A 56,243-nucleotide genomic window follows, 5' to 3' on the forward strand; every position below is an offset into this window, starting at 1 on the left:
TATTTTTTCCTTCCTTTATATATAGCATTGGAGGTGAGGTGTATGAGTAGTGGCTAAACAAAGGGACCCTAGAAGGGATGAAGCGTTTGAAATCTATAAGCAGCATAATGGCGAAATTACAAATCGTGCTATTGCGGAACAATTAAATGTCCCAGAAAAGACTATTGGGGGATGGAAGTCAAAAGACAAATGGAAACAAAAATTAGCTGGTGAAACAGAAGAGTTCAATGGAGTACTCCAATCAGATAAACGGAGTACTCCAAAAAAAGAACGGAGTACTCCGAATAAAGGTGGGGCTCCCTTAAATAATAAAAACGCTCTAAATAATCGTGGTGGAGCTAAAAAAGGAAACCAACACGCAGTCGGAAACAGCGGCGGAGCGCCATTGCGAAATGATCACGCTGTAACACACGGCCTATTCCGTAAGTTCCTTCCGGATGATGAGGATACACAGGAATTAATGGAAGCTATTGATGAACGCGGACCGTTAGAAATGCTTTGGGATGCAATCGTCATTAAGCATACAAACATCATCCGATCCCAGCAAATTCTTTTTGTACAGGATAAGGAAGATGAAACGCGAGTTATCAAAAAGCTTAAGGGCATGGTTCCATCAGGCGGCAGCTCGGATGATGGTGAATCCGGTGGTGGCGCTGGTTTAGTCGAGGAAATTGAATACGAGTACCAGCATGCTTGGGATAAGCAAGCAAAAGCGCTTAATTCTTATGCTCGGGCCATGTCTGAACTGCGTGGGCTCATTAAGGATTATCTTACTCTTAGTGGAGAAGATGATCATCGCCGTCTGCAGCTGGCCAAGATGCAACAGAGCATGAATGTTGAGCAAGAAAAACTCAAACTGGCAAAAGAAAAGTTTGAGCTTGAGAAAGCGAAAATAGTTGGCAACAACAAGGATAAAGCTTCTACCATGTCACCAGAAGAAAGGAGAGCAAGAATCGATGCCCTTGAGCGAAAGCGAAGAAATTGAATACTTACGACTTCTTGAAGAGGAAGCGGAGTATATGGCTGGGCAACATTTAGTCTCTTTTCTTGAATATGAAAGTGATGGTATGTGGAAGTCAGCCCGGCATCTGGAATACCTCTGTGAAAAGCTTGAAGCAGTAGAGCACGGGGAAATTCGGCGCTTAATGGTATTTATGCCACCGCGGCACGGTAAGTCGGAAGTAGTTTCCAAGAAATTCCCTTCCTATTTTCTTGGCAGAAATCCGGATAAGGAAGTTATTATCTCCTCTTATTCAGCAGATCTGGCATACGACTTCTCTCGTATTGCCCGAAACACGTTGAAAGAGTGGGGGATGCGATTATGGGGCGTCCAGGTAGCTAAAGATAGCGGAGCAGTTGGTCGATGGGGAATCGAAGGGACGCGCGGCGGATTTACAGCAGCTGGTGTAGGCGGCCCTATTACCGGTCGTGGTGCACATGTAGCGATTATAGATGACCCGTTTAAAAACTGGCAGGATGCTGCGAGTAAAACCATACGGGAAACGGTATGGGATTGGTATCGATCTACGCTGCGTACTCGTTTAGCTCCGGGTGGTGCGATTATCCTCGTTATGACACGCTGGCATGAGGATGATTTAGCTGGTCGATTGTTAAAGGAGATGAAGGAGGGTACCGGTGAACATTGGGAGGTTGTTTCCTTACCGGCAGTAGCAGAAGAAGATGACGCACTAGGGAGGGAACCTGGAGAAGTATTATGGCCAGAACGTTTCCCTCCGCATGAATATGGAGAAATGAAAAAGGCTGTTGGTACTCGTCTTTGGATTTCGCTTTATCAGCAGCGTCCAGCACCAGATGAGGGGCAAATTTTCAAACGCGATTGGTGGAAATATTACAAAGTCATGCCGTCACGGTTCGACGAGGTTATTCAGTCTTGGGATTGCACATTCAAAGATAATAACGACAGTGATTATGTTGTCGGGCAAGTATGGGGGCGCATCGGGGCTGATAAATACTTACTCGATCAGGTACGGGATAAGATGAGTTTTCCTGCGACTATTGAAGCTATCCGATCTTTATCTGCAAAATGGCCAGAAGCTCATGCTAAATATGTAGAAGATAAAGCAAACGGACCTGCGGTTATCGCGACTTTAAAGAGAGAGATAGCGGGGTTGATTCCTGTGAACCCGGATGGTGGGAAAATCGTAAGAGCACAAGCGGTTTCACCATCGATCGAATCCGGAAATGTGTTCCTTCCTGATTCTAGCATTGCACCCTGGATACATGATTTTGTTGAAGAGTATGCAGCATTCCCTAATGGAGCTAATGATGACCAGGTGGATGCTGGTACACAAGCTCTGAATAAGCTTGAGAATTACTCCGTAGAAATTGTAGTTGAATCCTCACGCATGAGCATGGCGGATATCGCTGGAAGTTACTAAAAGAAGGGGGTGAGAACGTGGGATTATTAGAACGAATTTCATCTTTCTGGCGGAGAGGTTCGCCAAATGAAGCGATCCAAACAGAAACACAGGTGCCGGAAAACCAAACGCCCATCACGCACAGTAGCGAAATGGTCGATGAAACATACTACTTGTACAAAATGATGCAGGTAGAAAACGACCGTCGGGCTGTATTGCGTGATGTAGAAAATATGCTGGAAAGCGACCCACTCATCGACGAAACAAACTCCCGGATTGCTCGGAAAGCCGTGCGCGGGGGTATTTTTATTACCGTCACTGGTAGCGGTAAGCATCAAAAGCGTATAGCAACGAGAACAGGAAGAAAACCAGGGCGTGGAAGCGAACTCGCTAACCGCGCACAGGGAATCATCGATCGTTTTTGTACTCGCTGTAATATTGATGCGAATGCCGTTTTGTGGGTATCCCGCATGATATCTGATGGCGACTTATTTCTTAACATTGTAGTAGAGCAGATAGCGGAAGAATTACGTATTGGTTCAATTCGCTGGGTTCCGGCCATAATCATGAAACGGAACGAAGATCAATTTGGGCAATTCATCGATATCAACCGCGCCTTTTCGGAGATTGACCCGCAAAAAGGCATGTATTATGCCACAGTGATTCCAGATAATGCAGTTCGGCACTTTCCGCTTTGGGCAATCAATCATATTCGCTGGAAGTATCGTGGTGGCTTGTATGGAAATAGCCAATACAAAGCCATTCGCAAACTTTCACGACAAAATGCCACGACTGATGACGATATGGTTGTACGCCGTAGAACGCGTGCTCCGCTTCGTAGGGTTCACAATATTGGAAGTAAAGAGAATCCAGTAGATTCAAAAGTCGTTGAAAAATATAAACAAGAACATAGAGACGCAATTGTTAATGGTAAATATACGCCCGTTACCGATTACTATCACAACGGTATGGGCGATGTGAAAAATCTTGAAGGTGATGGTAATCTAGACAAAATCGCGGATGTGAAATACCTGTATGATAAGCAAAACACCGGCACTATCATTCCGAAAGGCCTTGTCGGGCATGCAGAAGATATCAACCGCGACGTTTTGGACGATCAGAAGGAAGAGTATTACGACACAATCGAAGATATCCGCCATCTGCTTGAATATGGTGACGGCGGCCCATTCTCCGGCTTGCGTGCCATTATTGATTTTGAACTGCTGCTTCATGGCATCGATGTGGAAGCAACAGGGTTGACGTATGACATTATGTTCCAACCACTACGCAATGAAGCGCCAAGCGACATAATTGACCGCACGATAAAAGCGCGGAAAGCAGGTATGCTTGATCATAGAACATCTGTTATCAATATTGCTCACATTTTCAATATAGAAAACCCTGAGCTTATCATACAAGCACTAGAGGATGAAAAGCAGTCTAAAAACAAGTGGAATGAAATAGCCCCATTATCTGATTCGCTTTTTAGCCGAAACATTAGAGGCTATAAGGCATTTGTGGATGCGGACGAGGAAGAAGAGGAAAACCCGCCGCACCTAAAAGGCATGAATAAAATCGAAAAAAAGACGCTGAAAATCTGGCAGCAGCGTTTCGCTCGTGAAGAAGAAGCGGTCATGCAGATTGAAATTCCGCTGAGTTCAGTTATGCTGGATGCGGAAGATGGTGAAAAACAAGAGGTTTATCTCACAGAAGAGGAAATCACCGCTTTTCTTGCCGCTGTAACCGAAGTGCAGCAGCATGACCAGGAAACGTACGCGGCTGAGCTTTCTTATGTGTATGTGGCATCCGGTGAGATTGGCGGTCAGCTGGCGGCGGCTACGGTCGGTATTAAGTTTGATCTGTTCAAAGAAGATATTCTTGAAGATTTACTCATTCATTCATCTAAACGCATCGTCAACATCGATGAAACGACTCGGGAAGCCATCCGGGAAGCATTAGGAAAGGGATACCTTGTCGGAAGTAAAAAAGAGCTTATCAAGCTGATTCATGAAGCGCTGGGCGAGGTTTATGCTAATGCATACCATAACCGTGCAGAGATGATTGCGCGTACGGAATCAATGTGGGCTTACAACCGCGCGGCCGATCGCATTTATGACGAGGTAGAAGACCTGGAAGAATTCGAAGTGCTGGTTACAAAGGATGAGCGAACTTGCAAGAAGTGTAAAAAGTTTATCGGGCAGACGTACACCCGTGAAACGGCCCCGGAACTGCCAGCGCATCCGCGTTGTCGTTGTGTGAAAGTGCCGAAGTTCAGAAAGGAGGATAAGTAATGAAAAGAAGCCTAGCATTTCTTTTGTTGCTCGGGTTATGCGGTTGTAGCGGCGTTAATAGTATCTCGCCAAGTGAGCAAACCTGGATAAAAGCGGATGCCAAAACAAAAGAGGAACAGGATGCATTTAACGATACAGGGCCAGCTAGGGCGTTCACCTCTGATCCTTTTTCTAGCTTGTTTCGTCCGTACAGTCCTTGGGACCCTTATCAAAATTGAACGTATATGGAAAAAGGTTAAAGGATTTCTTGGCATCTTTCGCACACGCGATCTTATGAGATTAAACTTAAAAAAATAGCGACGCTCTATCATCAGCAGTGTTGCTTTTTTTATTGCCAAAAGAAAGGAGTGTAAAACATTCATGAAAGAAACAACGATGCTCTTTCTGGATAACCAGGAGAGTCAAAATACCAACAATGCTTTTTCAGCTTACCTTGATAGCGTAATTGCATATGCATCACTGGTAGACAGTGGCGGCGTTGGGTTTATCCCCGGCAAGAAAACGTATCGTATGCTGGGAACCAAGGTAGATGTCGTAAATGGAAATAAGCGAATTTATCCACGACAAGTCATGACAGACGCCATTAATACGTGGAAAAAGAACCGAAAGGGGGCGATGGGGGAAGCTGGACATCCGCAAGCTTATACAAGAGCGGATGGCACATTAGGATGGCGTTCAGCAATTGAAAATCAGGTTATTAAAATCGTAGACATTCACCATCCTGATGCAGAGGGGAATGTCTATTTTGATTTTCAGGTGTTGGACACACAGAAGGGGAAAGACTTGCAAGCCATTCTTGATGCCGAAGGCCAGATCGGCTGCTCAATGCGTGCCGGTGGAAAAGGTAAGGTTGCCCGTTATAACGGTGAAGAAGTTACAGTCGCTACATTCATTGATCTCTTTGGTTTTGATATGCTGTTTGATCCCGCGTTACCAAACACATTAGGAAGTGTCATTCCGCTGACAGACAGCCAAATTGAAAGTATGCTAGCGGAATCGGCGCAGAAAAAAGAGAACGAGACACAGACTTTTACAGATGAAATTGAGTCTATTCTCGAAGAAATTGAAGCGGCAGAAACATGGAAGGAACTGCGTGAAATTCGAAAGAAAGCCGCAACCATTCCTATGACCGAAGTGGAACGGGCGGCGGTACTAGCCGCATTCAACGCTAAAAACTGCTTTGTTGACAGTCAGAGCGGTGCTCAAAACTTCTCCGATGCAGTTGATCCTTATCTGAAAAAGATTAAGGAAGCGGAGAAGCTCAGTGATTTAGTCATGATTAAAAATGAAGTCGCGGCCGCTGAATTGGATGAAGTAGACCGCTTAGCATTCAATTCTGCCTATTACAGCCGCTTGTACCAAATCAAAGAACTGCAAGAAGTTCTGGAAGACGAAGCGGCGCTTGAACAAAAGAAAGGGCAAGGAAAAATCGGCTTCACAGATAGCCAAAATAATCCAAAGGGGGAAAACAAAGTGAAGTTCACATTCGAAGAATTAATGCAAATGACAGACAGCGAGTTGCAAAAAATCAAAAAGAATAAACCGGAATATGCAGCTATGTGCGATGCAATCCTCGGTTCTCGTGCGGCTGCAACAGCGCAGGAAAGACTTCAAGCTATGGAAGATGCAGAAAAAGAGCGTAAAGCAAAAGAAGAAGCGCTTGCATTTCTGGACAGCGACGAAGTAAAAGACAAGCTGGAGAAGCTGCCGCCTCATATGCGTGAAGGCATCCGCCAGCGGGTAGACACTACCAATCTGGAAACTGCACAAAAAACTTTCAACGATGCATATGAGTTCGCGTTGCAGTTGGTGCCAGCGGAAAAGTTAGCCATTTTAGGATTTGATATTAATCAGGCTATGAACGACCAAAAACGGGCAACCACAAATATTCAAGTTGGCGAAAATCAAGGATGGAAAGAATTCACAGACAAGGTAAATGAAGCGGCTCAGGATGCCTACCGTGCGTTTGAGGGCTTCCGTGACGAGAATCTTGTCAAATTAAACAAGCCGTATGTGGATGCAATTTTAAGAGAATTTGACAGGCGTCATGCCGCACAGTTGCAAGCTTTTGCCGATAATATGGCAACTGGAACATCCACACAATCTGTACTGAGCAGCGTAGCACTGCACCGTACAATCATTGAACAAATGTTCCAGACCATGAGCGCCATGCAGTTTGTAGAAATGATCCCTTTTGAAGGAAAGTACGTTGATATTCCTATTGAATCTTACAGCCGTTCAAATACACGTCCAACCCGTGTAGGTGAATTTAAACCAATGGCAAAAGGTAAACTGGGCTTGGCGTATATCCGCGCGGTAGCAGCAGCACGTAAGATTGCCGGTGAAATTTCACTGGAAGCACAAACCTTCCCGCGTTCTGGTGGACTTAACTATGATGCACTTGGCCGCCTTTCTTACTATATGGGCGGGGATCTGCGTCGTGAGGTATCGCTTGATCTGCATGATGAAATGCTACGAGCTTCTGATGAGTACAATTGCCAGCGCGTAACCAATGAAACGCCGGATGTGAGTGGTGATCGCACGAAAATCACGCTGTTGCGTGGTGGTACTGCTGGCAATCCGAACAAATATATTCCAATTGTGCGTCCGCGTACTCGTACCGAGTTGACAGACAGCGGAGAAGTTACAAAAACATACAATGAAATCATTGTAAAAGTAGACGGCACCACTATCGATCTGACAGGGGCTTTTATTGATTACGAAAATGGCGTGATTGAACTGGCTAATCCGCTTCCAGCTGGCGCGGTTACAGTAGACTACAGCTTTGTAACAAATGTGGTTCTCTTTGATCTTACGCCGCCTAATGGTGTTGAAAAAGAGAAACACTTTACAAATCTCGTTCATATCATCGGCGCACAGAAGGCTCTTATGAGTGCGGAGCCTCGCTTCTTTACACCGAACTTTATGACCATGAGCGAAACGATCAGCAATGAAATCTCACAAGCGGAAGTATTCAAAAACATGCTGGGCATTGCCGGAACAGAGCTGCAACCACAAGGTTATGTCGGCAAGATTAAAAATATCGATGCTTACGAACATAATGAGCCGTGGGTTGGCGGAGATACTCGTTTACTGTTGGGCCGCCGCATGGCAACAAAATACGGGGTTGAAACAAGCTTGACAATGAAAGGGCCGTATCCTACTCGCGATGAAAATGGCGAACTAACAGGCGGGGATGAAATCTACTACTTCCTGAATGACGCCGCATTAACTCCACAAAAGCAAGCATTCCGTACAGTCCGTTTCTACCGCAGCCAAAACTAAGGGAGGCGTAAATAATGGCACAAAGATTTAATCCTGTAGAAAACGGGCCGATCATCGTTAATGGTCGGCTCATTTCTCCTGGTTCGTTTTACGACGCGCCGGAGCATGATTTTGTGACAACTGATAATCCGGAAACGGAAAACCAGTTCGTCATTCCTGGGGAAAAAGATATCACAGTGGAAGAAATGAAAAAGCAACTAACCGAATGGGGCGTTGACTTCTCTGGCCACGACAAAAACAAATCAACGCTGTATGCCTTCTATGTAGAGGAGGCAAAGAAACGTGTCGCTGGCTAATTTAATTGAACAAGTACGTAGCCAAATCCGGGACACAAAGGAACCCTATGTATTTGCGCGGGAGGTACCGGCAACGGAAACCTCTCCCGCCGTTCCGGATGAGTTAGAAACGTTTGTGATGCGGGCGGTGCATGATTATAGCCGATGGCGGCCACTTAAAAAGCGCGGAACATTGTCAATCGTACCGGGAGAAGTAGAATACGTACTTCCGAATGATTTTATACAAATTGATAATTTTGTTTTAAATGTTGGTTTTGATCCGCTACAATATCGGGTTTTGGTGAATAAGATTTACCTTATCCAGCCTCCTATAGATCGGGAGGATGTTATTTACTATTACGACGCATTGCATACACCTGATACCATCCCGGCGTATGATGAACCAGCTATTGTTTCGCTAGCTGCGGCTATGGCCTTACGTGCTATTGTGGGTGACCCCAAAATGCTTCATGACTACATCTCATATGATCTGGAAGGTGTAGTGAAGATAAATACAGAAAACATGACGGAAGCAATAGAACAAATTCTTAAAGCGGCACAGCAACTTGAAGAGCAATATAGTTCTAGAATAGTTACTTCACAAAAAGAAGAAAAAAATTCGCCGTTTATGACATTTGGGTGATACCTTTGCTCCTTGAAAAAATTAAGTCCGATCTTCAAAAAATGTTTTCCGAACATGGGAAAATAGCTTTTTTAATCGAAGAGTCAAAACCAATTAAGAACAATTTAGGGGAAATAATTGCATATAAAACAGAAAAACCAAAACAGGTAATTATTCAGCGTAATTTGACACATCAAGTCTTATCTGAAATGGCTGGCGATGTTAGTACGGGAAATATGGAACTTTTACTCCCAACAAATACACGTATTGTTGAAACGTCTCTAATTGAGTATCAGGGACGTAGATACCAAATCAAAACAGTTACCCCAAAACGAATATTTGGAGAAATCGTCTGCTATCAAGCAGCAGCAGAGAGGGTAGATGGCAATGTTGAACCTGAATGATATTGCAAAGAAGTTATATATGATGTCGGAACCGCTTCATGAAGGCGTGGCGGACGGTATTCATAAAACGGCTGTACGCGTTATGACAAATGCAAAGCGGCGAATAGGAAGCTATCAGGATGGCTGGGCTGTTTTGAAGGATGAAACTGTGCAACGGAAATTCAACAATCCACAAGCAAAAGCAACTGGAGCCGATGCAGATGCACCGCTGAAAGATGACGGTCTTTTGCAGGGTAGTATTACACTTGAAATGCGACGCGATCAGTTAGAAGCAGAAGTGGGAAGCCCTATGATTTACGCAGCTACACATGAATATGGGGACGAGGACAGGGGAATTCCAGAGCGTCCATATTTACGGCCGGCACTGGCGGAGGAAGTGGAAACCCATCTTGAAAATGATATACGAGAAGGGATTAATAGGAGAATGCAGACCTTACGATGATGCGGAATGAAATTGAAATCTCATACGCAACCTTGCGAGATATTATTCATTCTTTTCCTCATCTTTCTTCCCCTCCGCGAACAGTCTTTGATTATGATGTTGAAGCTGTACGAGCGGGGCCATTCCCTTGTGTGGGGATTCGAAAGGTAACCACTTCAATTAAAAAAATGATAGATAAGCATGAAGAATACACCCGCACCGAACATGAAGGTAAACACTACACCTGGTATGAAATTGGACGATACACATTAACATGCACAGTTGCTCTTTTCATGGACGATAGGGATAACGGTGAAGGAATGACCATTAACCCTCTTCCTTTTCTGCGTGAATGGGAGCTGTATATAATGAAAAAAATCAGCAAGCACGTTCGTTTCCCTACCACCGACGATCCAGTTCCAAAGGAAGCGGTTCGTATAAAAACGCTGGGCGAGCGTTTTGAGCAACATGGGAAGCGACTGTATTCAGTTAAAAACACAGTACAAATCTACGGAAAGTTACTAGAAGCAGAAGAACTACTGCCGCCGCTCGGCGAAAGCAGCGGTAACACAAGCTGGGTTATTCATCAAAATCCATCAATATTTAAGCGAAAGACACTCTAAAAATCAGGGGTGTCTTTTTCTTATAACTTTTTAAATAAGGGGGGCATACTATGCCAGTTTTACGAGGCGGTCAAACAGCAGATGATTTTGAAACACTAGATATTTATTTTGAAGAACAGGTGCCAGAAGTTCCTGAGAAACCGCTTGGTGTTTCTCAAAAGGTAATGGGAATTATTGGATACTTCCAGAAAGGTTCGCCGTATGAGGTTCATACGGTTGTAGGCGAGAAAGAGTTTAAGCAAAAAATGGGGGATTTCATTGAAAAATACACTGGGTCCCGTGCTGCTTATGCCGCACTTAAGCGCGGAGTTCAAAAGCTTATTTTAGTAAATCTCCGTGGAAACGGGGCGGCAAAAGCTAGTATTACGTTGAAGGACAGGGCAGCAGAGGCGCAAGACACATTAATTATTCGTAAAAAAGACTTGGGTGAAATCGGTAATGATTGCACTGTGAAAGTGACGGACGGGGATATTTCCGGTACGTTTACCATTACTTTAACGGTTCCTAATATGAAGCCGGAAATTTACAGTAATCTATCTTCCGTGCAAGAAGCAGTTGATGCAATTAACAAACTTTCGCCAGAATTTGAAGCAGAAAATGCAAATAGTAAAACAGAAGCGCCCAACAACATCCCAGCTGTTATCGAAGCTACCAAACTAGCAGGTGGATCGGACGGCACAATCCCAACAACGACGTCCGCTTTGACCAGTCTTTATAAAGGTGGATTTGATTCAAATACGGGAAATAAAACTGGATTGGAGCTTATGAAAACCTCTATGGAGGTAACAGATATCACATCTGATATCTTTGTTTCTGATGCCTTTAATGAAGAGCTAATTAAGACAGCGGAGAAGAAAAATGCCTTCGCATATTTACCAACCGCCTTAAATACAAGTCCTTCAGCAGCTGCTGTCAAGCGCGAAACATATGATACGGAATTCGCTCATTTATCAATTGGTCACGCCAAGAGCAAATCAAAAGGATGGTATGTACCAGTAGCAGTGTGTGACTGCATTGCACACATCCTTACGCCTGTTCAGGATGGAACTGCCGGCTTTACATTTGCTGATATCGAGTCCCTAGATGTTCCTATCAGTGACGAGGATGTTGAGCTTTTGACCAAATCTAATGTCGTATGCATGAGCCAAATCGTCGATGCCGATGGCCAGTTAAGATATGGTTTACGTAGTGATTATACGTTGTCAAAAGACAAGCGATTGCGACAAACATATCGCCGTCGTGTGACATCGCTAATCGAGAAAGACTACTACATCATACTAGCGCCATACAGAAGTAAACATATCTCTCCAAGCGTGCTGGAAGATGTAGAAGCAGTGACACGAAAGTATTTTGACGATGCAAAAACGGCAGAAATTATCCAAGACTATCAAGTATTTTTTACACCACCTGAAAAAATCGGCAACGTAGATGAATTCATCGAAGATCTAACGGTTGATTTATATAACATTGCCGATAAAATCCGCGTTCGCTTGCTAAGTGCGGCTGACGCGATGTAAGCGAAGGAGGAATAAAACATGGCAGCAAAAGATGGCTTGCTAGGTAAAGATTTAAAGATTTCGTATACAAAAACAATAGTCAGCCCATCTGGGGCTCGTACCACTATACCTTTTTCAATCGAGACAGAAAAATTTGACGAAAAACCTATCACCGAAAGAAAGACCAAACATCCCATTGGTGAGCCTTATGAACACACACGCACCATCTGGAAAGGGTGGGAAATCGATCTTGAAGGTGAAATTGTAGATACGACGCCAGATGATCTAATCGAAGAATTGGAGCTGGCCCACCGTCATAACACTCTTATCCCTGAATTAGAGGTCATTACAACGGAAACATACTTGGATGGAACCGTTCGTAAATACAAATACACAGCAGATGGTGGTGTGCGTATTGTAGAGTTTGAAAAGTCCGGTGATGGCGGGGATAATGCTCGGAAATTCAAAATGAAACTAAAAGCGATGAGACGTGACCGTATTTAATTTGGATATAAGAATTAAGTAAAAGAAAGGATTGTGAATTACATGGCAGAAATCACACTCTCTACTGGTAAAATTATCAAAACACGCGAATTAACCGCATTTGACAGTTTCCTAATAAGCTCATTTCTAACCGGATCTATGAGTGAAGAAGCAGCGGAAAGCAAGTCTATTCCAGCTTCTGTTGCTTTTCAAATGGGACAACTTAACGCTATTTTTTCCGTAGAACAAGTTAACGGCAAAGAAATAAAAAAACCAACGAATCAAAAAACGCTTCTTCAAGCCTTTGCTAACTTCACTGGGAAAGAATTTGATGAATTTCAACGAAAATTAAGTGAGGTGGAAAGCGAAGAAAAAAAGAAAGAAAACGCCAATACTGGCGAGAACAGCAATGGTTCATTGAATGCCTCGAAATCGGAAGATGGAGCAAAGGAGCAATAACGTGGCAAGATGCGCTTAATATGCCGCACAGCATGCGAGAAATAGCGTATGAACTGCTGCGGGAAGCGTGGGAGAAAGAGAACGACCTATAGAGGTTGTTCTCTTCTTCTTTCCAATATTTTAGTTAAAATCATAGAAATAAACGGAAATTTATTCTAAAATCTTGGAAAGGGGTGAATGAAAATGAAAAAAATATTTTTAGCGCTTGGCATCATTTGTTCGTCTTTCGTTGTAGCGCTTCCGACTGCAGCCGCTCAACTCAAACCATTACAAACATCTTCTATCTACCAAACTGCACATGTGCAACTATCATTTGAAGGTGAGGAATTTGATTTACCTAAAAAGCTAATCTATGCCCGTGACGAGCTAATGTTTCCGGCAAAATCGTTTCTGGATATGTTCGATGTAAAAAGCACGTGGAATGCAAAGACAAAGACATTCACTGTCATTGATGGAGAAGTCATTTCTACATTTCAAGTCGGTAATAAAATAGCCTATATTGGCGGAGAAAAAATCGAAATGGATGAGCCGCCTGTTATCATTAACGGCACGCTTTACGTAGAAGCTGCAGCTCTAATTGTGTCTATTTATTGTATTGCTGATTGGATCGGCCCTAATATATTAGATATTAGAAACTATGTAGAATCTGAAAATGAAAGTCAGAACACCGAATATATAACTGCCGATCCGTTTGATACAGAGGTTAATTATAATTAATAAAATATATTATTATGAAAACACTCAACACTCTCTTAAATATAGAGGGTGTTTTTTTATTGGGATGAGGTGAGCGAAAAAATGAGTATGGTGTTTAACGCTAGTGTTTTGATTAATGCGGTTGACCGTACTTCTCATGTTCTTCGTAGGATAGGGAGAACAGCAGAGCATACGTATAGACAAGTACAAAATTTAAATAGAATGAACATTAGCAGTGCCCCTATTGTAGTTCTTCGCAACATGCAGCAACGCTTAAATGCAACAACCGCCAGCTTTCGAGAATTTAATGCAGCGACTAACGCTATTCAAGCGCACCATACATTTACAAAGATCGAAAAATCTATCGCTCGCACTCGAAGAGAATTGTCTTTGCTTGGATTTGGGAAAACAAAGGCGGAAATTCAAGCGTTAGAAGGCCAATTGTACAATTTAGCGAATGTACGAATGGACAATCTACGCGACCAAATCAAGCTCACCGAACGGGCATTAGAGCAGATGAAGAAAAGCGCAGATGCCTCCAAGTATGCAGAGGAAATCAAAAAGGCAGAGGCGGCACTAGCAAGCTATAAGAAGCAGCTCCAAGATGTAAATGCCGTGCAGAAGATGGCCGAGGTCAACGGCTATAATGTCATGAAGGCTTTCGGCAAGGATGTATTTGTAAAACCGTTAGAATGCTTCCAACGGTTCAAAGCGCAGGTAACAGGCTTTTTCAATGCTGACCTTGCTATGCTTGCAGGCAAGACGTACAAAACGATTGATGGAGCGGCCAAAGCCATTGTTGGCGCAACTGACACGATCCAGGAACAACGTCGTAAGGTGCAACAGCTTGCCACCACCTATCAAACGCTTGGTACGACCATCAATACGATGGTAACACCTTTTATTTTGGGGCTAGGTGCTGCATTTGCCTATGTAGGTGCTAAAGCAGAACAGGCTTACTTTAAGTTTGAAGCACAGACACTCACTCCACGCGTCAACATGAAAGAATACAAAAACGCAATGGCAGATGTATACGCAGAGACAGGACAAGCACGTGAAGAAGTATCGAAAGTATTTGCTTTTTTGAAGAATAAATATGATTTAACAGCAGAAGCGGCGAAAAGTCTAGCTACAAAAGGTGCAGACTTTGCTGATGTATGGGCATCAGGTGACGCGCAATCTAGCATAAAGGCCATCGAGACGATGCGAAAGACCATGCGACTGCTTTCCATCGACGAAGAACAAGCAGCAAATGCCCTAGCACTAGCAATGAAACGAACAAATGGGGATTGGGAAGAAGCTGCTAAATCGCTCACGCAATACGGCGACGTTTATAAAAAACTTGTTACAGGACAGAAAATTACAGAGGACGATGCCAGAGCGGCTGCGGAACGAAATGTTGCGAAAGCTATTCGTGAGCAATCTAAAGAATACATTCGCTTGCAACGAGAAAAGAAAAGGTTGGAGAAACAACGAGACGCTACGAAGGATAAGAACCAGAAGGCAATCATAAACCAAGCTATCGCCAATGTAGAGAGCGATATAAAGCGCATGCAAGAGAACTTAGGGAAAAACCGTGAAGAAATGCTGCAACGCGAAATAAAAATGATGATGCAGCTTCAAGAACTTGATCCGTTGAACGCCTATCAGAATATGGGGGATGCTGAAGCAGGCGTAGAGGCAATGGCAAAAGCATGGCGGAATTTTGCTAACGTAATAGAGCAATTATTCGATGCGCTTGGTCCTACCATAGAAGCAATAGGAAACAAACTAACGGGTATGACAGCAGCTGCTACTGAATTTTTGCGTAACAATCCTGGTTTTGCCACCTTTGTTTCGCACATATTGGCCGGAGGTGCAGCCCTTACAGTTTTCGTAGGTTTGCTGGCTCCTTTGGCGTATGGTCTACTCTTTTCAAAAGATGCATTTTTAGCGTTAGGTCTTGCCATGAAAGGGATGCAGGCGGGCGCGATGGCTGTTCTTCCTCCTCGTGTCGTACAGATGGCCAAAAGATTCGATATGTTTAGGAAGGCAATTATAGGATTGCCTAAAATGCTCGCAGGACTTGGCCCAGCTTTGGCTACGGCGTTTAGGGTAGCCCCTCTCGCACTAGCAAAATTTGTGGCGGACTTTGTAAAGCTCAATCCAATGCTGACTGCTTTCTCTTTGCTAGCCACTGTGATTATTGATAACTGGGAACGCGTTGGTCCCTTATTAAAAAAGATATGGGAAGATATCAAATATGCTTTCAAACCTGTTCTTGACTTATTCCGTGATGCAAATGGCAATATATGGCCAAAGATGCGCCGAATCCTTGAGGAAATCAGTAGGGTAATAGGGGATATACTGGTCGGCGCTTTACAGGTTATCGAGCCGCTAATTCGTGGTATTGCCCAAGTGATTAATGGTGATTTCAACAAAGCTGCTCAATCATTCGAAGAAGCTTTCAAAAATATCGGATCGATTTTTGATACGATTTTCAAAAACTTCGACTTAACCAAAGCTATTGAGTTTGGGTTAAAAATTGGTGGGTCGATTCTTGATGGCATCACAAAGGCTTTATCAACTGGACTAAAAAAACTATTTGAGTTAAACGTACAAGCAGTAGCTTCCGGTGACGTGGGAAAAATCGCAACTGCGCTTACAGCCGATTTGCTTGTTGCTGCAGGTGCCGCACTTCTGGCCGCTCCCGCTTTCCGTGCAATGAAAGCCATGTTTTCCATGGTAGGTGGGAAAGAAGGTGCGGTAAGTGGCGGTCGAAAAGTCGGAGCGATTGCTGCTGGTACTACCCGTACTACAGTCCAAAAAGTAAAAACAATATATGAAACGGTTAGACACCCGAGACAAGCGATTGCTACTGCCTTATCCCCACTCTCAGCACTCGCAGGATATGCAATGGCTGGGATGGGTATTTCTTCGCTCGCAACCGCAAGACAGCGCCAGACAATGCGCCAAAAAGGTCTTGGATTAAACACAGCGGATATAGAACGATGGGGATTGCGAGAAGGACGTACAATTGCTTCCACACGTGATTTACAGCGAAACATCACTCAAACGGGCCGTTATAACGGCCGGCAAATTTTTATGGCGCGGCAAAGTTATCTATCCCGTATGCTGTTTGGTCAGAAATTCTACACTTATCAAGGTGGCCGCATTCAGCGAGATGCGAATGGAAACATCATGCGAGACGCAAGCGGGGCTATTATGTACACTCATGCACAACGAAACTTGCTTATGCGTCGTGGCGGTCTTTTTAATCGAAGAGGTAATGATGATCGCATTGTAGACCGTAACATTTGGAGTGAACGCTATACTCGCGCAAGAGGGGCTATTATTGCAGCAAGAACACAGGTGAGATCATTTGCTCAAAACCATCTCATTGCGCCACTGGCTACCCCGATTCGTAATAAAGCACAAGAGTATGCTATTGGAGCAAAAATGCTCGTAGATCCTGTTAAACAAGGAATAGAGGGAAAAATCATTGGGGCAAAGATGTTATATGATAGCTTTACCGGTTCACGATTCGCAAAAGGTGCGAGCCGCTTAAACAACTATGTTACAGACCGAATGGAAAAGGCAGGATTAACCAATCACTACGCTAATATGTTCCGCACAAAAGATTCGGCCGGGAACCCTCTGACGCGTCGCCAGCAGATGATGAACTTCGTGAAAACCGGCGTAACAGGAACAGCAAAAACAGGTTTCGGTATTATCGGCGGCACCGCTAGAAGAGTGGTAGGTGCTGGGCGTATGGTTGGTAAAGGAATTGGCATGGCTGGGAGCGGTATTGGCATGTTAGCAGCTGGCGCTATGGCCTTCGCTCCATGGTTGGCCATTGGTGCTCTGGCAGGTGGAGCCTTATACAAAGGGCTATCTAAAGGGGCGGACGGAAAAAGTGATCCATCCAACGTGGCCAAAAACATTGATAAAATCACGATGGATATCCAAAAGAACGGCGGAAACCGTATTCGCGCTTTCTGGAAAGTATTCACCACTGAAGGTCCAAAGGTTCTCCGCGCGGTTGGTAATTTAATAAAAACAACATTCCAAGTGATAGCAAAAGCTTTACCACCTATCATGCAACAGGCATGGAATTGGATCAAGTCTATGGCAGGGGCGGCGTGGAACTGGATTAAAACAAACGGATTAACCTTGCTCAGCAACTTAGCATCCGGGGCAATGTCGCTTTTAGGAAAGGCATGGAACTGGGTTAAAACAGACGGCATCCGCTTGTTCGGGTTGTTAATCCAATGGTTACTTGGTACAGCTTTGCCTGGCCTTGTTGTAGGCATTATCAAATTACTAAAAGGTGCTTGGGAATGGGTAAAATCAGATGGGATGCGCTTATTGGGAGAGCTATTTGATTGGATCATTTTCACAGCCCTTCCCACTTTAGCTTCTTCCATCGTAAAAGGACTATTATCTGCCTTTACTTCTGTTTGGGAGAAAGTAAAAGAATTGTTTGGTCAAGGAGTAGAAACAAAAGTTAAGGTCGATTATAGCGTACCATATGGGCCACCAGCCCCGAAAACTCGACCAACTCCACCTGTCACTCGTAAAGTAGACAATAAAGAGGTATTTAATCCAGCGGCACAAAAGAATTCGTTTTTACCATACGCTCTTACGAAATATGTTGAAAAGAAAGCTAATGGAGGTATTGTAGGTGCTGGAAATAGTATCAAAAAGTTAGCTAATGGCGGTATGGCAGGTAAAGGCGGAATTGTTAAAGTTCCTACATGGGTAGGAAACGGAGAAGCAATTGCAGGAGAAGTACCTGGACAACCAGAGATGGTAATTCCGCTACATCCGAGCAGGCGCGCTCGTGCAATTTCGTTATGGCAACAAACTGCAAGATTGATTGGCATAAAAATGTTTGCTAATGGTGGCATTGCAGGTTCGTCGTACCGTGTTCCGTTCCTTGGCACAATTCGAGAAATGTTTGCGCCACAAGAACAAGGTCAGGGTCAAAGTACGAAAAGAGAATTATCTCTCTCTACCTCTTCACAAAGCAGCACGCCAATTGTCATTCAGTTTGGTGACATCAATATAAATGGTGGCAGTAACAGAGAGGAAATCGGAGTATATGTACAAGAAGAACTGGCCAAATTCGCCAAAGAGCTACCGGGAATTATCGAAGCAGTCATCCGGAAGAAACGTCGGAATAATGCTTCTTATCGCCCTGGTTTATCCCAGTAGAAAAAAGGAGGAGGAATAGCTTGTTAATCATCGGTAATGTGAAAATGACAGGGTTGGCGGCACCTGAAAACTTCCCCCTTGGCGGGGAACAGATCATTGCCACTCATAAGTTGCCTGGGGGCGGTATTATCAAACAGCCGCGTGGGTACTTCCCAGCTGATGGACACGAGTGGGAGGGAACTTTTGACGGACCAGACGCATATCAAAAGGCTGCTCAACTTGAAAAATATTGTCGTTCAGGAGAAAGTGTTCAGGTTTCATTCCACACCTTCTCCTTTTTTTGTTTTGTTCAAAAGTTTGAATGGCCGTGGACGCGTAAAGACTGGATTGATTTCACTATCAAACTTGAACGTGATATGTCAAAAACAGTATCCGCAACCAAAACATCCACCGCCAATGCTCAAAAAACATCTACTGTTTCTACTAATGCAACCAAACCATTAGCGTCTCTTGCTTCATCACAACAGGTAGCACAGCAACAAAAACCTAAAAAAATCATTCATGTAGTAGCTCCGCGGGAATACTTGCGAATGATTGCTCAAAAATACTATGGTGATCCGAATAAATACGAAAAGATTTACAAAGAGAATAAAGCTGTCATCGGCCGCGATCCAAATAAAATTAAGCCCGGACAAAAGCTAGTGATCACTCTATGATCTATAAACAACCTGTGTACGGAACGCAAAAACTGTTTGGTGAAGTGTACTTGGCTGGGCAAAAAATCAGTTTTAAAGAGTGGAGTGTAGATTTATGTGCATTTGATGAAGCGGATAATTTCGACGTAATAGTACCTTGGAATGTAGGGGGGAATGGTATCCTTGCTTCCAACGCAAAGGCAAGCACAACCCTTATCTCCGGTAAAGATATTCCGGTTCAAATTAAAATCGGAAATCGCGAATTGATTAACGGCATTGTTGATGAGCCAGACTGGGATTTTACTGATGAGGAAAAAGTTATGATTTCAGGACGCGGGAAAATCGGAAGATTAATTGACCGTGAAATTCCGCGCAACATCAAGAATCGCACAGCCTCTTCTGTGGCAAATGAAATTTTTGCTTATCACAAACTGAAAGCGAAGGTAACAGCAACGTCCCGTAAGATCGGTTCATATTCGGAAGACTCCCAAACCGCAAACACAAAAATGAATGATTGGGAGCTGCTAAACTGGCTGGCAGAATGGGAGGGATTTGTGGTTCGAGTGAAAGGAAATGAAGGTTTTTTTGGACCACTCGACCAAATCCCAGAACTTAAGCTCGCTCCAATCCCCTTCACATACGGAAAAGATTGTGAAGTCCGTAGTATCAAACGGCATATGAGTGGTGCCCGGGACATTATCGTAGAGGGGCGCTCCTACTATAAAGGTCGCACGATTATCGAATATTACCCGCGTCCCCCCAAAGAAAATAAAAAAGGTGCATCAAATGACGAACCGGAAACAGCGCTCATAAAAAGATACACTTTAACCGGGCTCTCTCAAGAGCAGGTCCGTCTTCGTATTCGTTCCATATATCGTGAATTAACAAAATGCGACATAACAGGGGAGATTTTTACTCCGCGCTATGTAGACCTGGATACAGACCGCCGCATCGCTTTATATGGCGTAGGATTGGGGCTTTCACAAATTTATTATGTCACTCGCGTTCGCTACAGCGAAACGTTAGAAGATGGAATTACCACAACAATAAGCTTTGGAAACAAAATGAAAGAGGTGGGATAATGCGGAATCCAAGTATAGCTGAAATTACAAGCTCAAAACCGGAAGCAGAGAAAGTCATTCCCACTTTAAAGCCATCGGAGCAAGAACTCGGATGGCTTCCTTTCTTAATCGATGTAGAAGATGTGCATGTCGGACAAGAATGTTTTGTGATTCCAGCGGAAGGGACGTACGGGCAAAGTCTTGTCATTCCCATCGGCATCCGGTTGCCCCGAACTGCCACAATCACAAATCATGCCCCGATTGAGGTCTTAATCAAAGGAAAATCTATGCAATGCCAGACAACCGTTCCCATTACCATCAATGATGTTGGGAAAACAGCGTTGTTAGTACCAGTAGTCAACGAAAAAGAGGGACCGCTCAAATATGTAATAACTGGGGTGATACAATGAACGAACCCAATGAAAATGAAGTCTATACCGGAACTGACATCTTTTATGATGTGAAAAAGCGAGATATTCAATTTGTTGGCAATGAGATTGCTACCATGTCGCAAATTGAAAATATCCGGAACCAATTATATTTGCGGTTGCTTTGTGAGAAGGGCGAACTAATCTATTACCCTGAATATGGCACGAATCTTTATCGCATGCTTTCCAAGTCTATGACACCTGCTCAAATCCAAAAAATCGAAGGGGAAGTGCGGGATACTATCATGCAAGACCCGCGCGTGGACAATGTACAAAGCGTAACGGTAGAGGTGGGAAAAGATGATGTCGTAATCATCACAGCAAGAGTAACCGTACAAGATATCACATTTGATCTTGTGTTGGAGGAGGCGACGTAATGGCTATTGAGTTTCCAACACCCGACCAACTCATGCAAAAGTTTGTGAATGTATTGATTGGCGAGGGCGCTAAAATCGAGGAATTGGACGACCAGTGGCTTGTCAAACATATCGCAATAGGAACGCGGGATATGGTATATGACCAAATCATGGCAGCTAAATCTGTACATGAAGATCATAGCCCTTTCACAGCGAAAGGTGATGCTTTAGATGAGCAGTGCGAAGAATGGTCATCGATTGTACGAAGAAAGCTGGCTAAAAAGGCTATCGTACGCTTTAATGCCAAGCGTTCATCTCCTGCATCTGTTGATACACCAATTCCGGTCGGCTCTCTTATTACGACACAAGCTATAGGCGATATGCCAGCTATTGATTTTTATGTTATAACGACAAAGGATGAGCCTGATATACCGGTAATTCCTGCCGGTCAAACAAGTACATATGTATTAGCAAAGTGTTCGATTGAGGGAAAAATAGGAAACCTCTCTGCCGGAACGACGGTTCATCCTGGCATGGTTGGTGTAGATACAATTGAGGTTGTTGAACTGGTGGAAGAGGGCGCGGATAAAGAGGATGATGAAACACTACGTGGACGGCTTATCGAAGATATTCAAAACCGTGAAAAAGGCGGTACGGAATTTGATTATCCTATATGGGCCAAACAAATAACAGGTGTAGTTTCTGCCCGTAGCATCCCATTAGCGCGCGGAAACGGTACGCTTGATTTGTTGATTACCGGAACCAACGGACTTCCAACTCAGGAGCTTATTGATGAAGTACAAGCGTTCATAAACAAAAAAATTCCGGCTGGTGGTTGTAGTGTTCTCGTTAAAGCACCAACCCCCATTTATGTCGATGTATCAGCCCAAATCAAACTGTTGCCCGGGTTTACCTTCTCTACTATTCTTCCGCAAATTAAAAAAGCTCTTGATGCTTGCATCGAAGCGGAGAATAAAGTGCTTATTGTACGAACAAATAAGTTGCGTAATGCAATCAATGATATAGAAGGGGTATTTAATTTCACTTTGGATGCTCCAGCGAAGGATATTCCGTTGAGCGGCGGAGAGCTAGCTTTACCTGGAATATACACGCTTACTGAGGTGGTGTAATGGATGCGTTAAAAGAACAGCTTAAAAGCTACTTTCCCAAGCGATGGTTTAAGTTTAGCGGCATCGATATGGAGCGGTTGCTTAATGCCATCGTGGCCGTGATTAAAGAAGGGGAAAGAATCATCGAAAAAATAGAGGCGGAACGGCTGACAAAAAACTCTGTTGATACGCTAGCAGAAAAAGAGCGATTGCTAGGGCTAAGCAACGGTGAGAAGTTAACGCTTGAGGAACGTCGGCGACGCATTATAGTTCGGAAATGGGAGCGGGGTGGACCAACAAATACAGAAGAATTTGAAGCTGCTATGTCTTACTTGCTAAAAACTCCCGTAAATATCATTCCTTTTTTTCATGATTTTCTTGTCATATATGAGTTTCAGAATACAGACAAGGTTATTAATTTTGATGTTGCTGAAGAATATATCAGAAGAAATAAACTTGGACATTTAGCGCATCAATATCAAGCTAAAAACAAGGAAAAAGAGGCCATTGTTGTCTCCCTTAACGCCTACAACCACCCAATAGATTTTCCTATATGTGGCTTAGATGTACCCATGACAACATCTATATCAGGGAAAATTTTCAGTCAATCATTTTCTGTTTATGGTGATGAATATTATCACCGTGTAGATGGTCCAATTACCGGTTTTGAAATTACAATGAAAAAGGGGGAATAATACATGGCAGGCATTATTCAACCGCTATTGCTTGATTATATTGTTCAAGACGCAAGTGATCGTTTTGATCATGCTCTAGTAAATATATCTGGGGAACTTATTCAGTATCCGATACACAATACGATTATTTCTGGTCGCTCTGTACGAAAATACGTTTATGTAAAAGAGACAGAAGCTGTGGGAAAACAAATTCTTGGTGCATCACTAATGGACAACAAAGGCAATACACTAGCCAACACTGCCCTTAACGTTATAAAAAACGATAAGGGTTTTTTAATTGGGTTTGAATTTTTTGTCGAGGTGAAGGCGAATGACATATAAAAAACAAAGCTGGCTCGATGAAATCCCCGATTTAACCAAGCCAATTTTAGACCCAAAAACAGGGAAACAGAAGACAGACCCCCAAACGGGGCGACCGCTATATGAATTGGTACAAGAGGGGACGCGCATCACAGCCGACCGGCTAAACCATATGGAAGATGGAATTACAGAAGCGCATTTACTTGTTGAAAACTTGGCCAAAGAATGGGGAGGGAATTTTGTCGCTTCTCCCAACGGAACAGCGGGATTGCAATTCTCGCATGATGGCCTGACCGTTTCATGGACCGCAGGTATTGCGTATGTAAACGGCCGCCGCTTTGAAGTTCCGGCAGGTAGCATGGAACTAAACCCGACGCAGGGACAATACATCTATCTGGACACGGACGGAACGATGAAGAAAACGACGTCCCAGGCGACCGCAGAGGCTGGGCTTTTGCTTTGGTATTTTGCCACGGATGCCAGTCAAGTTATTACGTCTACGGATAAACGAAAAATCATTACGCCGGACACATATGCAAAAAAAGAAGAAGTGGTTATGAAAGAGCCGGGAAAAGGGTTGTCTACTAATGACTATTCTGATACAGAAAAAGGGAAAGTAGCATCACACGAAACCCGCCTACAAAAAATCGAAGAAGAAATGGGAGAGGGAACACCGTTTCAAACTACCCTACTCCCCGGCCTTAACATTGTTACCGTCCCAAGAGATACGCCGTTTAATGTCTTAAACCTAACAGGCCGGACGCTTGTAAACTTAAACGGACGCAAGGGACGCGAAGCAACATCGAACACACTTACCGTAGATTCAGCAAAACGTTACCTCATTATCAATGAAGGGGGAACAAGCGTAACGGTAAATGGCACAAGCCGTCCTACTCCGTACAAAGTAACGGGTGTTACTTCACTTAACCTTTCATGGGCATCAGGTGAGAAAGTTGCTGTCTACGATATTACCGGGGATACTACTATCGACAGCCTTACGAATGCGCAGATTAACGCCAAGTACCCGTATGTAGACGATGTAAAAGGCGTTCGGAATCCATATATCATCCGGTATGGTAAAAACCTTCTGCCGCCGTTTACGGAGTGGAGCGGTCAACCTTATTTTGTGGTGAATAGTCCTTATTCTGCTACACTTAATCGGACTGGCACTGGACAAAACCTATTTACTGATATCACGGCGATTCCTTCTACCGCTTACGCTATTTCTTATAGCGCAGATTCGCTCGGAACAGTAGAAGTACAATTATACAAACAAGACGGGACGCTTCTATCTGGTGGTGTTTCGCCTACTACAAATAGAAATATTACATTTAATACAACAGCAGACACAGCAAAAATACGGGTTATTTTCAATACCGATGGCGGCGTAAATGCTTCTGTAAAATTTGAAAACCCGATGCTCAATATCGGAGACACGCCCTTACCTTTCGAGCCACAAAACAATGACTATCAATTTTTTGATGTCACACTACACTCGAACACAGATGGAAGCGTAAGAGACGAGTTGTTTTTCCGTGATGGAAAACCGTACAAGCTTAAACGGTTTGAAGAATTGGTGTTGGATGGTAGTTTGAATTGGTCTTTGCTGGGGAGCGGTACAGGATATAAAACATTAATAACCGACACTATTTTACCAGGTCATAAGATGGATACAATTACAAGTGACCATACAGGGATTAAGTATGACGGTAAAATCTTAATCAATACAGGTACGTCGGGTGTTGTTGACGCAATCACCGTTTACCCTAACGGACATGCAAACTATAAGAAAATAGCGATACAGGTAGGTACGTCAGATAGCGGTTGGGGCGAGTCCTATACGCCAACAGCGGCAGAGATTCAGGCGTATTTCTATGGTTGGAAGATGCATGATGGCACAGGAGCGCCATACAACGGAACAGGCACAAAAACGTGGACAGAGATACCGAAAATTCACGCAGGACAAACGAGTGGGACAACAACCCTTCCGACTTCAAAAATAGGACAGACATATGCTTCTGCTTGGAATCCGTCTGATACATTCGTATGGACTCCTTATTCACTACTCTACCAACTCGCAGAAGAAATAGAAGTCCCTGTATCGTCCGAAGGGGAAATTTCTTTGCACGAAGGGGATAATTTGCTTGAAGTCGGGACAGGGGTTGTGCGGAGGGAGATAGCTAACCCGAAATCAGATGGTGGTTCCATTGCTATCGGTATTGATAGTACAAAATACGCTCCTTTTGCGGGTACAGAAACAAGGTATCGTATCGAAAAAGTATTCGATGTTTATAAAAACGATCAAGCAGATCACACATGGGCTAAGAACGCATATGATGTGGCATCTTACGGGAAAGTAGCTTCAAAGAACGTTCCTGCAAACTTTGATTCATCTGCCGCTTATTCCATCACATATATTGTCGAGAATAAACACGCCTACACTGCACCACTTATCGACATACAGGGCGAATACCGTACCAAGTTGGCTGGAGTGGTGGCGGAAAACTCGCAGGATATAGCGGATTTAGCAACGCGGTTAAGTGTAGTAGAAACGCAGTATGCGCGGAAGCAACAGGGGCAATGGATTGTTCCGGTGTTGTTGAATGGATATACAAATGTGTATCAGTCAGGATACTACAAAGATGATATGGGTATCGTAAGACTAAAAGGTCGTTTGGGAATAGGAATTACATCGAATAGCACGATTATTTTTTACTTACCTGTAGGCTATCGACCCTCCCTACCTCTTTTTATGCGCACCCCATCTGGAGACATTTATATAGGTACTGATGGAGGAGTTCGTATATACAATTATGCATCAAACCCAAGTGCCGCGAATGTAGTTTTAATTGACGGAATTTCATTCCGAGCCGAACAATAAAGGAGGTAACGTATGCTCATACAAGTACACCGGATAGATGAAAACGGGTTCTATCTTGAACCTGTCCTCATCGAGCAAGGCGACGTTGTCAACGATGAAAACATCATCACCGTCGACCCACCGGAAGGTCTTTTCCGGCCACGTTGGGTTGAAGGGGAATGGACGGAAGGGTTATCCCAACAGGAAATCGACGAACTGACGAAGCCAAAACCATTGACGCCGTCTGACACTGACGTACTCGGTCAACAACTTGCTGAAAAGGAGTTGCAAATCATCCGCCTACAGCAAGAAAACAAAATACTTGGCCAACAGGTAGCCGAAAAGGAATTGCGCATCGCCAAATTGGAATCTGACACAGCCATACAAGGAAAATTACTGGCTGCGTTGGATTTAAAAATTTCACAAATGGAGGGAACAGAATGACTGACTTTGAAAAATGGAATCTATATTTTCAAAAGAAATGGTGTACTGCTGATATGGTATGCCAAGTCGTAGAACTTGGAAGATTATCGCCAGAACAATACGAAACGATTACAGGCGATCCTTATCTGAAGCCGGAGGATAATATAAAAACGAAGAAATAGCCGAACGTCTTTTCCAGATTGGAAGAGGCGTTTTTATTTTTGCCCCGAAAGGGGATGAGGAGGATGTAGATGAGACAGGAAACAGATACATTTTATACTTTTGTAGTTGGGGGCGGCGCAGCAAGCGCTGCCTTTTTACTTGGAGGATTTGACCGTTTAGTAGTTGCCCTTGCTATTTGTATGGCAGCAGACTATCTATCTGGCGTTTTAGTCGGGTTTTTTAGAGAAAAAAAGATAAGCTCAGAACGAGCATTTCACGGACTGCTTAAAAAAGGGGCCATGATTCTACTGGTCATTGTTTCCCATCAGTTGGATGTAGTAGCTGGCAGTACAGATTCGCAATTTATGCGAAATGCAATGATTATGTTTTTAATCGCAGTGGAGGGGATTTCACTTGTGGAAAACATGGGGAGGCTTGGGGTTCCAGTCCCCGCGTTTTTGCGTCAACGTTTTGAACAAATGAAAAACGATAACGACAAGGAAGCAAAATTTTGAAGAGAAACGGAGTCAACAAACGGGTATCTATGCCTTTTCATGATCTAAAGCAGGAGGGATGGACATGGCCATTGCATGGGACTGGCTGAAACAAAAGAACTTTCGGTTGAACGACCCGAATTTACATCCAGTCGTTGCCCAGTGTGGCTGGGAAGTTGTATTTGAAGCCTGGCAACGCGGTATCTATGTGCTGATTACGCAGGGGTATCGTTCAATCGCTGAACAGAATGAATTATACGCACAAGGTCGAACAAAACCGGGAAAAATCGTGACGAATGCTAAAGGCGGTACCAGCTACCATAACTACGGTTTGGCGCTGGACTTCGCTTTATATACACCGGATGGCAAACAAGTCGTTTGGGATATGAACACAGATTTTAATAAGAATCACAAAAAAGACTGGATGGAAGTCGTACAAATGTTTAAAGCCAGAGGATTTGAATGGGGCGGTGATTGGAGAAGTTTCAAGGACTACCCACACGTTCAAATGACCTTTGGTTTTTCTATTGCACAATTAAAAGCAGGAAAACGCCCATCACGTCCAGCTATGGTGGTACAGGTTCCAGAGCTGACGAAAGTTGTTGCATCGGTTACTGACAAAAAGGAGGAAGAATACATGATTCCCGTTTCAAAAGCGGACAAAATCATCGCACTCATCCAAGCAGAGTGGAAAGAGAAGGACGAACAAATCAAACAATATCAGAAAATGTGGCAGGAGGAAAACGCGAAGCCGGACAAGTGTCAGCAAAAGCTGGACGAGTATCACAGAGCAGCCGAAGCGTTGCGTAAGGATAAGAAAGAGCTTGGTGAGCTGGCTGACGAGGTGAGGAAGGTGTCAGGTAGACGAGCGGCGAATAACTAACTATATAGGTCAAAATAAATAACGATTGTTGTCGATGTCGTCGACCTCTAATCCTGCAAAAAAGGCGGGGGATCGACGACATTTGATTTTGGTTTAAATATGTATAAACATTGAGGTTGGCGATAGGACGTAAAAAATAGCTTATCATATGGCGTATGTTTATATTTTGGTGTGAGAACTAAAAAAACGTTATGTCGCAAGGATTCTCATTATGTATGTTTTCATGTAAAATGGGTTTGTAGCTTACCTATAAGGAATTGAAACTTCGTATATAAGGGTTAAAGGGGTGGCGAATATGCGGAGTTTGTAGCTTACCTATAAGGAATTGAAACTGGAGTGGAAATAGACACAATAGATGCAGATAGAGTTTGTAGCTTACCTATAAGGAATTGAAACTCATTGATGAAGCTGGGATTCTGTTCAATAGTCGGGTTTGTAGCTTACCTATAAGGAATTGAAACTCGAGTGAAGCTTCTAGAATATGTTGAAGAATTTGGGGTTTGTAGCTTACCTATAAGGAATTGAAACTCGTCTTTACCCATGTGAAGGCGACCGTCTTATACTGTTTGTAGCTTACCTATGAGGGATAGAAACAATCCTATAAATTGGCTTGACAAGTTATCGCTGCAACGATCTCACTAAAAAAGCTGAAGTTTTGTAACCAGAATTCAAGAAAGGGGTAAAAGATACCCCGCTATCCGGTCGTCCGGATGGCGGGGTGTTTTTATTTGTTGCGAACCGTGCTGACCAAATCAAAGTCGATATTCCTTTGTGCCAGCGGCTGCTTCTTCATACGTCTTGGGGGTACTCTCTTTAAAATATTCTGGAGATATTAAGAGATATTAAAGGCTGTCAACAAGGGTTGTCAGCACTGTCAATGCTGTCAACGCGCACTTGCTGATTCTGTAAGACTTTGACCGTAATATCGAGCACCATCTTCTCTACAATGCTTCTGAACGTTCCTTCTTCGAATGGACCATTTACCAGTGGCTCCCGATCGGTCGCTTCATCCCATTCGGTAATATCAGCGCGAACCAGTTCGCAGAAGACCTGTTCGTTGAAAAATTCAACGCTTTGTTGATGGAACTGGGATAAATCCGTGGACATGAGGCGGTCTTTGGACGGAAAGCCAGCGGGTAGCGGCTGCTCTACAAGAAAATCGAATTCGTTGCGCACATTAAAGAAAGGACCCACCGGGGGCGTAAGGAACGTCGTAATTTCCGCCACACAATCGAACGGGACATCAACCGTTAGCGAATGAATCACAGAGCGTACCTCATCCTCATCACTAGGGCATACAGGTGTTGCATACTGAATATTTTTGCGCACAAAACCACTTAGGAACAGTTTACTGCGGGGTGTTTCACCCGGCAAGGTACGCGGTTGGATAAGACGGCATTGCGTTAATTTTACGCGCTTTTTAATTTTCTTGATTTCAAGCACATCTTCTGGAAAAGTAATACGCGCTCTTAGCGGCAGCTGCACCGACACTTCCTGAAGTAGTACCGGAACTTTGACAATAGGGTTGCCTCCTGTTAGGGTAGGTCGGACCGCGCGCGCGTCACATTCATTTACACTAGCTGTTTCATCAAAATTAATTGGCATTTACCAATTCTCTCCCTCCAATTTTGACATACTACATACTATGAAGGAAAACGGATTGTGTATGGATATATCACATAGGACAACCGTACATTGTTTGTATTTAAAAAAGAAAAGCTGACTTGTGAGCCGTTTTTCAACGCTATTTTGGTTGCTTAAAAACATTGCCTATATTTTCCTTTTGTTGTGATATGGAACAAAAAGGGAGTGTGCAAATGAACAAACGCTATCTCTCCCGTGTAGACAAAACAGGGGCTATCCTCTTACTCGAAGACCTTCAGAAGCTTGTCCATGCAGGCAAACTGGAAGTACATACAGAAAACGGCTAGCTTGCACTAAAGAACCCGAAACCTGACTACGTATTTACAGGATGTCAGAACAAAAATAACCCGGCGTGGCCGAGATGTTTTATTTTAACGTGCTTATAATTTTTTCACCTTTTCTAAATATCAGGTCGTTTTTGTTTGCGTATACTCTTGAAGAGCCTCTTCTAAAATCTACTGCTGTTCTTTCTCGGTAATAAATGCCCTCGTTTTCAATAAATATACATTATATTATGAAGATTTAAATATGCGTGCTTTTTTAGCCATTAGTATCGCCCTCTTCTTCTATTTCTAATAAATCGTCGTAATATAATTAAGAGCACAATGACGGACGATACAAGCGCCATTACAGAAGCGATGAAAGCAAACCAATAAATTGACATCGAGAATTCCTTCCTTCCTTTCTTTCCAAACATGTGGCTTTTTATTGTTTATTATTCAGAGATTATACGTTTTGCAACACCCTTATAAGAATAAGGGTTGCGAAACAATTTGGAAAAACAAAGGTAAATAAAATTAAATATCTCTGTTTATCTCAAGTTTTTGCAAGAGGAAAGAGAATAAAAAGGAAAAAAATAAAATAAGTATGTGGTCAATGTGGTCAAACAAAAACCTGGCCTTGCGCCGGGTCTTCTCTTTCACTCGCTCGTACGAAAGCTAAACATCCCAAGTTCCTCTTACGATAGGGATGAGGGGAAATTTTCTAATAAAAATAAAAAGCCGCTACTATAAGCAGCGACCTTCTTCCCACTACGTTCAGATAATTACTATATAAATTTGCTTTGAGATTTTAACGTTTCAAACAACCAATTCTGGATAATACTTTCTCAGGACACGGATGAATAAATTCAAGAAAATCAGAAACAGATGAGCGAATCTCCGATTCATCTTTATGGAAACGGTTGACGATAACCATATCCTTCAGCCAGCGCCATAACTTTTCAATGGGGTTCCATTCTGGAGAGTACGGAGGAAGAAACAATAAGGAAAGCTGGTGCCGATTCTGCTCTAAAAACGGTCGTAACAGCTTCACATGATGAATCCGGGCATTATCCAGTACAAGAACAATAAATTTATCCATATAATGGACCAGAAGTTTTTGGAGAAAACTTAAAAAAGCAGCGGCATTACACTGATTGGCTGAAGTACAGAATCCATCTCCTGTCTGGACATCGACGGTTCCAAACAGGGTAACATGGGCGTGATGATTCGTCATAAAATAATCTTAAAATTATGTATATTTTTAATTTATCTAAAAGGAAATAGGCTGGAAACAAACGATAGAGCGTAAATGACAAGGAACCCCGCTATCCGTATGGATGGCGGGCTTTTTTCTTTTTTCTAGGTCTAAAGACTTTTAATGGCTATTGTATTTCTCTATAAATATGGTTATCATTTCCGTATTGTGGGAATTTTCATATTCCTCTGATCTCGGAATAAGGAGCTGATCCTGTAATGCTTACTATCCAGAATACAGTTCTGCTAAGTGATGTCTTGAAGCTGCCTAAGCAGACGTTAAAGGATATATGTACTGATTTAGATTTACCAAATGATGGGCTAGCCGGGGATTTATCGGAGCGTATTTGGGTAAAAATTAGTAAAGATAGAGTTCTGCAAAATTTGGGGTTGAAAAATTGCAAAGATAAACTCCTTGCAGGAAGAACTTCTGTGACGTGGTATAGCATCGAAGGAACCGAGACATTAGATGGAATGAAGGAGTTAATCATAGAAAATAATGATTTTAATCCTTTTGAAAAAGTAGTAATCCCTCCTCGCGATACATTAACCAGTACACCGATTTTAATAAGCGGTGCTCAGGGAGAAGAGGAAGGAGAATATTATCTCAGATTTATGTATAAATCTGGAGTAATAAGAGATATTTACGGTGAAGAGATGACAACTCGGCCTAAAAGCAGTGTCGGGAATGTATACATCAATGAGAAGAAGAATTGCATTGAAATTCGTACGGAGCCAAAGGTAGCCGAACGAATCGCTGGTAGCTTAGCTTCTCTTATCAGACAACAAATTTCTTTATCTGAAACTGTCATCATGGCTCCATATGGTAGTGATGTGGAATTGTTAGCTGACGACTTAAAAGGTGAGCTTATTGATGCAGTGGCCAAGCCTGAATTGTTTGTAGAAGAATTTACACAAGATCAAGGAGAAGCCGTAGTAGGCATTCTCTCGGCTTTAGATACTTTTTTTGAAGATGAAGATATAAATAAGCTGCAAATTGGATTGCTGGATGCCAAGCAGCGATTTGGTGATGATTTGCTAACAGTTCCTTTTACAGCAATCATCTTAGCCGGTATGGAAAAGGTGGGTATGGGAGTTACAGGCAGAGATTTAAGGGGATTGCCGTTATATGACTCCTTAAGACCATATCTGCAACATCAAGGCGGTTTTATACGATTTGAAATAAAAGAAGATGGAGTTATGAAGCCTTATACCATCCGTGTTGGGCTAACGACCAATAGCATTGTTTTTTTAACTCCTGCTACAGAATCTGCGATTAGGTATGTACGTGACAACGTAATAGTGCGATAATAATCATAAAATATACAAGAAAGGAGGCATAGCGGATGGTAGCAGAATGGGAATTAGAAGAAGTGGATGTTTTTGTAAATCGGGTAGCTAATAGTCAGGTTAAACACTTCTATCCAACAGCTGCTGCTAAATATACCGGATTGCCTCTCCACCTTGTGTTTGAACGGCTTTTAAAGTTAGTAGATAGCAAAAAACTTGTTCTTAAATGGGAAATTAGGTGCCCTTCTTATGGCTGCGGTCGTACAGTTGATACAACGGACAAACTGGCTGATAAAGTGGGGGAAGAATTACAATGTGTATGTGGTGAAGATATTGAAGTTATCACCGATATTATCTTTCCTGTTTTTGAATTAAATCCTGAGTATAAGGAACATATAAAAAAAAAGGGCAGCTCACGTACGCTTGTTCTTAGAGAAAAGCGAATCACCTCGCCAGGTACGCCCGTTTCATTAAGTTCAAAAGAGCTTGTTTCCCAGGATTCCAAAGCTCTTTTAGAAAAACACGCGCCTCCTCAAATTATAAATCATATTACTGTCCACGGGGATTTCCGTGGCAATATTCAGGGAGAGATTGAAATGACAGATAATCGTAGAAATATGTCAGGTAACAATTTCGGCGGAGCTAATTTTAGCGGGAATGTAAATTTTCAAGGGGATGATGTACGCCAAACTCAAACCGTACATAAAAGTCCTATCGATGATGCGTTCTTAGCTTTTATTGAAGAAATTAAAAAGATGCCTGATAGTCAGGAGAAGAAGGACGCATTAAGTGATGTAGAGGCTATGCAAGAAGCTGTAAAGAACGGGAATTTAGACAGAGCTAAAAGGATATATGGATTACTTTCAAATGCTGTAAGAGATACAGCAGCTGGAATGACAATAGCTAAGTTGCTAGGTTTTATAGCAGGAGCATAAGTTTCAAATAAATAGAGAAGTAACCCGGTGCATGCCGGGTTTTTTATTTTTATTAGGAAAATTTTCCTCACTCCCATTGAATCACAAACATACATTCGTATATAATACAAATATAAGAACGAATGTTTGTATATATAAGGTGGGATGCAGAGGATGAAGAAGCTTTCAAGCAGGCAGTTGGCGATTCTGGACTTTATCAAGAAGGAAGTAAAAGAAAAAGGGTATCCACCGTCTGTTCGTGAGATCGGAGAAGCGGTGGGCCTCGCTTCCAGCTCTACGGTTCATGGACACTTGGCACGCTTGGAGAAAAAAGGACTGATTCGCCGCGATCCGACAAAGCCGCGCGCTATCGAAATTTTAGACGGGGAGCGCAATGAAGCTACAGCCGCGTCCGTTAAGACTGTAACGATTCCCGTATTGGGGAAAGTTACGGCCGGTATGCCGATTACAGCGGTGGAAAACATTGAGGAATACTTCGTGTTGCCGGAAAACATGGTTGGAAATGATACGGTCTATATGCTGCGTGTGCAAGGAGAAAGCATGATTGATGCCGGTATTTTAGACGGGGATTACGTCATTGTTCGCCAACAACAAACCGCCAACAATGGGGACATTGTCGTGGCGATGACAGAAGAAAATGAGGCAACAGTGAAGCGATTCTACAAGGAGAAAGACCATATTTGTTTGCAGCCTGAGAATCCGACGATGGCTCCGATTCTGCTTCCGGCTGTCACAATACTCGGAAAAGTCATAGGGCTATATCGGAACATTGAATAGGGGTGGGTGATATGATGAACTTTTTCACATACCTGGGCCGGACTGTTGAAATCATCTACTTGGACCGAAATGGGCAATTGAGTCAGAGGAAGATACGGTTGCTGTCGGTGAAAGACGGGAGGATTTGGGCGCATTGTTTCAAGCGACGGGCAACGAGATACTTCTCAGTCGAAAACGTGCTGGCGATGCGGCCAGTGAAAGAAAAGAGAGTAAGTTAAAAAGAGACCCGGCACACTGCCGGGCTTACGTAACTACATATGATCGAACGGTCTGTATTTCTTTCTGAGTTTTTCCATTTCTTTTTTCTTTTCTTCCAGATCGCTTTTTAAAAATAAGCTATCTCGCTGTAGTTTTTTAATAGGGATTAGCTTCTCATCTTTTATGAGTTGGCTTAAACGTGCGCGGCTGATTCCTAGGTATTCAATTGCTTCAGCTGAGTTAAGAACCTCATCTGCAATGAACTTCTTTAACTGCTCTTTTGTATCAAAATTATAACTCATACATTACACCTTCTTAACTTCAATCCGTTTTCCCAATAGCTGCGGTAATGAACAAATAAAGAACCGTGATTAATAAAATCGCTTGTTGCCATGTTGATTGTGCGGGGGAATAAGTGACGGCCAACGCTAATCCTAACGCACTTCGTAACGATACTAGATTTTTCATGCATGTTATTACTTTTTTCATGGTATACTGAGAGTGGAAGGGAAAGGATAGGGAGGAGTGCTCCTTTTACCCCTATCCCTTTCATTTAGCTACTTGCGACGTTTACCTTGGCGGGGGCGTCGCTTTTGCTTTTTAGGCTTCTTTTTCTGTAGCTTCGGGAGTACCCAGTCTTTGAAGAGTGTGTATCCGAACACTATGAGAGGAAGCCATTCTTTTATCCACTCCATCTTTTCCCTCCTTTCGTTCTTGATGATTTTATTATACCTTATCTATTAACATATGTAAATAGGTATAGAGAAAAAAATGGATAAAATTATGATATTTTTTTGGAAATACGTTCTAAAAAATATATACGCGTCATACGCTGTATAGCGTGTAGCGCGAAGCGACAACAAGCCGAAGCGCATACAACTCACCTAGAATAACTATGCCCTCCTGCCAGAACGGTAGGAGGGTTTTATTTTTGGCTGTAGATGACATTACATGAAACATATATTGACTATATATAAAAGCTAACCTAGAATATAGTTAACAGAACTCACCACGCATCTTCACAATGCGGACCAGGGTGAGTCTTTTTTATTTTACGGGTGATTTTCATGGGAGAACGAGATAAGCAAAATAAAATTAAACCTCCATTAACGTTTGAAGAACAGTTAGAATTGCTAAAGAGCAGAAATTTAATCATCACTAATGAAATTGAAGCTATAGAAATACTGAAACGTGTAAATTATTACCGTTTAAGCGGTTATACATTGTGGTCAAAAAAGGATGACAAGTTTTTTGATGGAGTTAGTTTTAGTGATATTTATAACTTGTATGAATTCGACAGAAAACTACGCAACATTTTAATCCCCATGCTTGAAACTATAGAAATATCTTGTAGAACCGATATCGCTTATTTTTTAGCTCACAAATACGGGCCATTAGGGTATAAGAATAAAGAAAATTTCCAAAATGAAGAGTATCATGCTTCTTTTTTAAATGAGATTGAAAAAGAAATCAAACGCGAAAAAGAAATCTTTATTACTCATCATAAAGAAAAATACAACAGCCAATTCCCTATTTGGACGATAGTGGAAATAATGTCATTTGGCACACTTTCAATGTTATTTCGCAACCTAAAGAAAGAAGATCGAAAAGATATAGCGAGGTCTTCATATGGAATTCCGGAATTTTATATGATAAGTTGGCTAAGATGTTTGGCGTATGTAAGAAATGTTTGTGCACATTACGGTCGACTATATGGAAAAAAATTAATTCTGCTTCCAAAATTGTTTAAAAGTGATAAAAAGCTTGGTGTCAAAGCAGACAAAGTGTTTTGTGCCATATACATAATGCGTAAGTTATGCAAAGATCAACGTGAATGGGATAGTTTTATTACTAATCTGTCTGCATTACTTGATTAGTACGACAAAATAAATAAAGAACTAATTGGATTCCAGGAAAACTGGTATGACTTACTAAGAAGGACATAGAATTACACAATTGCAGCCATCTGCCGAACATGGTAGGTGGCATTTTATTCTTCTATAGATGACATGATATGTAATGAGATGTGATGACATTACAACCGTAAACAACCAGGAAGTATCCTTGCCGGATGAATTAACGAAAGAAGGGATTAAGTCAGTACGCATCGGATGGGTCACGGAACGCGGCACCAGGAAGCTGGCGCGTATCCCATTAGAAGAATATGAAGGGGTTTCCCGGAAAGCCGTATACGACGCGTTATGTACCAGTACGTTCGGTCAAGGAATGCAAGGGAGCGGGAAATCAGAAGGGTTCGGCACTGTATGGGCGTATGATATGGTGATGACCGGGTTCTCTGCTATCTTGATAGATACGGCAGATGGCCAAATGCTGCGCTCTTTCGTCGATAGTCTTCCTGCTGATTTCCCGGAAGAAAAATTACACCTATTAAACTTAGACAACAAAGCTTGGCCGTTGGCACTTGGTTGGGATGATATATACGGCCGGACATTTACCGGGGCAAACGGTGACGAAGAGCTGGCGGCATTGGAGATATCTGAGCGAATCACTTCCCGGTTCATCGGATTCATTAATAGCCTGAGCAAGACGGGGGAATTTACGGACCAGATGCAACAGTATGTAGTTTCCTGCATGCGGGCCATCACGAAGCGGCCGGGTTGGTCATTCCTTGATCTTGAACTCGCCCTAACCTCCCCTTCTTACCGGGAAGAATTGCTTTCCCGGCAAGAAGTACGGAACATGCCGGATGTGGTTCGTGACCTGAACCAGCTGCAAGATAATGCAGCAGACGGAAAAGATGGCAGTATCATTGACCCGATCATGTCGCGAATCCGGATGCTTTCTGCTACTCAATTTATGACGAATCTATTCTATCAGGAGCCAAAGCGGGATGCGACCGGGAAACCGGCGCTAGACTTACGGCGCATCATGGATAATCCAGAAGGCGGTACGGACATGTAGTATGTATCCAAGCCTCAGAGGATGCCTGGGCAGAGAATCAGGCAACTATCTTGAGTTTCTTCGAAGATAAAATCAACTTTAATGCCTTTTCCCGGATAGACACAGACCAGGCAAACCGGAAACCAGTACTGAAATGGATAGATGAGCCACACAAAGTTATCAAATCGATAGAGGGAAAGCTAGCTGGAACATCTGTGGAGTTTAGAAAATACCGGGTAAAGAACTTATTTACTGGGCATTCAATAGACCAAATGGGAGCGGCGGCAGATGCACTCCTGGATGGCGGTGCTCAGATTACTTCGTATAAGACAAAACGGCTCAGTGAGCTTTCCCGGTTCGCCCACGCCTTTGCCCCGTATGATGACACGAAGGAATTATACGACGCTCTCCCGGAAAAATGGCGAGCCATTAACTCTGTTCGGTTACCTTTTGCTATTTTTTATACTTCCCATATTCATGAATAATTCATTAATAATTCATGAATTAAGTGATAAATAAAGATAAAAATGGTTTGTTTTTAGGATATTAATGGGGTATGATGAAGATGTTACATGAAAAATTCATTAATTAATATATAATAATTCATGAATCGGAGGAGAAACGAGTATGAGCATCATTTTAGGTATTGACCATGGGAATGGAAGTGTAAAAGGAAAATCTGCGGTAAAGGAAATTACTCTGCCTTCAATTATTGCTCGTCCAGATTCTTTTGGTGAAGCGGAGCTGGCAGGAACAAAGAAATTAAGGCTGGCTAGTTTTGAAAGCACCAAACACGCTGGGGAAGTTTACATGTGGGGAAAGGATATTCGGGAATCCAATGACCAGTTAGCCACATACGGAAGTGAGAACCGTTATGGTGACAAACACTATCAACTTCTTTCTGAGTTTGCGGCTGCTTCCTTGCTTCCTAACGGAAAAACATTTGAAGACGTTGTTGTTGTTACCGGCTGCCCTTCACGCGAACGTAACAATCCAGAATTAGTTCAACAGTTAGAAAATGTGTTTAAAGGCATACATGGTATCACCATTGATAGCATCAAAAAAATGTTTGATGTATCTGAAGTGTACGTTCTCCCACAACCAATGGGGACGATCATGTCGCTATATTTAGATGATGCAGGTTATGTGGTGGATGAAGATTACGAAACAAAATATGTAGGGGTTATTGATATCGGAAGCGGAACGACCGATATCGACGGAATCAAAGCCCTCCGTCGTCAAAATGATGATATTGATTCCATCCCAATGGGCATGATGGACGCATATAAGAAAATTGCAGATTACATCAATTTAAAGAATTCAAATGCGCTAGCTACAGCTCAAAAAGTCGAACAGCAAATTACATCTGATAGCTTTAAGATCAGTGACCGAGCAAGTGTAGATATTGCAGAAAAGAAACAACAGGTATTCCAAGAGCTCGCAGAGAGCCTTATCAACAAAATCAAACAACGTTGGAGCAATCGCACTAAATTTGACCGTTTGTTACTTACAGGCGGCGGAGCTGTTCTTCTGGGCGATTACTTCAAATCTTTAGCCGAAGATATTATTGTTGTTCCAGATGCCCAATTCGCAAACGCAAGAGGATTTTATCGTTATGGAGTACTAAAAACATCCGGAGAATAAAAGGGGTGTTAATCGATGCCGAAACCAATGTATCAACTTCCGTTACATCCTTCTGAGGACCAGGATATTATAGAACGTCTGAACTCTATGCCGAGAGGATATAAGGCAAACTGGGTACGCCAAGCTATTCGTGAAAAGATGGCGAGGGAACGCGGGGAGCAAGTGTATACATCAGTTGCTCCTATCGTACAACAAGAACCTCCAAAACCTAAAAAACGTGGGAAACTACCGGAAATATAAATTAATATATCCCTGCCTTATGGCGGGGATTTTTAAAAAAAGGATGGTGGACCAAAATGGATAAACTAAGAGCGCACATCCGAGAAACAACAAATAATCTAGATGGTTATGCAAATTGTTTGACACGAATAGACAAACACCTGCTTTTGGTCTATAATTTAAACCAACAATTACATATGAGCGGAATGTAAAAAAGCCACCGGGATCAAAAGTAGCGCCAACTACTTTTGATTCTGAACACCAATCCGCAGTTGGTGAACAGGCGCATATGCACTCCGTGGCTTTTCATACAGTTATTTTATGTCTGTATAATAACATCTATACAGGTGTATTTCAAGATATACGCATTATTTGTGTGTACTTTTTCTGTGTGGAAAGTAACGGAAATATTCTTTTGTCGCATTGAAACCTGTCACCAGTTTGGGACAGGTTTTTTTCGTTCCTAAAGGATGGAGGACAAAAGAATGATTCATCGCGATTTTTGCAACCCGAAGTATACAAAAGAATATAGCTCGCTGCGCATGCAGTTTCATTTTCTGCTGTCGCGCCACGTCTGCTGGGATGGACTGGTTTCTCTTTCACTAAAGGAAATGGCGGACAGGTTATCCTGCTCGCTACAGTCCATTTATAAATTCATTCGAAAGGGAATCCGCGATGGCATTCTGGAACAATGCGGCGATCGTTTGTATCTGCTAAAACGCGTAGGTGACTATACGCAGGGTTATATTAAGCATTATCCGTTCCTGGAGTCTACAGAGTTCCAGGCTATGAGTCTACACGCGCAGCGTTTTGTTTTATACTGCCTATGGTCTGGCGTACATACCGGGCGTCCACTGAAGCGCTCTCTTTCTGCCTTGTATCATTCTTCTCCAGAACGTCAAGGTGTACTTAACCTGTATACAAAGAAAGAGCTATATCCTGTCCTGGAGGAATGCAAGGCGTTTTTAAAACTGGAGATCGAGACTACTCGCGGTCAAGAGAAAGTACTTGTGCGCGGCCTACGGGAGGAGTATGCCCTTCAGGGGGCATTGGAGAACCAGGGGGAAAAGCTGTGGCTTGAAGAACAGCTCTGGAAAGAGGACTGCGAACATCTGGTTTCTTCAGAAGCAAAAGAAAACCTGCTCCGAATGAAGAAAGAGTATGTAAATAAGTTCCAGGAAGTGGGACTGGAGTTATTTTGCCATGCCCTGAAAAAGCTCATGTTCTCTCACAAATTGTTTGAACTTAACCAGGCAGGGGAGATCGGTCAATACTTCCGTGCTATCCTAGATGAGCTGGAAGAAAAGATGCTGCCTGTGCTTGAAAAATACATGCAATCACTCGAAAATGCTTATACAGCTACACAACACATTTTAGTACGTGAAGCGGATAAACTGCTTACCCATTTTAAGGAAAAATGGGACAAGATCAGAAAGGCCGTATACGCAATTAAAAATAAAGTAGATCCACCGGAACCGAAACCTGTACTTCAGGTGGACTTTAAACCTTATAACTGGCTCGAAGAATAAGAATGAGCAGTAAAAGGACCGGCGACCTGTAAAAGTGGCCGGCTTTTGGCGTGCCTTTTTAATTAAACATAAAATGGAATAGGGGATATAAATAAATAAAAAGCGAGGGTGCAAGCCATTTTTACGGCTCATTCCTCGCTTTTTGTATGTTATCGGACCCGAAAAAACAGCTTTTCTGGTGTCCGTAACCATCATCTTTCTGTGGATTCTAGGTTTGATGGTTGTGAATTATAAATTTTATGTCGTGAATTTTAGTTTTTGTTGTGCGGATATTGTATTTTCATATGTGTTTTCATTTGAGCCAATTTCAGAAGAGCTTGATATATAAGGGAAAAGAGCATAGCAGTGGCGATCCTAATGGTTTTTAATTTATTGGTTTTATCTTATTGTTTCTAAAAATAGTGGTATTAATTTATATACCAATAAATTATATGAATCTAAGGTATGAAGCATTCCTATGAAGCAACATAGTGGAGCAACATAACGAAGCAACCATATGGATCATGATTCATGGGTTTGCTCCATGGGGTTGCTTCATACCTTTGCTCCCTATTTTTTGTCTTAAAACCATTGAAAAATCTAGCTTTTTTAAATTAAATCGCAGACGACAAAAAATCTAAAAAGTAATGCTGAGTTAATTAGGGTAAAATTGAATTACTTTTTCTATTTTTGTGTGATAGTAAATTCGAACGGAGCAATTTGAGTTACAAAATCACTAGACATTCCTTCAAATTGCAATTTGAAGCTACTAATATCGGGAGCCATTGGCTTAAATACTAAAACACCTTCTGAAGTTACCCCAGGGGCGATATCGCTTTGTAATTTAGGATAATTAGCTTCAAAATTATCCTCTACATCAAGTTGCCTTTCCCCTTCAATAATTCTCGTTTTATGTGTAAATAGTGAGATGTCGTTTTTTCTTTTATTTTCTACTGAAACATATACACGCGTCTCTTGTTCAGCAATTTCCACTTTATGTACTTTGACAACAAAACCTTTATGATTTTGTTCTTGATTTACTTCTATTGTTTTTATCGCAGGGTATAAATCTGTATAAGTAGCTTTTTCGATGCTTGTAGCATCAATTAATGGCGCTACAATTTCAGCACCGAATGCATTTTGGCCTGTGAACTTATCTCGAATGGTTCCTATAACATGAATCAAATCCCCATTTTTCACATCAAGGTTTGGATCACCGTATGAAATAATTGTATTTCCTGTTGAATTCTTGGGGTCAGCCCATGCTTGTATAAACGTACCATCAGCATTTCTCTCTACATCCGTGAATACTTTTCCGTAATATTCAACTTGTCTCCCTTTAAATGGTGTTGGATCGGAAAAAGCTTGCTGAAATTCCTGGGCGGTGAGTGGAGTGGTTGGTTGTTGTGTCTGTTGCGGCATAGAAACTTGTTCTTGTTTAGTTTCTCCACAAGCCGTAAAGACAATAGAGAGAACTGCTAACCCTCCTAATAAGAGTGCTCTTCTGTTTTTCATTTAGAAATTTCTCCCCTTTTATATATTTTTTTAAAGTTAATAACTCACTAAAATGTAATACATTTCTTATTGAAAATGCTATGTTTTCAGTCGTATCTTTTAGCGTGATAAATTAACAAAAAAAGGACGTGTCTTTGTGAGAAGACAACCACTAGGAACCTTCATAAAAGAGCGAAGGAAAAGGTACAAGAAAACACAGCTTGAGGTTAGCAGGTTTGTCGGTATCTCTTTGAAAAGCTACAGGCGCATTGAAAACAATAAAAGTATACCGAAACAAGAAACATTGATATTAATTTGCCGCGCTTTGCGGATCGATACATCCGAAATAAAATGGCTCTATTTATATGCGATACGAAGTGAGATTCAGCTTTTAGAGTTGGCTAACCTATATTTTTCCCGCGGCGAATTCAAATTTGCTCTTTGTGTCATGTCCCGTTTTTTTGCGTTGTCGAAAGCGAAAAAGAAAAAGCACTTCATCACCATTGGTTTATTTTTATTGATGAAATGGGACTTGTATCGCGGAGAAGTCCGAAAAGAAATGGCCCGTTACGCTTGTGAACAGGCCGAAAGTCTGACAAAAAAACAACTCCTATTATTGATTAAAACCGTTTTTATGCCTAAAAAGCAAAAAAATCGTTCGACAAATAGATTCTTATTTTGACTTTTTTTGTCGTTTTTTGTCGCAATTAGTACCTGTATGGGGTATTTTTGGAACATCGGGTACTTTTTTGCATGTTACTATAGCAGTAAGCTGATCAGCCTACTGCTTTACTTTTAATAAATATATGTAGTAACTGTTTATGTTGCTTTCATGAAAGCGCAGTATTACAATTAAATTGAAATAAAAGAACATTTGTTCTCATTATAGATCGGGTTCAATATTAAAAACGGGAGGAACATGAAAATGGAAAAATTGAACTATAGACAGCAGGCTATACTCGATTACATAAAAAAATATACTTTAGACAAAGGGTATTCGCCTTCAATTAAGGAGATCGGTGAAGCTGTCGGCCTCGCTTCTAGTTCTACGGTTCATGGCCATCTGGCTCGATTAGAGAAAAAAGGATTGATTAAACGCAATCCGTCAAGTGCACGTGCTATTGAAATAATAGATGAAAAAAAGCGGTGCGCAATTTTTGCGTGGGACAACGATACGGATTTATACTATATGCATGATAACGGCATGATTGATGAGAGAATAGCAAAAGGAGATACGGTGATTGTACGACGTGGGTATGTAGATGACGGGGACATTGCGTTAGTGTCGTTGTATGGCCGGAAAATGGTACGGCGAATATATCGACAGGGCAAAGAGCAGCTACTGGAGGCAGAGAGTAAAACTGAACGTTCTATACTTACCAGTGAGGCTAAGATAATCGGAAAAGTAGTTGGAGTATTTAGACTGTTTGAAGATGAGGTAATTAATATGTAAAGGGGCAGGAAGAACGTGACAGAGAGAGATAAAGTTCAACAGGTTCCTGGTGTTTTACAGGAAGATTACGAGGATATTCCAAACGAAGTTATCACTTTACTGTGGGATGTATTTTCACGGAGAAATGAACATGAAAAAGCAAAAGAATTTGAGGAACAAATGATGAGCCGTTCCATTTAGTGAACGGCTCTACGTGTGCCGTGTATCGCGTCTTATGATTTCAAGAGTTAATTGAGCTTGTCGAATAATCGCTTCCCGTTCTTCTGGGGAACTGGAACGATATATATCCAACCACTTTCTGAATTCTTCTTCATCCGATTTATTAATATCTTCATTCGAATCTTCTTTTTCAGGGGTATCTGTTCTCCCTAAAAGATAGTCAATCGATACACCGTGGAAGTCGGCTATTTTTTGAAGCGTCTCGTGGTCGGGTTGACTTCTTTCGTTCTCATAATGAGAATACCTTGCACGCGATAAACCTATTTGTTTCGCGATTTCCTCTTGAGTGCGTTTTCCTCGCAACTCTTTTAAGCGTTTTCCAAGCAAAGAAAACACCTCCATAACTTTAAATCAAAACCGAAAAATCGACTTAAGTAAACATAGAAAATGCATTGACTTAAGTGTATACCTGTATCCCATTATAGATACAAGATGTATCATTTTAAACAAATGATAAAATTTGTATCAAAAAGTGTTGACGATACGTTTTGTATCACATATAATCAAATTAACGATACGAAATGTATCAAAAAATCTCAAACGAAGATTGCGAGGTGAAATAATGAAACGAGAAAGACTTACCAATGAACGACTTAATAGAAAATGGTCCAGAAAACATGTTGCTAATATTCTTGGTATCTCAGAGATTTTTGTAAGAAAAATTGAGAATGGTCAAAGAAATCCTGGATTAGAAACGATGCTAAAGTTTGAAAAACTTTACGGAGTAAGTTCTAAAAAACTTTTTCCTGATCTTTTCCAGATTAACTTTGATACAAAACGTATCAAAAAGCGGTTAGCATAAGCTGATTATATTCGAAAATGTATCAAAATATAATACTTCACTTTTTTCCAAGTAAACTCTATCCACCTAAAAACAAAGTACGAACTATGATAAAGCAGAAAAACTAGGTTGGTAGAGAATGTGGGAATATAAGTTCGATGTATAGAAATTCTGCGTATCTATTGCTTTTAAAAAAACGCGCGTGCTACATACATGCGCAACATCGACTGATTATTCTGAATTAATTATGTATCAAACGGAATTACTGTTCTTTCAAAACTTAATAAGGAGGTTATCAAGTGTCTGCTTTAGCTGTATTCAGTGTAACTGATATCGCCGTTGTCCTTGGCATTGCCAACCTTCAAGGTAAACCTCACAGCAGACTGGTTTCAGCAATAATTTCTGATATCGGAATCTCGCCAGTCGAGAAACGTGGTGATAAACGTTTCTACGATGAATCATCTATCGATAGCGTCCGACGGTGGTTTTATCACGAAGTAGGAATCGACTTTGAAAAACCTGTTAAAGTGGGACGGCGTTATTTCAATGCCAGGTACTTACCAGAGGACGACGGCCTTTCATTAACTGATCTTGAAGAAATTGTAGCATAGCTACTTGTGACAAAGCATTAATCAAATGGCACAGATAAGGAGTGTGAAACATGAGTTTCGGCACAAAGCAAAGAGAAATAAGGGAAGCTGCCGGAATCACACAGGAAGACTTCGCTAAACAATTACATCTAAGTCGGTCGGCTGTGGGGATGGCAGAAAGGGAACAAAGAAAGATGCCAATACAAGTGCTTGGTAAGGCAGTAGAAGTGATGGATGACGGTTTGTATGCAATGGCAGCAGCGCAAGAAGTTATCGGCTACAGTTGGATACCGATATTGGACGGTCCTAACGTTGATTTACATCGTGCAAGTGTAGCAGCAAGAACGAATAAAGAAGTTCGCGAGTTTTTAGAAGCGATGGAAGACATTTGTGTAGCGAATCCTCCACACAGCATATCTGAACACGACAGTGCCAAATTGGATGAGGCACTTGATGAAGCTGCTGATGCTGTAGTGGCATTACTTCACTACATCGCAATCATTTGCAGGGAATACAAAAAGTCTTGGCGACGCGTTTGGATCCGGATTTATCAAAAGTTCAAAGCAAAAGGATACATCAAATGAGGTGATTTTGATGGACGAGCGTAGTAAAAGAATCCAGTTCGAACGGATGCAAGGTGAATGTTTGTTTGGAGAAATGGTCAATTCGATTAAAGATTACGTTCACCAGTACTTCTTACTGTATCGTAAGGTTCCAGGATTGGATGAAGTATTGGTAGATGCAGATTATATCGGCACTTCACCCCATTTGTTTTTGGAGGAAATCAGAAAGGTTTGGCCGGAAGCAGCATTTCGTGTAGTGTACAGAATTCGGCAATTGTTACAGGTTGCTCAAATCGAATATGAAGGGGAGAAAAGTGCATGAAACTCGTTTATGTTAGTCGGTTAATGAAAGCAAGTGAGGTAAGAGAAGCTTGCGAAAATGTTAAGCAAATGCCGGATGTGTATTTCGTAGAAACATCAGAACAAAAAGAAAAAGCTGCCAGAAGTGCTGGTAACACTCTGACAGCGTAACAAGTTGGTTTTAAGTAATCATATCGGAAAACTTAATTCTTGGCAAGTCCTTTTCTTGGACTTGCTATGGAGCGCACAAGTGTCTCGATGCCGGGGCGGTACCGGCACGCTCCACCCATGAAATCTCCACTTCCTAACTTGGGGTTATATTCCCCGAATTCTTTCGGCCTAATAGCTTAACTGGTAAAGCGCCGGACTTTTAATCCGGAAGATGCTGGTTCAAGTCCGGCGAGGGCCACCAATTCAAAAAGAAGTAGGTTTCAACATGGGGAGGTGACTACATTGCAATTCAATATCGACCTCGGAAAGCCTTTCGACCGAATCGCATTTGTGAATGAAAGAGATAAGGCTGAAAAGATGATTTCCGAGGGGTGTTTTCCTGTTTGGGAACCAAATGCCGTTACGTTAAAAGGTGCTCAACTACCTAATGTATCACCTTACTTTATTCTTGTGTTTGATACGAGGAAGGATAGATAGGTTCTCCTTTTTCCCTAGGCCAAGCAACTGAATAGAAGGGAGCGCCTACTATCTCTACTTCACCAAGGATTATCCATCCTAATTCATTAAATTCTTTTACACTTTTCATTACTTCGTCGTAGTCACCGTACAAATTGAAATTATGGATATGGGAATACAAACTCATTAGATTCACCTCATCTTGTTCTGGACTGGGAAGAACGTAGCCGGCCAAAGCAAATGTTCTTCATCATTCCACAATTCGACAGGATAAATGGAAAATCCTACATCTGGGCTTATGCCCGATTCTCTGACCAACCAGATAGGCTGGCATCCGGTTCAAGTCCGGTAAAGGTCACCATCCATAGGGGATGCAAAAATTTGATGAAGGAGCGTGAACATCTCCCATCTTTCCTGCTCCAAATCAAAATAATATTCACCGTATCCCCTAATTTAAACATCTAAGCGAGTACATACGGCGCAGCCCAGGAGCTGCAGTACCAGCGTAGAGGTAAGGGGCGCTGGATCGCTAAAAGGAGGTGAGTTCCTTGGAAGAAATGTATATCGGTTTTACCTGCGCTATCGCTGATATTCATGCATTATTCGGAGGTGAAGAAGAGTGATCGAGAACCAATGCCCCAAATGCAAACTGATCGGTGTAGGTGTCACTGATAAATGGGGACACATCATCCAATGCAATTGCATCCCGTCCGGAAAAACGTGCAAGGATTGTAAATTTGAATCCATGTGTCTTTTAGAGCAAGTTATCGATGGTACTGAAAAGGATGGGCTTTGCAAAATTCCGTTCGAGAGAGGATTTGCCGAACCTGGTCAATTCTCATACCGGGAACTCGTTCAAATGGAATGGGATAAGGAAGCCAAGGCAGCAGAAGAAAAGCAGAAGAGGGAACAAGCTGAACTGGAGGCAAAACAAAAGCGTGCTCTGCTGGCACAGAACACGCACGTTTACACTGAACAAATGATTATTGAGTTTATTTTACCATACAACCTACGGAAAATCTACAAAACTTTGCCCCCAGGGATGACGGAAGAAGAAGCGATTGAGCGTACAAAACCCAAATATCCACTTGATGTTTTTCTGAAAGAAGCAGATAGCCCGGAACAAGGCGCTCGAATGTATTTGGACATGTTATGTCCGAGTTGGAAAAGGGACATAGGACAGCCGGTACCTGAACGGACGAAGAAGATACTTGAATATTACGAAATGCAGGTGAAGGTAAATGAGAGTGCTTAACCTAGCAGAAGAGTTTCATCCAGTTCCTAAGCCTTCATTTAAGCGCAGCAGGCCCAAACGTAAAAGTCGCTCGGAATTCTCTGCATCTGTACGCCAGAAAATCGATAAACGAGACGGAAAGTACTGCCAAGAATGTGGTAATCCAAATGCTCCTGAAATGCATCATGTAATGCCACGGGGCCGAGGTGGCCGGGGAGTAGTAACAAACGGACTCCGTCTTTGTGTAAGCTGCCACGACAAAATACATGAAGATGCTCAGTTAATGAGTAAATGGCAAGGTATCTTTGAATGGAGATTCGGACCGGATTATTACAAAGATGAATGGGATGTGAAGTAAATGGATAAACAAATTGTTCACTGGCGTGTCGATGTCGAGAGTAAATACTCTCCTATGGTGATTTGCACTCAAAAAGGCTGGAGATTTGATGCAGGCATAAAAATCATGATTTGCGATGTGGAGTTTTACGCAAATCCTAGCTTAGAAGAAGTAATCCCAGGTCTTTATGTTTGGCGAATTACAGATGGGATGACAGGAGCGAGAGTATTCGAATCAGAGCCTGTCCCGGAAGAAGAAGTGGATGCATATCTTGAAGATCTGGTTTTCCAATTTTCCGTCCATCTCGCCACACGATCAAACGGTGACATTAACGTCATTAAGTCCAAGTGTCAAAAAGTTTTAGCTGAATACGAAGAGCGATTTGGCAAAAAGCCTGAAACGTTTCCAGAAGAATTTCTCAAAAAAGTTGAACAGATGAACGCTATTACGCTGCAAACTGGCGAAATCGTTCATTAGGTAGGTGAACAACATGGAAGCTCTTAGGCAGGACGAGAAAAAGCTGCCGGAATTCCTCCGGACTAACTTACAGCAGATCTTTTGGTACCAACAACAAATTAAAAATACACCGGAAGATGATTATGTAGAGCGCATTAACTTAATGGCTAAAATGCTAGTCTTTATCGGTCGGGTAGCTGCTTACTGTAAAACGGAAGCAAAAGCCAAATACATCGAACGCAAGCGAGTATATTGGCAAACATATCAAACGGCACCAAAGCCAAAGGAAATGCACGCTAACTTAGCTGTTATCGATCTTCGAGAAGAAGAGCTGGAATGGTTCGGTATGTCAGAACGTTGGAATAACGCATTCATTACGGTTCGAGAAGAAATCAATGCATTGAAATATAAACAGCGCTTGGAGTTTGAAGACGGTTCAAGCAGGATCAATCGTTAATTTCATAAAAAGCGAGGTCAATAAAATGGTTACGGAAAAGCAATTGTTCGGTAAAAAATACAGCTTCAAACATATCGAAATTAAGGTCATCGAAAAGGATGAAAAAGACAACGTACTCGTTTTCTCGGCATCATTCGTCACAACTGCACTTCCAGGCCGGATGAGTGACGGACACATTGAGATCAATCGTACACTCTGGGATCAAAGCTCTCCTAAACGTCCTCCTGGTTATTGGAACCTTGGAAACATGGAAAAAGACGGAGTAATGACTTGCTACTTTGCAGCAGATGAATGGATTGATAATACGCCAGGTGATGTACAACTTGCGAAACAAAGAGAGTGGGGTATTAAAAAGTAAATTTCATAAGCAGGACGGCAATATGCCGTTCCTGTCCTAATAGATAGTATCCAGCTTTCATAAAGGGGATTTCCTATGAAAAAAAGACAACTTAAAAAGATTTTTAAAATAGTCGCCAGGCAAATAAACAGTGGGAATTTTACAAAGTTAAAACCTGTTTACTTCCGCACCATAGATAAGGCTATTTATAACTTTCTTAGAAAAAGGTACATTAATGAGTTTCGTCCTTGGTGGTACGAAGATGACGTCCGTTGGCGCGAACTAGATTTAAAAACAGAGCTTAGCAAATATCATGACCGTTGGGTTAAAGACTTTGAAGAATGGTCGGGAATCAACATGGATTTGTATGCGAAGTATTTTTGGCTTAATCACAAATGAATACTCATATAGGCAGGAGATACCTATATATACTCCTGCCTTAATAGAAAGGGAGAGAATGATGGACTTAAATAAACTCGTTAATGATAGTTTGGGAAAAATTCAAGCAGAAGGATTTGTTGAACAAGTCGTCGAGGAACAGCTCAAAAAAACAATCAAGAGCATCGTACATGATGTACTGCGTGAATACAGTGATTTCGGAAAGAACCTGAAAAAACAGGTTGAATCCCAGTTAAACATCAACCTTGATAAGCTGAATATCGCTTCTTATAACCTAATGGTCCTCAACGCAGTCAAAGAAAAGCTGGATGAAGCTATGTACCTGCAAGGGATAGAAAAGATTAAAGCTGATATGGATGAAATTCTGGGAACGTCAAAAAACGAGTACAAGTTATCTGAGCTTATTGAGAAGTTAAAGAATGATGCACTTGAATATGAGGACGATCTACGCGGGGAAGAAATGTCGTTCCATATTGAGCCTGGAAGCTCACTTACATTCATCTCTTTTGATAAAGAACCGGATAAACATAGGTATGAATGCAAATACAGAATTTCAGTTGATAAAGAAGGCAAGCTAATTAGCGTAAAAATTGGCGGTATGGAATTTAAAAATAATGTCATCATGGGTGGTCTGTATGGAATCGAAGCAACGCTATTCAAAATGTATACCCAAGGCTCCAAACTCATCATCGATGAAGATGAAGTGGATACCTACTACCCAGAAGAGTGGGAGGACTAGATTCGGGGTAATATCGGCGGGGCAGTTCGATGCTGTCCCGGCCTTATAGAAAGAGAGGGAGACAATTGAAAAACGGTAAGAACCCAAAAAGAAAGCAAAAATTAGCCATTTCAAAAGCTTGTTTAAATCCGGATAACTGGCTAATAACAAAAAGCCTTCCGAATGAGCTGCATATCGTACACCGAGAAACAGGAACAAAGAGAATTATACCAGCTTAGGGGTTGATATAGTGAGCGTTTATCGCGTTAAGAAAGAAAAAGACTATGTTGCTATCCAGAAAGTGGCGCTGAGAGATAAAGAGCTCAGTTGGAAAGCGAAAGGCATACACACCTATATGTTATCGCTACCGGATGATTGGACATTTCATATCGAAGAAATAGCCACACACGCGAAAGACGGAGTTGATAGCCTTCGAGCCGGATTAAAAGAACTTAAAGAAAAAGGGTACTTGCAACGCTACCCGGTTAAAGAAAACGGAAAAATCGTCCGTTGGGAAACGCATGTATTTGAAACGCCACAGATTCCAGAAGTGGAAAAACCACTTATGGAAAAGCCACATGTGGAAAATCCAGAAGTGGAAAAACCACAAATGGAATCGCCACATGAGGCAAATCCCATGCTACTAAATAATGATCTTGAACTAAGTAATGAATTAACTAAGAAAGATAGATTGATAGATAGTGAGATACAGGCGCACGCGCAAGAACAATTACCTTCAAAACCAGAATCAAAAGGCGACGGGATGCCGATTACCGTTTCTGGTGCCGTCCAGGAAGAAATATCGCCAGCAAATTGGTTCGGGATTGTCGAAGAACGTTACTTGCAGCGTAGAGGTTCAGGGGTTTGCATAAGCGCTCGGGACGGACAGCAAATCACTAGCATCATTCGTGAAGGCATTCCACTCGAAACCATTCTGACTGGTATTGATAGAGCCTTTGAAACAAAAGAGAAAAGCAAAGAGTATGACGGAGACACAATCCGCTCATTCGCATACTGCGCAAAAGTGATTCGCCAGCTCCACCATGAACAAAATATCCGGGCGCGCGCCGCCGCTGACCTACAAGGTTATACGCCAGTACAACCAAAACAACCGATTCCAAACGACCTGGTAGCACCAAACAACCAGGAAGTAGATGCAGAACTGGAAGAACTTCTCGCCCAAATGGAGGAGGGGGATGAATGAACCACTTTGCAGCAGTTGTAAAGCAAATGGTACCGGCAGAAAGAAGGGAAAACATCTTTGAGCGATTTCAAGAGATTTCGAACCAAATCGAACAGCATCCGGCTGTGAAGGAACTCCGGAAGAAGTGGCCGCGACCGATCGGCAGACCGGACTACTTCGGTCCAATCAAACTTGAACAATACGCTAGAGAGCGTGATAACTGCCAGAACTGCCCGGGATTGGAACGATGCCCGAATCAAATCCCTGGATACTTCCCGGTGCTTGATGAAAAGCTCCCAGCCCTCACAAACGTTCCTTGCTCCGAAAAGCAAGCAGAAATGAAGCGCAGCGAGTTATCAGCCCGAATCAAAAGCCAGTACATCAAGCCTCATATCTTGAATAGCACGTTTAAGCAGCTGATAGAAGAAGGAGATCCAGAACGGAAACCAGCACTGCTGGCAGCCATGAAATTCTGCGAAAACTTCGAAGCAGGAAAGACATACCGAGGGTTATATCTATATGGACCGATGGGGCGCGGAAAAAGCTGCCTTGCCGGAGCGATGGCGAACCGATTAGCACAGCGCGGTGTTGATGTCCTGATGGTATATGTGCCGGACTTTATCCGGGAGATTAAGGATGCTATTAAGACAAATGAGGTAGAGGAAAAGGTTGCGGCGATGCGAGAGGCAACGGTATTGATTCTCGACGATATCGGGGCAGAACAATTAGGAACCTGGACACGAGATGAAATACTAGGCCCGATTTTACAGGAGCGGATGGAAGCGCGGCCGACCGTCTACACATCGAATCTCACGCTGCAGCAACTTGAATCGCACCTGGCTAACGTGGCGAAGGAGAAGGATAAAGCTATCGGCGCTCTCAATGCAGAGCGGATTATGGAACGGATTGAACCATTTGTTGATGTAGTACAAGTACTTGGCCGTAACTGGCGCAGGGAGGGGAAGTAAATGAAGAGTTCATGCATATGCGGTGGCACAGGAATCGTATCGGACGAGCGTGCTTATGGGGTAATGTTTAAGCCTTGCTATTGTGAAGCGGCTGAAGAACTGCAGCGCAAAGTTAACGCGGAGTTGGCGGAGATGTTAGTGAATATCCGAGATAAGAAACGGAAGCAATCAGCATGAACAGCTTACTTCCTGATCTTCCACCTATTGAGGAACAAGGAAAGAAGAAACGTGGACGTGGTGTTACTACAGCAGAGAAACCACAAAAGGAATCGAAGCAGAAACCAGCTGGGGAGCGCCCGGGCGTGTGCGAATGTGGCAGTGGAAAATTCAGCTTATCTATAAAGTCTGGTGTAATGACTAGGACATGTAAGAACGAGGAATGTGGTCGTAAAACAGTGGTGTAGAGGAGGTAAAGGTTGGTGAAAGCATTTAAGGTTTATGACATGGATCGAATGGGATATGACGGCGGGGTTAAATATTATCGGAGACAAAGGGATGCAGAACGAGATTTTTATGATCGGGTAAGGAACAACATCAAACACCTTCCATTGGCAAGCAAAAATGATTTTGATGGTGGGCGTCCTTGGAAAATAACGAACAAACATTGGATAAATGGAAACGTCATTTTGGCAGCTTCATTTAACTATTGGGAAGACTCCTGGACTGATTGTGGAACGGAATACGACATAGAACGCATAGAATTTGCAGACGAGCTGAAGTAATCGGGAACCGATTTGAGAATCCGGAACTATTGGAGGAACAAAATGTCTGAACCTATTCACTTCACGATATACGGAGAACCAGTAGCCCAGGGGAGGCCAAGGGCAGGAAAGATTCAGCGCGGTAGATTGCGCGGAAAGACGATACTCTACGATCCGGAAGAGTCACGCGACTATAAAACATATCTAAAACTTGCTGCATCACAACAAGCGCCAGAAAAGCCGTTGGAAGGACCGTTACAACTTGTCGTACATATTTATCGGTCTATGCCAAAAAGGTTCAGCAAAAAGAAAAAAGCAGCGGCAGAAGCTGGGGAAATCCGGCCAACAACTAAACCGGATGCAGACAATTACCTAAAAGGTGTGTCGGATGCCCTTAACAAGATTATTTGGCAAGATGACTCGCAAATCGTCTCAGCTACGGTAGAGAAATGGTACAGTGAACAGCCGAGAATTGAGGTTATCGTAACCAAACTGACGGAAGGCGAAATAGCATGACAATGATTCGATTGCTTGAAAAAACACTTAAATCACTTCGAATTCGAGCAAAAAGCGCACACAACATCGATGAAATTCAACACTCTATTGGCTTGATCGAAGGATATCTTTCAGATTATCGCGGGAGTGGTGAATATGTCGGAAAGAAATACGAACGGCAACGGAATGTTGCTGTTTAATGGACAGCCGGTTGAAAAAGCACTGAATGACCTGCTGTTCTCGAAGTCGCAAGCTCAGGTATATACACCGGAACCGGCACCGAAGTCTTTACAAGAACAAATGATAGAGCGGATAGAAAATAAAATAGCACGGCTACGCTATCTTATGAATCGCACTCGTAAGCGTCGAAAGAAAAGAAAACTTGCGTGGAGAGTAGTTGCTTTGTGTGAAATAGCAGATGCCATGAAAGAGGCAGCAGGGTGAAATGAAAGCAAAACAAATAGTGATGGATCTTGGGGATTTACCCATTGAGAGGCCTAGGAATAAAAAAGAGCTTGTCTGCGGCGGTTGTATACACTTCCCTTTCACCGGTAAGCAAGTACAACTATGCAAGAAAGTAGGTTGGCGGGTAGCGGCAACTGATGGGGCTTGTATTCATTACAAGCGGCGGCCAAAGAAAAGAACATCCAGTCCTGCAAAACAAACCATACTCCCACGGGAGATGTGGAAGGAATGCCAAGAATGCGGCAGATGGCTAAAAACAAAAGAAAGTATTGAGCGAGGTATAGGCCATGGATGCCAGCGGAAGAGAGAGAAGGAGAAGAAGTCATGAGAACAATGGATGACATAACCGAAATAAAAATTGCTTTCATGGCATGGGGCGGAATGTACGGAAAAGGCATTTATGAAGTTCGATACTATTTTGACGGTCTGATAGGACAACGCACTTTTAATTCAGTTATCGTTCCCGTATCTGTTTTCAAAGAGAAAGGTCTTGTGAGAAGAATTGACCATCATAAAAAGGCTGATGAATGGCTTAATACAGCTGAAGGGAAACGCTGGCTAGTTGAAAATTACCTGCAAGGGGAGGTAGCAGTATGAATTTAACTCCGCTTTTTGAAGCACAACGTATTCTTGATGAACGAATCGTAAAGGAGAAAGGGTTAGAAGGTAAGGATTTGCTACCAAAGAAAATCCTCTCTCTCCAAGTAGAATTAGGAGAACTTTGCAATTGTTGGCGTGGTTTTAAGTTTTGGAGTAATGACCAGGAACCGAGAACAAAGAAAGTAATTAATTCTGTTGTTTGTGTTCCCTTGCGTGAGGTTAATCCACTTCTTGAAGAATATGTAGACTGCCTACACTTTATTTTGTCGATTGGATTGGAGTTAGGACTTAATAAAGACAAAGATTTTGAAATGGTTATTGGATTGAAAGAGAAAACGATATTAGAACAGTTCGCTTCACTCTTTAAATTAACGGTGTTAATCAATAATGGGCATTACGAGAATTATTATGATTTGACTAATTGCTTCTTTGGCCTTGGTGAAATGCTCGGCTTTACCTGGGAGCAGATAGAGCAAGCCTACATGGATAAAAACAAGACGAATCACTTAAGACAGGAGCAGGGATACTGATGGCCCGTAAGGATACAGCGCCTGGCGCAGCTTATATGACAAAAGAAAGCCGTAGCATCTACACAGCATGTGAAGACTATGACTTCTGCTGGGACAGAAAAGAAGTAATACGATTCCGGGAGATGTGGGAAGCAGGCGCAGATTTAATGGATATAGCGAAAGAACTTGGTCGTCATGTAAATGAAGTAGCTATATTGGTCATTGACCAAGCTGAGAAAAAGAAAATAGGAATGCATGCAAGTAAAAGGATTTTGGGACAGGCTGTATAGCGTAATACGGCGATATTGCGAAAAGAGGTGTAATGCCTTGAATAAAACTGAAAGATCCATGCTATTTGAACTGTATAACTTGGCAGGTCAAGTTCCTAATATCCGCAATAACATGGATGCTTCCGCTGTTACTAGCCAGCGTTGGGATTTAATGGAGCAATCCGGTTACTTAAACAGTTTGCTTTACAGTTTCCTTCAATATGCTCAACCACTCGAATATTTCGATGGAAACAAAGAGGACAAAGATCAGTTCAAAGAAGAGTTTTACGTTGAGTTAAGTGATTTCAAAGAATTTATTGAGACTCGAAAAAAAGAAAACTGGCAGCAACAAACAGATTACAGATATAAATACGCTCGCGGCGGTTGGTGAGTTTTCGCAATACAGCCTTTAAACGAAAA

General features: G+C 42.3%; 71 protein-coding genes, 1 tRNA gene and 1 CRISPR repeat array. Of the genes, 67 read left to right on the forward strand and 5 right to left on the reverse strand.

The features are described 5' to 3' along the window. Positions 1-49 precede the first annotated feature (49 nt). From terS to K3F53_RS19735, 27 genes are all read left to right on the forward strand, one after another. Positions 50-985, forward strand: a complete 936-nt coding sequence (gene terS / locus K3F53_RS18730) for a phage terminase small subunit (protein ID WP_220561201.1) — start codon at positions 50-52, stop codon at positions 983-985. Beyond that, entirely contained in the window at positions 957-2,399 is a 1,443-nt protein-coding gene (terL, locus tag K3F53_RS18735) for a phage terminase large subunit (protein WP_220561203.1), read from the forward strand. The genes terS and terL overlap by 29 nt, the downstream gene beginning before the upstream one ends. 17 nt (positions 2,400-2,416) lie before the next feature. Beyond that, the gene (locus K3F53_RS18740; RefSeq protein ID WP_220561205.1) at positions 2,417-4,669 is read left to right on the forward strand and encodes a minor capsid protein; all 2,253 of its coding nucleotides are present in this window, start codon (positions 2,417-2,419) and stop codon (positions 4,667-4,669) included. Further along, a complete protein-coding gene (locus K3F53_RS18745; RefSeq protein ID WP_220561206.1) occupies positions 4,669-4,887 on the forward strand; it encodes a hypothetical protein in 219 nt (72 codons plus the stop codon). The genes K3F53_RS18740 and K3F53_RS18745 overlap by 1 nt, the downstream gene beginning before the upstream one ends. 142 nt (positions 4,888-5,029) lie before the next feature. After that, the gene (locus tag K3F53_RS18750; protein ID WP_220561208.1) at positions 5,030-7,954 is read left to right on the forward strand and encodes a hypothetical protein; all 2,925 of its coding nucleotides are present in this window, start codon (positions 5,030-5,032) and stop codon (positions 7,952-7,954) included. 14 nt (positions 7,955-7,968) lie between these two features. Next, entirely contained in the window at positions 7,969-8,250 is a 282-nt protein-coding gene (locus K3F53_RS18755; protein WP_220561210.1) for a hypothetical protein, read from the forward strand. Beyond that, positions 8,237-8,872, forward strand: coding sequence for a hypothetical protein (locus K3F53_RS18760; protein ID WP_220561212.1), 636 nt, complete (start codon positions 8,237-8,239; stop codon positions 8,870-8,872). Before K3F53_RS18755 ends, K3F53_RS18760 begins: the two co-directional genes overlap by 14 nt. Before the next feature lie 5 nt (positions 8,873-8,877). Continuing rightward, complete coding sequence (locus tag K3F53_RS18765) at positions 8,878-9,255, forward strand: hypothetical protein (RefSeq protein ID WP_220561214.1); 378 nt, start codon at positions 8,878-8,880, stop codon at positions 9,253-9,255. Continuing rightward, complete coding sequence (locus tag K3F53_RS18770; protein ID WP_220561216.1) at positions 9,233-9,697, forward strand: phage virion morphogenesis family protein; 465 nt, start codon at positions 9,233-9,235, stop codon at positions 9,695-9,697. Before K3F53_RS18765 ends, K3F53_RS18770 begins: the two co-directional genes overlap by 23 nt. Next, positions 9,694-10,299, forward strand: a complete 606-nt coding sequence (locus K3F53_RS18775; RefSeq protein WP_220561217.1) for a hypothetical protein — start codon at positions 9,694-9,696, stop codon at positions 10,297-10,299. The genes K3F53_RS18770 and K3F53_RS18775 overlap by 4 nt, the downstream gene beginning before the upstream one ends. A 50-nt stretch (positions 10,300-10,349) precedes the next feature. Next, positions 10,350-11,816 (forward strand): hypothetical protein, encoded by a 1,467-nt coding sequence (locus tag K3F53_RS18780; protein ID WP_220561219.1) that lies wholly within the window; start codon positions 10,350-10,352, stop codon positions 11,814-11,816. Positions 11,817-11,834: 18 nt separating this feature from the next. Then, the gene (locus tag K3F53_RS18785) at positions 11,835-12,299 is read left to right on the forward strand and encodes a hypothetical protein (RefSeq protein WP_091261239.1); all 465 of its coding nucleotides are present in this window, start codon (positions 11,835-11,837) and stop codon (positions 12,297-12,299) included. A 42-nt stretch (positions 12,300-12,341) separates the two neighbouring features. Next, complete coding sequence (locus K3F53_RS18790) at positions 12,342-12,737, forward strand: hypothetical protein (RefSeq protein ID WP_091261238.1); 396 nt, start codon at positions 12,342-12,344, stop codon at positions 12,735-12,737. A gap of 183 nt (positions 12,738-12,920) precedes the next feature. Further along, positions 12,921-13,454 (forward strand): copper amine oxidase N-terminal domain-containing protein, encoded by a 534-nt coding sequence (locus tag K3F53_RS18795; RefSeq protein WP_175493660.1) that lies wholly within the window; start codon positions 12,921-12,923, stop codon positions 13,452-13,454. Positions 13,455-13,535: 81 nt separating this feature from the next. Then, positions 13,536-18,629, forward strand: a complete 5,094-nt coding sequence (locus K3F53_RS18800) for a PspA/IM30 family protein (RefSeq protein ID WP_220561221.1) — start codon at positions 13,536-13,538, stop codon at positions 18,627-18,629. 20 nt (positions 18,630-18,649) lie between these two features. Then, a complete protein-coding gene (locus K3F53_RS18805; RefSeq protein WP_220561223.1) occupies positions 18,650-19,285 on the forward strand; it encodes a LysM peptidoglycan-binding domain-containing protein in 636 nt (211 codons plus the stop codon). Then, positions 19,282-20,346: a hypothetical protein gene (locus tag K3F53_RS18810; RefSeq protein WP_220561225.1), complete on the forward strand. Its 1,065-nt coding sequence runs from the start codon at positions 19,282-19,284 to the stop codon at positions 20,344-20,346. Before K3F53_RS18805 ends, K3F53_RS18810 begins: the two co-directional genes overlap by 4 nt. Then, positions 20,346-20,735, forward strand: coding sequence for a hypothetical protein (locus K3F53_RS18815; protein WP_091261493.1), 390 nt, complete (start codon positions 20,346-20,348; stop codon positions 20,733-20,735). The genes K3F53_RS18810 and K3F53_RS18815 overlap by 1 nt, the downstream gene beginning before the upstream one ends. Further along, the gene (locus K3F53_RS18820; RefSeq protein ID WP_091261491.1) at positions 20,732-21,130 is read left to right on the forward strand and encodes a DUF2634 domain-containing protein; all 399 of its coding nucleotides are present in this window, start codon (positions 20,732-20,734) and stop codon (positions 21,128-21,130) included. Before K3F53_RS18815 ends, K3F53_RS18820 begins: the two co-directional genes overlap by 4 nt. After that, positions 21,130-22,239: a baseplate J/gp47 family protein gene (locus K3F53_RS18825; protein WP_091261489.1), complete on the forward strand. Its 1,110-nt coding sequence runs from the start codon at positions 21,130-21,132 to the stop codon at positions 22,237-22,239. The genes K3F53_RS18820 and K3F53_RS18825 overlap by 1 nt, the downstream gene beginning before the upstream one ends. Next, positions 22,239-22,913 (forward strand): DUF2313 domain-containing protein, encoded by a 675-nt coding sequence (locus K3F53_RS18830; RefSeq protein WP_091261488.1) that lies wholly within the window; start codon positions 22,239-22,241, stop codon positions 22,911-22,913. The genes K3F53_RS18825 and K3F53_RS18830 overlap by 1 nt, the downstream gene beginning before the upstream one ends. A 3-nt stretch (positions 22,914-22,916) precedes the next feature. After that, the gene (locus tag K3F53_RS18835; protein ID WP_091261486.1) at positions 22,917-23,234 is read left to right on the forward strand and encodes a hypothetical protein; all 318 of its coding nucleotides are present in this window, start codon (positions 22,917-22,919) and stop codon (positions 23,232-23,234) included. Further along, entirely contained in the window at positions 23,224-26,094 is a 2,871-nt protein-coding gene (locus K3F53_RS18840; RefSeq protein ID WP_220561227.1) for a hypothetical protein, read from the forward strand. Before K3F53_RS18835 ends, K3F53_RS18840 begins: the two co-directional genes overlap by 11 nt. Before the next feature lie 12 nt (positions 26,095-26,106). Beyond that, the gene (locus K3F53_RS18845) at positions 26,107-26,517 is read left to right on the forward strand and encodes a hypothetical protein (RefSeq protein ID WP_220561229.1); all 411 of its coding nucleotides are present in this window, start codon (positions 26,107-26,109) and stop codon (positions 26,515-26,517) included. Further along, positions 26,514-26,678: an XkdX family protein gene (locus K3F53_RS18850; RefSeq protein ID WP_220561231.1), complete on the forward strand. Its 165-nt coding sequence runs from the start codon at positions 26,514-26,516 to the stop codon at positions 26,676-26,678. Before K3F53_RS18845 ends, K3F53_RS18850 begins: the two co-directional genes overlap by 4 nt. A 69-nt stretch (positions 26,679-26,747) precedes the next feature. Next, the gene (locus K3F53_RS18855) at positions 26,748-27,173 is read left to right on the forward strand and encodes a phage holin family protein (protein WP_057898677.1); all 426 of its coding nucleotides are present in this window, start codon (positions 26,748-26,750) and stop codon (positions 27,171-27,173) included. A 64-nt stretch (positions 27,174-27,237) separates the two neighbouring features. Then, a complete protein-coding gene (locus K3F53_RS19735; protein ID WP_281423740.1) occupies positions 27,238-28,035 on the forward strand; it encodes a M15 family metallopeptidase in 798 nt (265 codons plus the stop codon). Positions 28,036-28,269: 234 nt separating this feature from the next. Further along, positions 28,270-28,630: direct repeats of the CRISPR family, unit length 31 nt; unit sequence GTTTGTAGCTTACCTATAAGGAATTGAAACT. A gap of 257 nt (positions 28,631-28,887) precedes the next feature. On the opposite strand, the gene K3F53_RS18865 is transcribed toward K3F53_RS19735, so the two are convergent. Both K3F53_RS18865 and K3F53_RS18870 read right to left on the reverse strand, forming a co-directional pair. After that, on the reverse strand, positions 28,888-29,640 hold the full coding sequence (locus K3F53_RS18865) for a CsxC family protein (RefSeq protein ID WP_057899735.1): 753 nt from the start codon (positions 29,638-29,640) through the stop codon (positions 28,888-28,890). 1,110 nt (positions 29,641-30,750) lie between these two features. Beyond that, complete coding sequence (locus tag K3F53_RS18870; protein ID WP_057899734.1) at positions 30,751-31,176, reverse strand: IS630 family transposase; 426 nt, start codon at positions 31,174-31,176, stop codon at positions 30,751-30,753. Positions 31,177-31,415: 239 nt separating this feature from the next. Between K3F53_RS18870 and K3F53_RS18875 the strand changes: the two genes are divergently transcribed. From K3F53_RS18875 to K3F53_RS18890, 4 genes are all read left to right on the forward strand, one after another. After that, positions 31,416-32,507 (forward strand): hypothetical protein, encoded by a 1,092-nt coding sequence (locus K3F53_RS18875; protein ID WP_220561235.1) that lies wholly within the window; start codon positions 31,416-31,418, stop codon positions 32,505-32,507. Positions 32,508-32,542: 35 nt separating this feature from the next. Next, complete coding sequence (locus K3F53_RS18880; RefSeq protein WP_220561237.1) at positions 32,543-33,421, forward strand: Rcat domain-containing protein; 879 nt, start codon at positions 32,543-32,545, stop codon at positions 33,419-33,421. A gap of 153 nt (positions 33,422-33,574) precedes the next feature. Further along, a complete protein-coding gene (lexA, locus tag K3F53_RS18885; RefSeq protein WP_220561238.1) occupies positions 33,575-34,198 on the forward strand; it encodes a transcriptional repressor LexA in 624 nt (207 codons plus the stop codon). Positions 34,199-34,209: 11 nt separating this feature from the next. Further along, a complete protein-coding gene (locus K3F53_RS18890) occupies positions 34,210-34,416 on the forward strand; it encodes a hypothetical protein (protein ID WP_246615726.1) in 207 nt (68 codons plus the stop codon). Positions 34,417-34,449: 33 nt separating this feature from the next. Here K3F53_RS18890 and K3F53_RS18895 read toward each other — a convergent pair whose 3' ends face one another. Beyond that, positions 34,450-34,698, reverse strand: a complete 249-nt coding sequence (locus K3F53_RS18895; protein ID WP_220561240.1) for a helix-turn-helix domain-containing protein — start codon at positions 34,696-34,698, stop codon at positions 34,450-34,452. 765 nt (positions 34,699-35,463) lie between these two features. Between K3F53_RS18895 and K3F53_RS18900 the strand changes: the two genes are divergently transcribed. From K3F53_RS18900 to K3F53_RS18925, 6 genes are all read left to right on the forward strand, one after another. Continuing rightward, positions 35,464-36,273 carry an Abi family protein gene (locus tag K3F53_RS18900; RefSeq protein WP_220561114.1) on the forward strand — a complete coding sequence of 270 codons (810 nt, stop codon included), beginning with the start codon at positions 35,464-35,466 and terminating at the stop codon, positions 36,271-36,273. A 142-nt stretch (positions 36,274-36,415) separates the two neighbouring features. Beyond that, positions 36,416-37,318 (forward strand): hypothetical protein, encoded by a 903-nt coding sequence (locus K3F53_RS18905; RefSeq protein WP_220561115.1) that lies wholly within the window; start codon positions 36,416-36,418, stop codon positions 37,316-37,318. 50 nt (positions 37,319-37,368) lie between these two features. Then, positions 37,369-37,782: a hypothetical protein gene (locus K3F53_RS18910; RefSeq protein WP_220561117.1), complete on the forward strand. Its 414-nt coding sequence runs from the start codon at positions 37,369-37,371 to the stop codon at positions 37,780-37,782. A 142-nt stretch (positions 37,783-37,924) separates the two neighbouring features. Beyond that, positions 37,925-38,941, forward strand: a complete 1,017-nt coding sequence (locus tag K3F53_RS18915) for a ParM/StbA family protein (protein WP_220561119.1) — start codon at positions 37,925-37,927, stop codon at positions 38,939-38,941. A gap of 15 nt (positions 38,942-38,956) precedes the next feature. Next, positions 38,957-39,181 carry a hypothetical protein gene (locus K3F53_RS18920; protein ID WP_220561121.1) on the forward strand — a complete coding sequence of 75 codons (225 nt, stop codon included), beginning with the start codon at positions 38,957-38,959 and terminating at the stop codon, positions 39,179-39,181. Positions 39,182-39,645: 464 nt separating this feature from the next. Further along, a complete protein-coding gene (locus tag K3F53_RS18925) occupies positions 39,646-40,689 on the forward strand; it encodes a hypothetical protein (RefSeq protein WP_220561123.1) in 1,044 nt (347 codons plus the stop codon). Positions 40,690-41,352: 663 nt separating this feature from the next. Here K3F53_RS18925 and K3F53_RS18930 read toward each other — a convergent pair. After that, on the reverse strand, positions 41,353-42,183 hold the full coding sequence (locus tag K3F53_RS18930; protein WP_220561124.1) for a hypothetical protein: 831 nt from the start codon (positions 42,181-42,183) through the stop codon (positions 41,353-41,355). Positions 42,184-42,319: 136 nt separating this feature from the next. Here K3F53_RS18930 and K3F53_RS19980 point away from each other — a divergent pair, with 136 nt between their 5' ends. The 3 genes from K3F53_RS19980 (at position 42,320) to K3F53_RS18945 (ending at position 43,795) form a co-directional block, all read left to right on the forward strand. Beyond that, positions 42,320-42,844 carry a helix-turn-helix domain-containing protein gene (locus tag K3F53_RS19980; RefSeq protein WP_220561126.1) on the forward strand — a complete coding sequence of 175 codons (525 nt, stop codon included), beginning with the start codon at positions 42,320-42,322 and terminating at the stop codon, positions 42,842-42,844. A 243-nt stretch (positions 42,845-43,087) separates the two neighbouring features. Continuing rightward, positions 43,088-43,615, forward strand: a complete 528-nt coding sequence (locus K3F53_RS18940) for a LexA family protein (protein WP_220561128.1) — start codon at positions 43,088-43,090, stop codon at positions 43,613-43,615. Positions 43,616-43,630: 15 nt separating this feature from the next. Continuing rightward, the gene (locus K3F53_RS18945; RefSeq protein ID WP_220561130.1) at positions 43,631-43,795 is read left to right on the forward strand and encodes a hypothetical protein; all 165 of its coding nucleotides are present in this window, start codon (positions 43,631-43,633) and stop codon (positions 43,793-43,795) included. Between the two features lie 9 nt (positions 43,796-43,804). Here K3F53_RS18945 and K3F53_RS19825 read toward each other — a convergent pair whose 3' ends face one another. Then, on the reverse strand, positions 43,805-44,161 hold the full coding sequence (locus tag K3F53_RS19825) for a helix-turn-helix domain-containing protein (RefSeq protein WP_220561132.1): 357 nt from the start codon (positions 44,159-44,161) through the stop codon (positions 43,805-43,807). Between the two features lie 235 nt (positions 44,162-44,396). Between K3F53_RS19825 and K3F53_RS18955 the strand changes: the two genes are divergently transcribed. From K3F53_RS18955 to K3F53_RS19080, 27 genes are all read left to right on the forward strand, one after another. Beyond that, complete coding sequence (locus K3F53_RS18955) at positions 44,397-44,636, forward strand: helix-turn-helix domain-containing protein (protein ID WP_220561134.1); 240 nt, start codon at positions 44,397-44,399, stop codon at positions 44,634-44,636. A gap of 278 nt (positions 44,637-44,914) precedes the next feature. Next, complete coding sequence (locus K3F53_RS18960) at positions 44,915-45,226, forward strand: hypothetical protein (RefSeq protein WP_220561136.1); 312 nt, start codon at positions 44,915-44,917, stop codon at positions 45,224-45,226. Between the two features lie 50 nt (positions 45,227-45,276). Further along, positions 45,277-45,789, forward strand: a complete 513-nt coding sequence (locus K3F53_RS18965; RefSeq protein ID WP_220561137.1) for a helix-turn-helix domain-containing protein — start codon at positions 45,277-45,279, stop codon at positions 45,787-45,789. Positions 45,790-45,799: 10 nt separating this feature from the next. Beyond that, positions 45,800-46,090 (forward strand): hypothetical protein, encoded by a 291-nt coding sequence (locus K3F53_RS18970; RefSeq protein WP_220561139.1) that lies wholly within the window; start codon positions 45,800-45,802, stop codon positions 46,088-46,090. After that, positions 46,087-46,239 (forward strand): hypothetical protein, encoded by a 153-nt coding sequence (locus K3F53_RS18975; RefSeq protein WP_220561141.1) that lies wholly within the window; start codon positions 46,087-46,089, stop codon positions 46,237-46,239. The genes K3F53_RS18970 and K3F53_RS18975 overlap by 4 nt, the downstream gene beginning before the upstream one ends. Before the next feature lie 165 nt (positions 46,240-46,404). Next, positions 46,405-46,480, forward strand: a tRNA-Lys gene (locus K3F53_RS18980). A gap of 41 nt (positions 46,481-46,521) precedes the next feature. Further along, on the forward strand, positions 46,522-46,716 hold the full coding sequence (locus K3F53_RS18985; protein ID WP_220561143.1) for a hypothetical protein: 195 nt from the start codon (positions 46,522-46,524) through the stop codon (positions 46,714-46,716). 598 nt (positions 46,717-47,314) lie between these two features. After that, complete coding sequence (locus K3F53_RS18990) at positions 47,315-47,950, forward strand: hypothetical protein (RefSeq protein ID WP_220561145.1); 636 nt, start codon at positions 47,315-47,317, stop codon at positions 47,948-47,950. Next, positions 47,937-48,287, forward strand: a complete 351-nt coding sequence (locus tag K3F53_RS18995; protein WP_220561147.1) for an HNH endonuclease — start codon at positions 47,937-47,939, stop codon at positions 48,285-48,287. The genes K3F53_RS18990 and K3F53_RS18995 overlap by 14 nt, the downstream gene beginning before the upstream one ends. Then, positions 48,288-48,743 (forward strand): hypothetical protein, encoded by a 456-nt coding sequence (locus K3F53_RS19000; RefSeq protein ID WP_220561148.1) that lies wholly within the window; start codon positions 48,288-48,290, stop codon positions 48,741-48,743. A 13-nt stretch (positions 48,744-48,756) separates the two neighbouring features. Further along, positions 48,757-49,179, forward strand: coding sequence for a hypothetical protein (locus K3F53_RS19005; RefSeq protein ID WP_220561150.1), 423 nt, complete (start codon positions 48,757-48,759; stop codon positions 49,177-49,179). 25 nt (positions 49,180-49,204) lie between these two features. Next, positions 49,205-49,537, forward strand: a complete 333-nt coding sequence (locus K3F53_RS19010) for a hypothetical protein (RefSeq protein WP_220561152.1) — start codon at positions 49,205-49,207, stop codon at positions 49,535-49,537. A gap of 75 nt (positions 49,538-49,612) precedes the next feature. Next, positions 49,613-49,915, forward strand: a complete 303-nt coding sequence (locus K3F53_RS19015) for a hypothetical protein (protein ID WP_220561154.1) — start codon at positions 49,613-49,615, stop codon at positions 49,913-49,915. A gap of 58 nt (positions 49,916-49,973) precedes the next feature. Further along, positions 49,974-50,654 carry a hypothetical protein gene (locus tag K3F53_RS19020; protein WP_220561156.1) on the forward strand — a complete coding sequence of 227 codons (681 nt, stop codon included), beginning with the start codon at positions 49,974-49,976 and terminating at the stop codon, positions 50,652-50,654. Between the two features lie 29 nt (positions 50,655-50,683). Further along, a complete protein-coding gene (locus tag K3F53_RS19985) occupies positions 50,684-50,872 on the forward strand; it encodes a DUF6906 family protein (protein ID WP_408863360.1) in 189 nt (62 codons plus the stop codon). An 11-nt stretch (positions 50,873-50,883) separates the two neighbouring features. Next, on the forward strand, positions 50,884-51,837 hold the full coding sequence (locus K3F53_RS19025; RefSeq protein WP_220561158.1) for a helix-turn-helix domain-containing protein: 954 nt from the start codon (positions 50,884-50,886) through the stop codon (positions 51,835-51,837). Continuing rightward, entirely contained in the window at positions 51,834-52,784 is a 951-nt protein-coding gene (gene dnaI, locus K3F53_RS19030) for a primosomal protein DnaI (RefSeq protein ID WP_220561160.1), read from the forward strand. The genes K3F53_RS19025 and dnaI overlap by 4 nt, the downstream gene beginning before the upstream one ends. Beyond that, a complete protein-coding gene (locus K3F53_RS19035; protein WP_175493665.1) occupies positions 52,785-52,961 on the forward strand; it encodes a hypothetical protein in 177 nt (58 codons plus the stop codon). Between the two features lie 242 nt (positions 52,962-53,203). Beyond that, positions 53,204-53,506, forward strand: coding sequence for a hypothetical protein (locus K3F53_RS19040; RefSeq protein WP_220561162.1), 303 nt, complete (start codon positions 53,204-53,206; stop codon positions 53,504-53,506). A gap of 42 nt (positions 53,507-53,548) precedes the next feature. Next, positions 53,549-54,001 (forward strand): RusA family crossover junction endodeoxyribonuclease, encoded by a 453-nt coding sequence (locus K3F53_RS19045; protein ID WP_220561164.1) that lies wholly within the window; start codon positions 53,549-53,551, stop codon positions 53,999-54,001. Further along, entirely contained in the window at positions 53,998-54,180 is a 183-nt protein-coding gene (locus K3F53_RS19050; protein ID WP_220561166.1) for a hypothetical protein, read from the forward strand. Before K3F53_RS19045 ends, K3F53_RS19050 begins: the two co-directional genes overlap by 4 nt. After that, positions 54,137-54,424, forward strand: a complete 288-nt coding sequence (locus K3F53_RS19055; RefSeq protein WP_220561167.1) for a hypothetical protein — start codon at positions 54,137-54,139, stop codon at positions 54,422-54,424. The genes K3F53_RS19050 and K3F53_RS19055 overlap by 44 nt, the downstream gene beginning before the upstream one ends. A 1-nt stretch (position 54,425) precedes the next feature. Beyond that, positions 54,426-54,773 (forward strand): DUF6011 domain-containing protein, encoded by a 348-nt coding sequence (locus K3F53_RS19060; RefSeq protein ID WP_220561169.1) that lies wholly within the window; start codon positions 54,426-54,428, stop codon positions 54,771-54,773. Next, complete coding sequence (locus tag K3F53_RS19065; RefSeq protein WP_220561171.1) at positions 54,770-55,042, forward strand: hypothetical protein; 273 nt, start codon at positions 54,770-54,772, stop codon at positions 55,040-55,042. The genes K3F53_RS19060 and K3F53_RS19065 overlap by 4 nt, the downstream gene beginning before the upstream one ends. Further along, entirely contained in the window at positions 55,039-55,575 is a 537-nt protein-coding gene (locus K3F53_RS19070) for a dUTP diphosphatase (RefSeq protein ID WP_220561173.1), read from the forward strand. Before K3F53_RS19065 ends, K3F53_RS19070 begins: the two co-directional genes overlap by 4 nt. Next, complete coding sequence (locus tag K3F53_RS19075; protein WP_246615725.1) at positions 55,575-55,844, forward strand: helix-turn-helix domain-containing protein; 270 nt, start codon at positions 55,575-55,577, stop codon at positions 55,842-55,844. Before K3F53_RS19070 ends, K3F53_RS19075 begins: the two co-directional genes overlap by 1 nt. 37 nt (positions 55,845-55,881) lie before the next feature. Beyond that, positions 55,882-56,214, forward strand: a complete 333-nt coding sequence (locus K3F53_RS19080; protein ID WP_220561175.1) for a hypothetical protein — start codon at positions 55,882-55,884, stop codon at positions 56,212-56,214. Positions 56,215-56,243 lie beyond the last annotated feature (29 nt).

The sequence above is a fragment of the Aneurinibacillus thermoaerophilus genome, assembly GCF_019603355.1.
GTDB lineage: Bacteria > Bacillota > Bacilli > Aneurinibacillales > Aneurinibacillaceae > Aneurinibacillus > Aneurinibacillus thermoaerophilus.

Excerpts from the sequence above, each read along its gene's own strand:
- terL (WP_220561203.1), top strand. The coding sequence starts at position 957 with ATGCCCTTGAGCGAAAGCGAAGAAATTGAATACTTACGACTTCTTGAA.
- K3F53_RS18745 (WP_220561206.1), top strand. The coding sequence starts at position 4,669 with ATGAAAAGAAGCCTAGCATTTCTTTTGTTGCTCGGGTTATGCGGTTGT.
- K3F53_RS18750 (WP_220561208.1), top strand. The coding sequence starts at position 5,030 with ATGAAAGAAACAACGATGCTCTTTCTGGATAACCAGGAGAGTCAAAAT.
- K3F53_RS18755 (WP_220561210.1), top strand. The coding sequence starts at position 7,969 with ATGGCACAAAGATTTAATCCTGTAGAAAACGGGCCGATCATCGTTAAT.
- K3F53_RS18770 (WP_220561216.1), top strand. The coding sequence starts at position 9,233 with ATGGCAATGTTGAACCTGAATGATATTGCAAAGAAGTTATATATGATG.
- K3F53_RS18775 (WP_220561217.1), top strand. The coding sequence starts at position 9,694 with ATGATGCGGAATGAAATTGAAATCTCATACGCAACCTTGCGAGATATT.
- K3F53_RS18780 (WP_220561219.1), top strand. The coding sequence starts at position 10,350 with ATGCCAGTTTTACGAGGCGGTCAAACAGCAGATGATTTTGAAACACTA.
- K3F53_RS18785 (WP_091261239.1), top strand. The coding sequence starts at position 11,835 with ATGGCAGCAAAAGATGGCTTGCTAGGTAAAGATTTAAAGATTTCGTAT.
- K3F53_RS18790 (WP_091261238.1), top strand. The coding sequence starts at position 12,342 with ATGGCAGAAATCACACTCTCTACTGGTAAAATTATCAAAACACGCGAA.
- K3F53_RS18795 (WP_175493660.1), top strand. The coding sequence starts at position 12,921 with ATGAAAAAAATATTTTTAGCGCTTGGCATCATTTGTTCGTCTTTCGTT.
- K3F53_RS18800 (WP_220561221.1), top strand. The coding sequence starts at position 13,536 with ATGAGTATGGTGTTTAACGCTAGTGTTTTGATTAATGCGGTTGACCGT.
- K3F53_RS18810 (WP_220561225.1), top strand. The coding sequence starts at position 19,282 with ATGATCTATAAACAACCTGTGTACGGAACGCAAAAACTGTTTGGTGAA.
- K3F53_RS18815 (WP_091261493.1), top strand. The coding sequence starts at position 20,346 with ATGCGGAATCCAAGTATAGCTGAAATTACAAGCTCAAAACCGGAAGCA.
- K3F53_RS18820 (WP_091261491.1), top strand. The coding sequence starts at position 20,732 with ATGAACGAACCCAATGAAAATGAAGTCTATACCGGAACTGACATCTTT.
- K3F53_RS18825 (WP_091261489.1), top strand. The coding sequence starts at position 21,130 with ATGGCTATTGAGTTTCCAACACCCGACCAACTCATGCAAAAGTTTGTG.
- K3F53_RS18830 (WP_091261488.1), top strand. The coding sequence starts at position 22,239 with ATGGATGCGTTAAAAGAACAGCTTAAAAGCTACTTTCCCAAGCGATGG.
- K3F53_RS18835 (WP_091261486.1), top strand. The coding sequence starts at position 22,917 with ATGGCAGGCATTATTCAACCGCTATTGCTTGATTATATTGTTCAAGAC.
- K3F53_RS18840 (WP_220561227.1), top strand. The coding sequence starts at position 23,224 with ATGACATATAAAAAACAAAGCTGGCTCGATGAAATCCCCGATTTAACC.
- K3F53_RS18845 (WP_220561229.1), top strand. The coding sequence starts at position 26,107 with ATGCTCATACAAGTACACCGGATAGATGAAAACGGGTTCTATCTTGAA.
- K3F53_RS18850 (WP_220561231.1), top strand. The coding sequence starts at position 26,514 with ATGACTGACTTTGAAAAATGGAATCTATATTTTCAAAAGAAATGGTGT.
- K3F53_RS18855 (WP_057898677.1), top strand. The coding sequence starts at position 26,748 with ATGAGACAGGAAACAGATACATTTTATACTTTTGTAGTTGGGGGCGGC.
- K3F53_RS19735 (WP_281423740.1), top strand. The coding sequence starts at position 27,238 with ATGGCCATTGCATGGGACTGGCTGAAACAAAAGAACTTTCGGTTGAAC.
- K3F53_RS18865 (WP_057899735.1), bottom strand. The coding sequence starts at position 29,640 with ATGCCAATTAATTTTGATGAAACAGCTAGTGTAAATGAATGTGACGCG.
- K3F53_RS18870 (WP_057899734.1), bottom strand. The coding sequence starts at position 31,176 with ATGACGAATCATCACGCCCATGTTACCCTGTTTGGAACCGTCGATGTC.
- K3F53_RS18875 (WP_220561235.1), top strand. The coding sequence starts at position 31,416 with ATGCTTACTATCCAGAATACAGTTCTGCTAAGTGATGTCTTGAAGCTG.
- K3F53_RS18880 (WP_220561237.1), top strand. The coding sequence starts at position 32,543 with ATGGTAGCAGAATGGGAATTAGAAGAAGTGGATGTTTTTGTAAATCGG.
- lexA (WP_220561238.1), top strand. The coding sequence starts at position 33,575 with ATGAAGAAGCTTTCAAGCAGGCAGTTGGCGATTCTGGACTTTATCAAG.
- K3F53_RS18890 (WP_246615726.1), top strand. The coding sequence starts at position 34,210 with ATGATGAACTTTTTCACATACCTGGGCCGGACTGTTGAAATCATCTAC.
- K3F53_RS18895 (WP_220561240.1), bottom strand. The coding sequence starts at position 34,698 with ATGAGTTATAATTTTGATACAAAAGAGCAGTTAAAGAAGTTCATTGCA.
- K3F53_RS18900 (WP_220561114.1), top strand. The coding sequence starts at position 35,464 with ATGGGAGAACGAGATAAGCAAAATAAAATTAAACCTCCATTAACGTTT.
- K3F53_RS18905 (WP_220561115.1), top strand. The coding sequence starts at position 36,416 with ATGAGATGTGATGACATTACAACCGTAAACAACCAGGAAGTATCCTTG.
- K3F53_RS18915 (WP_220561119.1), top strand. The coding sequence starts at position 37,925 with ATGAGCATCATTTTAGGTATTGACCATGGGAATGGAAGTGTAAAAGGA.
- K3F53_RS18920 (WP_220561121.1), top strand. The coding sequence starts at position 38,957 with ATGCCGAAACCAATGTATCAACTTCCGTTACATCCTTCTGAGGACCAG.
- K3F53_RS18925 (WP_220561123.1), top strand. The coding sequence starts at position 39,646 with ATGATTCATCGCGATTTTTGCAACCCGAAGTATACAAAAGAATATAGC.
- K3F53_RS18930 (WP_220561124.1), bottom strand. The coding sequence starts at position 42,183 with ATGAAAAACAGAAGAGCACTCTTATTAGGAGGGTTAGCAGTTCTCTCT.
- K3F53_RS18940 (WP_220561128.1), top strand. The coding sequence starts at position 43,088 with ATGGAAAAATTGAACTATAGACAGCAGGCTATACTCGATTACATAAAA.
- K3F53_RS18955 (WP_220561134.1), top strand. The coding sequence starts at position 44,397 with ATGAAACGAGAAAGACTTACCAATGAACGACTTAATAGAAAATGGTCC.
- K3F53_RS18965 (WP_220561137.1), top strand. The coding sequence starts at position 45,277 with ATGAGTTTCGGCACAAAGCAAAGAGAAATAAGGGAAGCTGCCGGAATC.
- K3F53_RS18970 (WP_220561139.1), top strand. The coding sequence starts at position 45,800 with ATGGACGAGCGTAGTAAAAGAATCCAGTTCGAACGGATGCAAGGTGAA.
- K3F53_RS18975 (WP_220561141.1), top strand. The coding sequence starts at position 46,087 with ATGAAACTCGTTTATGTTAGTCGGTTAATGAAAGCAAGTGAGGTAAGA.
- K3F53_RS18995 (WP_220561147.1), top strand. The coding sequence starts at position 47,937 with ATGAGAGTGCTTAACCTAGCAGAAGAGTTTCATCCAGTTCCTAAGCCT.
- K3F53_RS19000 (WP_220561148.1), top strand. The coding sequence starts at position 48,288 with ATGGATAAACAAATTGTTCACTGGCGTGTCGATGTCGAGAGTAAATAC.
- K3F53_RS19005 (WP_220561150.1), top strand. The coding sequence starts at position 48,757 with ATGGAAGCTCTTAGGCAGGACGAGAAAAAGCTGCCGGAATTCCTCCGG.
- K3F53_RS19010 (WP_220561152.1), top strand. The coding sequence starts at position 49,205 with ATGGTTACGGAAAAGCAATTGTTCGGTAAAAAATACAGCTTCAAACAT.
- K3F53_RS19015 (WP_220561154.1), top strand. The coding sequence starts at position 49,613 with ATGAAAAAAAGACAACTTAAAAAGATTTTTAAAATAGTCGCCAGGCAA.
- K3F53_RS19020 (WP_220561156.1), top strand. The coding sequence starts at position 49,974 with ATGATGGACTTAAATAAACTCGTTAATGATAGTTTGGGAAAAATTCAA.
- K3F53_RS19985 (WP_408863360.1), top strand. The coding sequence starts at position 50,684 with ATGCTGTCCCGGCCTTATAGAAAGAGAGGGAGACAATTGAAAAACGGT.
- dnaI (WP_220561160.1), top strand. The coding sequence starts at position 51,834 with ATGAACCACTTTGCAGCAGTTGTAAAGCAAATGGTACCGGCAGAAAGA.
- K3F53_RS19035 (WP_175493665.1), top strand. The coding sequence starts at position 52,785 with ATGAAGAGTTCATGCATATGCGGTGGCACAGGAATCGTATCGGACGAG.
- K3F53_RS19045 (WP_220561164.1), top strand. The coding sequence starts at position 53,549 with ATGTCTGAACCTATTCACTTCACGATATACGGAGAACCAGTAGCCCAG.
- K3F53_RS19050 (WP_220561166.1), top strand. The coding sequence starts at position 53,998 with ATGACAATGATTCGATTGCTTGAAAAAACACTTAAATCACTTCGAATT.
- K3F53_RS19055 (WP_220561167.1), top strand. The coding sequence starts at position 54,137 with ATGTCGGAAAGAAATACGAACGGCAACGGAATGTTGCTGTTTAATGGA.
- K3F53_RS19060 (WP_220561169.1), top strand. The coding sequence starts at position 54,426 with ATGAAAGCAAAACAAATAGTGATGGATCTTGGGGATTTACCCATTGAG.
- K3F53_RS19065 (WP_220561171.1), top strand. The coding sequence starts at position 54,770 with ATGAGAACAATGGATGACATAACCGAAATAAAAATTGCTTTCATGGCA.
- K3F53_RS19070 (WP_220561173.1), top strand. The coding sequence starts at position 55,039 with ATGAATTTAACTCCGCTTTTTGAAGCACAACGTATTCTTGATGAACGA.
- K3F53_RS19075 (WP_246615725.1), top strand. The coding sequence starts at position 55,575 with ATGGCCCGTAAGGATACAGCGCCTGGCGCAGCTTATATGACAAAAGAA.